We start from the raw sequence: 44,693 nt of genomic DNA on the forward strand, positions 1-44,693 counted from the left end.
GCGGAGGCCGCGGCGCCCGTCCCGGTGCGCGGCGGCGGCGCGACCCGCTCGGGGGCGGGGCCGGCGGCACCGGAGCCGGCGGCGGCGGGCGCGGTGCTCACGCGGACCTCCCCGGCCTGTCGGTCCCCCGACGGCACGCGGTCCCCGCCGCCGTCGGCGCCGGAGGCTCCGGCGCCCGCCATCGTAGGGGGGCGACCGGCACGGTCGAGCCCCCGCGTCCGGAGGCGGTCACGGCCCGCGGCGGGCCTCGAGGTGGGCCCGCGGGAGGCTCCCCTCCGTACGGCCCGGGCGCGCGGCACGGCGCGTGGCACGGCGCGTGGCACGACGGTGCGCCGGGCCCCGGGGCGATGGGCGCCGGGGCGGCTCAGACCCCGGCGAGCCGGCGGCCGAGGGCGTCGCCCGAGGCCCATGCGGTGCCGACGGAGGACCGCTCCCCCCACGCGTCGCCGCACACGCCCACGCCGTCCACGAGCCCGGACGTCCCGTCGTGCTGCTCCCCCGGCGCCGAGAACGTCCACCGGTGCGCCACGGCCGCGACCGGCTCCGCCACGAGGCCGAGGGCCGCGCGCACGGCCGCGACCACCGGGGCGACGACCGCGTCCGGGTCCTCCAGGTGCGCCGCGGCGAACGCCGGCACGGTGTGGGCCACCAGCACGGGCGCCCCGTCGCCGCGCCGGTCGCCGTCGTCGGCCACCCACCCGAGGACGTCGGAGTCGTGGACGAAGGCGCCGTGCAGGTCGGCGGGCCAGCTGCGCTCCCCGAAGCGCAGCACGACGGCGATCGCCGGCCGCCACGTGTCGGCCCCGTGCAGCGCGGCGTGCGCGGCCGAGCCCTCCGGCAGGAGACGACGGGCCTGGGGGTCGGGCATCGCGAGCACCGCCGCACGGACGGGGGCGCCGTCGACGGTGACCGCGTGCCCCGCGTCGTCCGCCGGGACGACGGCGGCCACGGTGAGCCCGGCCTCCGGGCGCAGACCCTCCACGAGGTCCTCGACGAGGGCCCGCAGCCCGCCCGGCGCCGCGTAGCGCACCGGTCCCGTGCGCCGGTCGCGCAGGCCGTCGGGGCCGGCGACGGCGAAGGTGTCGGTCCAGGGCCGTGCGAGCCCGCGCGCCACCCAGCCGTCGACGACCGCCGCGAACGGCGAGCCCTCCGGGGCCGTGAGGTAGGAGGCCCCCAGGTCGACCACGCGGCCGTCGAGGCGACGGCTCGCCATGCGGCCGCCCGGGCGGCGGCCCCGGTCGACGAGCCGGACGGGGACCTCCGCCCCGGCGAGGGCGCGGGCGCAGGCGGCACCGGAGATGCCGGCCCCCACGACGAGGACGGCGTCGGACGACGCGGGCGGGTGGGTCACGGCGCGATCCTGCCCGTCGACCCCGCCCGGCGCCCGCCGGGCGGGGTCCGGGCGCGGTCTCCGGTGCCGGGCGGCTCTCAGGCCTCGAGCGCCGCCTCGCGCTCGCGCGCCCGCTCGACCTCGACCGCCTCGCGGGAGAGGGCGCGGTGGGCCCGGACGCTCCAGGTGACGGCCGCCGCCCAGGCGATCCACACGAGCGCGTAGAGGCCGGCCTCCAGGGCGTCGGGCGCGGCGAACCAGTCGCTGCTGAGGACCGTGCGCAGGTTCGTCAGGACGATCATGCCGCCCACGGCGGACCCCAGGACGCGCGGCGGCACGTGGCGGACGAGCCACGCGGCGATCGGTGCCGCGACGAGGCCGCCGGCGAGCAGGGCGGACGCCCAGGTCCAGGAGATGCCCTGGGTGCCCAGCGCGAGGAGGAAGCCGCCGCTGGCGGCGACGGCGACGAGGAACTCGCTCGTGTCGATGGACCCGATGACCTTGCGGGGCTCGAGGCGCCCCGACGCGAGGATCGCGGGCGTGCCGACCGGGCCCCACCCGCCGCCGCCGGTCGCGTCGACGAAGCCGGCGACGAGCCCGAGGGGGGCGAGGAAGCGCCGGCGCAGCGGCAGCCCGACGCGGTGGGACGGGAGGCCGAGGAAGGTGAAGCGCCCCAGCACGTACAGGCCCAGGGCCAGCAGGATCAGTGCCATGACGGGCTTGGCCACGTCCGTCGACAGCCAGGACAGGAACGTGGCACCGGCGAAGGCGCCGACGGCGCCGGGCACGCCGATCCGGCCGACGACCTTCCAGTCGACGTTGCCGAAGCGCCAGTGGGAGATGCCGGAGGCCAGCGTCGTGCCGATCTCGGCGAGGTGCACCGTCGCGGACGCGGCCGCCGGGTTGAGGCCGAAGGTCAGCAGCAGCGTCGTCGAGGTGACGCCGTAGGCCATGCCGAGGCTGCCGTCGACGAGCTGGGCGCCGAGGCCCACGAGGGCGAGGAGGACGAGGGTCTGCACGGGGGTCTCCAGGGGGTGCGCCGGCCGCGGGGGGGTGCGGCGACGGGCCCCGCGGGGGCGGCGGGGCGAGGGCGTCGGACGACCGGCACGAGCCGGGCGCGGCAGCGGTGCTGCAGGGCCCCGCCGGTCAGGACCGGGGGGCGCGGGCGCTCGGCGGTGGTGTCGTCGACCCCCGGGGCGCCCCGCACGCGGCGGGCCCGGTCAGGTCGTCGTCGGACCGCCGGGCAGGGTGCCGGGGTTCAGCGACAGGGGCGACAACAGCGGCGCATCGGTGCGCCGGGCTCGACGGGCGTGGCACCCGGAGCGGTGAGAGGAGAAGCGGCAGCGGCCGGGGCGCCCAGGGGCGTCCGACGCACGGCGTCGCGGTCTCGGCTCATGGGCGAGGACGCTAGGACCCCGTCCACGCCTCGTCCACCGGATGTCCAGCATGCGGCCACCTGGATCCCGGGCGGAGAGGCCCCGGTGCCGGTGTCGCACCTTGCCGTCGGAGTCGCACCGCCAGGTGCGGCACCGACGGCGAAGTGCGACGCCCACGGCCGGGCGGGACGGGCGAGGTGCGGCACCTACGGGCGGGACGCGCGCCGTGCGGCGTGGACGGCGGCGGGCGGCGCGGCGGGGCGCCCCGGTTGCCGCCGCCGCCGGGACGACGAGAGTGGGCCCATGGACACCTTCCTCGTCCCCGTCACGTTCCCGGACCTCGACACCGCGAAGCGGGAGACGGCCGCGCTCGTCGCGGCGCTGCGCACGGCGGGGCTGCACGCCGAGTCCGTCGACGCCCCGACGGACGACGGCGAGGAGGACGCCGGCCGCCCCGACCCCGGGCCCACGACCGTGGAGCTGCACGTGCGCGACGAGGGCGAGGCCGCCGTGCGCGAGCGCGTGCGCGAGGTGGCCGAGGGCCGGTTCCCGCCCGGGATGCTGCTGCTCGGCGACCCGGTCCGCCTCTAGTCGCGCGGCCGCCCGGCACCCGCCCGCCGCACCGGTCCCCGCTCCCGTGCTCCTCGCCGACCTCGCCGCCACCTCCGAGGCGCTCGCCGCCACGCGATCGCGCCTGGCCAAGCGGGCGCTCCTCGTCGGGCTGCTGCGCCGCACCGCCCCCGACGAGGTGCCCGTCGTCGCCCGCTACCTCGGCGGCGAGCTGCGCCAGCGCCGCACGGGGCTGGGCTGGCGGTCGCTGACGGACCTGCCCGCACCGGCCGCGGAGCCCACGCTGGAGGTGCTCGCGGTCGACGCGGCCTTCGGGACGATGGCCGGGCTCCAGGGCACGGGGTCCGCCACCGCCCGGGGCCGCCTGGCCGCCGACCTCTTCGCCGCGGCGACCGCCTCCGAGCAGCGCCTCCTGCGCGGCCTCGTCACCGGGGAGCTGCGCCAGGGCGCGCTCGACGCGCTCCTGCTCGACGCCGTCGCCGAGGCCGCCGGCGTGGCGCCCGCCGCGGTCCGCCGTGCGGCGATGCTCGCGGGGGCGACGGAACCCGTCGCCGCGGCCGCGCTCGCCGCCGCCGACCCCGCCGCGGCCACCACGGCCCTCGACGCCTTCGGGCTCACGGTCGGCCGCCCCGTCCGCCCCATGCTGGCCGCCTCGGCCCCCGACGTCGCGACGGCGGTCGCCGGCCTGCCCGACCGGCCCCTCGTCGTCGACGCCAAGCTCGACGGCATCCGCGTCCAGGTGCACAAGGACGGGGACGCCGTGAGCGTCTTCACGCGCAGCCTCGACGACATCACGGGCCGGGTGCCCGAGCTCGTCGCGCGGGTGCGCGCCCTGCCGGCCCGGACGCTCGTGCTCGACGGCGAGGCGCTCGCCCTGGGGCCGGACGGGCGCCCCCGCCCCTTCCAGGAGACCGCCTCCCGCGGCGCGACCCGCGACGCCGAGCTCGCGGGCGCCGTGACCCTCACCCCCTTCTGGTTCGACGTGCTGCACGCCGACGGCGTCGACCTGCTCGACGAGCCCCTGCTGCGCCGGCTCGAGGTCCTCGACGCCGTGGCCCCCGGCGACGCCGTGGAGCGGCTCGTCACCACGGACCCCGCGGCGGCGCAGGACGCGTTCGCCGGGTGGGTCGCCGCGGGCCAGGAGGGCGTGCTCGTCAAGGACGGCACCGCGCCCTACGAGGCCGGGCGCCGCGGCGCCGCCTGGGTGAAGGTCAAGCCCCGGCACACGCTCGACCTCGTCGTGCTCGCCGTCGAGCGCGGCTCGGGCCGGCGCCAGGGCCTGCTGTCCAACATCCACCTCGGCGCCCGCGACCCCGCCGGCGGCTTCGTCATGCTCGGCAAGACCTTCAAGGGCATGACGGACCAGACGCTCGCGTGGCAGACGGAGCGGTTCCGGGAGCTCGCCGTCGACGACGACGGCTGGACCGTGCGGCTGCGTCCCGAGCAGGTCGTCGAGATCGCCTTCGACGGCGTGCAGCGCTCCCCGCGGTACCCCGGCGGCGTCGCGCTGCGGTTCGCCCGTGTCCTGCGCTACCGGGACGACAAGACCCCCGACGAGGCCGACACCCTCGCGACCGTGGTGGCGCTCGCGCCGCGCTGACCGTTCGCCCGCGCCGCGCCGGCGCCGGCACCGCCCCGCCCGCCACCCCCGACCCGGACGCGGCCCGCTCCCCCGCGTCCGCTCCGTCGCCTCCGTCGGGTCCGGGCGGTCCGTCCGGTTCGCCCGGACGGCCGCCGCGGCGTCCCTTCCGGGTGGGTCTGGGGCGGAACGGGCGTCTCGTCGGGTGAACGTGCTGGTCAGGCCTGGGTCGGGGCGGCCGGGCGGCGCAGGATCTCTCATGTCGCCGACCGGCCGACCGACCAGATGACCAGGCACGACACCGCGAGCGCCCCGCGCCGCGACCCGTCGCCGCCGCACCCGAGAGGACCCCCCCCATGGACAAGTGGAACGCCGTCAAGAACAGCACCGTCGCCCGCCTGGCCGGGAGCGCCGTCACCCTCACCGCGGTCGCGGCGCTCGCCGGCGCCGGCTTCAAGTGGATCTGACGGAGCACCACGACGACAGGCCCGGGGCCCCTGCGGGGGTCCCGGGCCCGCCCGCGTTGCTCGTCCCGTACGTCCTGGCGCTGACGGTCCTGGCCGCCGTCGCCCTCTGCGCCGTCACGGCGACGAACCGCTGGGGGGCGCTCCTGGCCTCGCCCGCGCTCGTGCCCGCGGTGCTCCTCGGCGCGGCCGCCGTGGCCGGCGAGCTCCGCCCGCTCGCCATCCCCCGCGCCTCGCACGCCCACGAGGCGGTCGCCGTCTCGACCCCGTTCGTGCTGGCGCTCGTGCCCGTCGCGGGTCTGGGCCCGGCGCTCCTCGTCCAGCTCGCCGCCAGCCTCGCCGACGACCTGCGCCAGCGCCGCGGCCTGCTGAAGACGGCCTTCAACTCCAGCCAGTACGTCCTGAGCATCTCCGTCTGCGGCGCGGTCCTCGGCGCGCTCGACGGGCGGGGCGTCCTGGACGGCCCCCTCGACGTCGGCCCGCGTGACCTGCTGCCCCTGCTCGCAGCCGGCCTGGCGATGGTGCTGACGAACCGGCTGCTCGTCGCCGGGGTGGTCGCGGTCGCGTCCGGCGCACCCCTCCTGCTGGTGCTCCGCGACGACGTCCGGTGGTCGTTCACCTCGCAGGTGGTCCTGCTCTCCCTCGGCGCCCTCGCCGCGGAGCTCGCCGGCACGGGCGTCGTCGCCCTCGTCCTGCTCTGCCTGCCCGTCGCGGCGATCCACGTGACGACCGCCGTGGCCTACCAGCACGTCCGCGACGCCTCGAAGGACCCGCTCACGGGCCTGGGCAACCGCGAGCGGCTCTTCGACGAGCTCGAGGCCGCGCTCCGCTCGGGGCGTGACGCCGGGGTCGTCGTGCTCGACCTCGACCACTTCAAGGACGTGAACGACAGCCTCGGGCACCCCGTCGGCGACGAGCTGCTCCGTGCGGTGGCGGCCCGCCTCGTCGCGGGGCAGGACCGGGAGCAGGACCGGGAGCAGGACCGGGACGCGGTCGTCTGCCGGCTCGGCGGCGACGAGTTCGCCGTCGTCGTGCCGGACGGCGGCCCGGCGGCGGCGGAGGCGGCGGCGCACCGGCTCCAGGAGGCGCTCCAGGAGCCCGTGCGCATCGGCGCGCTCGAGCTGCTCGTGCGCTCCAGCGCCGGCGTGGCGTCCGCCCCCGACCACGGCGCGGACGCGGCGACGCTCGTGAAGAACGCCGACGTCGCGCTCTACCGCGCCAAGCTCGAGCGGGACGGCACGGCGGTCTACTCGCCCGACCTCTCCGTGAACAGCGTCGAGCGCCTGAGCCTGCTCGCCGACCTGCGGGGCGCGATCGGCACGGGCGACCTCGCCGTGGCCTACCAGCCGCAGGTCGACCTCGCGACGGGCCGGCTGGACGCGGTCGAGGCCCTCGTGCGCTGGAACCACCCCGTGCTCGGCCCCGTGCCCCCCGACCGCTTCATCCCGCTCGCCGAGAACTCCGGCCTCATCGCCGGGGTCACCGCGCACGTGCTCGACACGGGCCTGGCCGCCCTCGCCCGCTGGCGCGCCGACGGCCACGACCTGCGCCTGGCCGTCAACCTCTCGGCGCGGCACCTGTCCGACCTCGCCCTGCCCGCCCGCGTGACCGCCGCCCTCGCCGCGCACGGCGTCCCGGCCGGCTCGCTCGTCCTCGAGGTCACCGAGACCGGCCTGCTCGCCGACCCGGCCCGCGCGCAGGAGGTCGTCGCCGCGCTGCGCGCGCTCGGCACCAGCGTGAGCGTCGACGACTACGGCACGGGGCACGCCTCCCTCGGCTACCTGCGCGGCCTCGAGGTCGACGAGCTGAAGATCGACCGCTCCTTCGTCGGCGCGATGCTCACGGACGCCACCGACCACGTCATCGTCCGCTCGACGGTCCAGCTGGCCCACGACCTCGGCCTGCGGGTGGTGGCCGAGGGCATCGAGGACGCGGCCACCGTCGAGGCGCTGCGCACCCTCGGCTGCCGGGTCGGCCAGGGCTACCACCTGGGCCGGCCCACCACCTCCCAGGAGATCGGCGACCGGCTCGTCGCCGAGCGCCTGCCCCGCGTCCCCACCCAGGCCTCGACCACCCCCGCCGGAGGCTGACGTGCTCGTGCTCGTCGCGGCCCTGCTCGCCGCGCTGTCCCCCCTCGTCGTCGGGCGCCGCCCCGCTGCCCTGCTGGCGCACCGCTGGCGGCACGCCTGGGTCGTCTGGGCCGCGCTCGTCGTGCAGACGGTCGTGCTCGAGCTGCCGACGCCCGCCGGCGTCGCGCCGCTGGTGCACGTCCTCACCTACGTGGCCGCCGTGGCGTTCCTCGTCCTCAACCGGGGCCTGCGCGGCGCGCTGGTGGCCGCCGCGGGGGCCGCGACCAACGGCGTGACGATCGCGCTCAACGGCGGCACGCTGCCTGCCGCGCCCGCGGCCGTGGCGGCCGCGGGCCTCGACCACGACCTGGCCTTCGCCAACTCCTCCGTCGTCGCCGACCCCGTCCTGCCCTGGCTCGGGGACGTCTTCGCGTGGCCGGCGCCCCTGCCGCTGCACAACACCTTCAGCGTCGGGGACGTGCTCCTCGTCGCCGGCGTCGCGGTGGCCGTCTGGTCGCGGGGCTCGTCGCACGCCTCACGCCAGGGGCGGGAGCCGCTGGTCCCGCCGCAGGACGCCGGCGAAGGGGTCCCCGCGCTCGGCGAGGCGGTCGAGCACGGTCCGGACGGTGAACGCGTCGGGGCGTAGCCACGGCTCGTCGAGCTCGTCCCAGGTGATCGGGGCCGAGACGGGCGCCCCGGCGGCGGCCCGCGGGCTGTACGGCGCGACGAGCGTCTTGTTGATCGCGTTCTGCGTGTAGTCCAGCCGCGCCTGGCCGCCCCGCTCGCGCACCTCCCAGCGCCAGGACACGAGGTCGGGCACGACCGCGCCGACGGTGCGCGAGACCCGCTCCACCCAGGCCCGCGTCTCGTCGAAGGACGGGCCCACCGCGATCGGCACCCACACCTGTATGCCACGGCGGCCCGTGAGCTTGGGGAACGCCCGCACGCCCAGGTGCGCGAACGCGTCGCGGTGCAGCCGCGCGAGGACGAGCAGGTCCTCCCAGGGGGTCGCGGTGCCCGGGTCGAGGTCGACGAGCGCGTACGTCGGCCGGTGCGGCGCGGTGGTCAGCGAGGTCCACGCGTGCCACTCCAGCGCCCCGAAGTTGGCCGCCCACACGAGGGCCGCGGGCTCGTCGACGACGAGGTACGTCGTGGACTCCCCCGGGTCCGCCTCCGGGTTGTCCCACCGCGGCAGCCACGCCGGGGCGTGCGTCGGCAGCTCCTTGTGCCAGAAGCCGGCCTTCGCCGCCCCCTCCGGGTAGCGGTGCATGTTGAGCGCCCGGCCCCGCAGGTAGGGCAGCGCCGTCGGGGCGACCCGCGCGACGTAGCGCAGCAGCTCCCGCTTCGTCACCGGCGCCCCGCCCTCGCGCCCGGGGAAGAGCGGCTTGTCGAGGTTCGTCACGCGCAGCCGGCGGCCGAACACCTCCCACGTGCCGGCGGCCGGCAGCGCGTCGAGGGCCGCCAGCTCCTCCTCCGTCGGCGGGGCGACGGCCTCGGGGCGCAGGTCGACCGACGCCTCCGCCGCGGGCGTATCCGAGCGCCAGAGCCGGTCCGGGTCGGCCTTGACCTCGTCGTTCGTCCGGCCCGAGAGCACCGAGCGCGGGTGGTCCTCGGGGTCCCAGCCGTCGACCGCGTGCTCGTCGCGCTTGTGCAGCAGCAGCCACTGCTCCTTGCCGTGCTCGTCGGCCTCCCCGCGCCGCACGAGCACGAGCCTGCCGCGCAGCTTCTCGCCGTGGACCTCCGCGTGCAGCTCGCCGGCGGCGACCGCGGCGCGCGGGTCGTCCGTCTCGTGCCAGACCCACGTGCCGCGGTCCCACACGACGACGTCCCCGCCGCCGTACTCGCCGGCGGGGATCACGCCCTCGAAGTCCGCGTACTCCAGGGGGTGGTCCTCCACGTGGACCGCGAGGTGGCGGGCGGCCGGGTCGAGCGTGGGGCCCTTCGGGACGGCCCAGGAGACGAGCACGCCGTCCATCTCGAACCGCAGGTCGTAGTGCAGGCGCCGCGCCCGGTGGCGCTGCACGACGAACCGCGGGGCGGTGCCCGTCGCCGCGGACGCGGCCGCCCCCGCCCCCGCGGGCTCCGGCGTGCGCCCGAAGTCGCGCATGGACCGGTACGCGCCCAGCCCCGGCTCCGCCGGCCGACCGCGTTCGCGTCCCTGCTCGCGTCCCGGTCCCTGCTCGCGCCCCCGCGCCATCGCCACCCTCTCGTCGGGCCGGTCACCCGGGACCCGCCCGCCTCCGTCGCGCGCCCCTGCGACCAGGGTGGCGTGCCGCGGCCCCGGCCGCCGCCCGGGTGGTGCCGGCCCCGTCCGGTCGGCAGGGCCGCGGCGGTGCGCGAGACTGGTCGGCGGTGCGCGACGCGGCGCGCCGAGGAGCAGGAGGGGGTCCGGGGTGCCGGTGCTGGAGGCGGTCGGCTGGGCGGGGTCGGCCCTGCTGGTGGTGTCGCTCACGCAGACGCGCGTCATGCGGTTCCGGGTGCTGAACCTGCTGGCGTGCCTCGTGCTCGTGGGCTACAACGCGGCGGTCGGCGTGTGGCCGATGGCCGTCGTCAACGTGGTGCTCGCGACGATCAACCTCGTCGTCGTCGTGCGCCTGCTGCGGCACCGGCACGACGACCGCAGCTACGACGCCGTCCCCATCGCCGTGGACGCGCCGTACCTGCGTCGGCTGCTCGGCCGGCACGCCGCCGACGTCGCACGCTTCAACCCCACGCTCCCGCCCGACCCGCTCGCGGTCGCCGACCACGCGTTCCTCGTGAGCTCCGGCGACGCCATCGTCGGCGTCGTCCTCACCCGGGACGGCGCGACGCCCGACGAGCAGCACGTCGTCCTCGACCACGTGCTGCCCGCCTTCCGCGACTTCACGCCGGGCGAGTTCGTCTTCCGGCCCGACGGGCCCGTGGCCGCCCTCGGCGCCCGGCGGGTGGTCGCCTCCCCCGGGATGGTGGACTCGCGCACCTACCTCGACGCCGTGGGGTTCCGGCCCGAGGGCGACCGGCGCGTGCTGACGCTGCCGCGCTGACGACGGGGCCGGGGGGCTCCGGGGCCGCGGGGGTTCCCGCACCACGCACGACGAGGCACGACCTGGCGCGACGGGCCATGACGCGCCCGTGACCCGGGCGGGCACCGGGCATGGGACAGCGACGCACGTCACACCGGCGCGTCGCGGCATTCCGCTTGCACCGGCGCCGTTCGTATCGATTCGATAGGACGCAGCGACCCGGCACGACCGACCACCGCGCACCCCCTCCCGCCCGCCCTCGCCCCCTCGCGGAGTCCCTCGTCATGCCCCAGGTCCTCACCGCCGGCCGCCCCTGGCGCGTCATCCTCCGGTTCGCGGTGCCGCTGCTCGTCGGCAACGTCGTCCAGCAGCTCTACCACGTCGTCGACGCGATGGTCGTGGGCCGGGTGCTGGGCGTCGAGGCGCTCGCCGCCGTCGGCGCCACCGGCTCGTTCCTGTTCCTCCTCGTCGGCTTCGCCTGGGGCATGACCTCGGGCTTCGCCATCCCCACCGCGCAGGCGTTCGGCGCCGGCGACGCCACCGCGGTCCGCCGTTCGGTGGCCGCCGGCACCCTGCTGACGGCCGCCGTCACGGTCGTGCTCACCGTCGCCGCCCCGCTGCTCACCGAGCCCGCGCTGCGCCTGCTCCGCACGCCCGAGGAGCTCCTGCCCCAGGCGACGACCTTCGCGGTCGTTAGCTTCCTCGGCGCCGGCACGACGATGTTCTTCAACTACCTGTCAGCGGTGCTGCGGGCGATCGGCGACTCGCGGACGCCGCTGGTGTACCTCGTCGTCAGCTGCCTGCTGAACATCGTGCTCGTCGTCGGCGCGGTCCCCGGGCTGGGGCTCGGCGTCGCGGGCGCAGCCGCCGCGACCGTCGTCTCCCAGGGCGTGTCCGTCGCGCTGTGCCTGGAGCACGTGCGCCGCCGCGTCCCCGTCCTGCACGTGCGGCGGGAGGACTGGCGGGTGACCGCCGGCGACCTCGGCCGCCACCTGCACCTCGGCCTGCCCATGGGCTTCCAGGCCTCCATCATCGCGATCGGCATCCTCGCCGTGCAGGTGCGGCTCAACGAGCTCGGCGCCGACGCGGTCGCGGCCTACACGACCGCCACGCGCGTCGACGGCCTCGCCGTGTCGCTGCTGGCCTCCCTCGGCCTGGCCGTGTCGATGTTCGTCGCGCAGAACCACGGCGCCGGCCGCCCGGACCGCATCCGCGAGGGCGTGCGGCAGTCCCTGTGGCTCTCCGTCGCCGGGTCCGTGCTCATCGGCGGCGTCGTCGTCCTGGGCGGCGCGCCGCTCGTGCGGCTCTTCGTCGGGCCCGACCAGGAGCGGGTGGTCGACATGGCGGCCTACTACCTCGTCGTCAACGGCCTGCTCTACGTGGTGCTCGGCGCGCTGTTCGTCCTGCGCGGCGCCCTCCAGGGCCTCGGGCACACGGTCGTCCCCACGGTGACCGGCGTCCTCGAGCTCGGGTGCCGCACCGGTGCCGCGATCGTGCTGGGCGCCGCGTTCGGCTACGGCGGCGTGGTCTGGGGCAACCCCCTGGCCTGGGCCGGTGCGCTCGCGCTGCTCGTGCCCGCCTACCGCCTGGCCCACCGCGCGCTGGAGCGCGAGCCGGTGCTGCTCCCCGCGGCGGCGCCCGCCGGCACGCTCGTGCTCGAGGGTCCCGCCGAGGGGTCGGCCGTCCTCGAGGCGGTCGTCCCGGACGTGGACGCGGCCGCCCCCGACGGGACGGCCCGCCGCCACCAGCCCGTCTGAGCGCGCCGGTCAGCCGCCGCCCACGAGCACCCAGCCGTCCGCCTCGGCGACGGGGAAGGTGCGCAGCGGCGGCTGACCGGTGCGGCAGGCGCCCGTCGCCAGGTCGAAGACGTGCGCGTGGAGCGGGCACACCACCACCTGGGCGTCCGTCTGGCCGTCGGCGATGGGCCCGCCCCGGTGGGGGCACACGGCCGAGACCGCCCGCAGCACGCCCGTGCGCAGCCGGAACACCGCCACCTGCTCGCCCGCGACGGCGAAGGCCCGTCCCTCCCCGGGCGGGATCTCCTCCACCCGGCAGACCGCGGTGGCCGACCCCGCGACCAGGTCCGCGACGACCTGCGGCTCGGCGCTCACCGGACCGGCACCTGCGGCAGCGGCGTGAGCGGCAGCGCGGTGCGGAACTGCCCCGGCTCCACCGGCGCGGCCCCCTCCTGCCACGGGTCGACGTACGCGTCGACCGCCTCCTGCATGCGCTCGTCGAGCCCGGCCGCCAGGCCCTCGCCGTCCTCGACGAGGAGCGCGCGCAGCCGCTCGATGCCCACCCGCGGGACGAACGTGTACGTCCGCTCCAGCCACCCGGCGTTCTCCCGGTAGTACTGCATGAAGCGCCCGGCGAGCCGGACGACCTCCTCCGGGCTGTCGACGGTGGCGAGCACGTCCCCCTGCCGGATGTGGGCGCCGGCGGCCCCGCCGACGAGGACGTCCCACCGCCCCTCGCCCACCGCGACCACGCCGACGTCCTTCACGAGCGACTCGGCGCAGTTGCGCGGGCACCCCGACACGGCCAGCTTCATCTTCGCCGGGCTCTCCAGCCCCTGGTACCGGCTCTCGAGGTCGATGCCGAGCTGGGTGGAGTCCCCGAGGCCGAAGCGGCAGAAGTCCGTGCCGACGCACGTCTTCACGGTCCGGAAGCTCTTGCCGTAGGCGTACCCCGACGGCATCCCGAGGTCGCGCCACACCTTCGGCAGGTCCTCCTTCGGCACCCCGAGCAGGTCGATGCGCTGCCCGCCCGTGACCTTGACGAGCGGCACGTGGTACCTGTCCGCCACGTCGGCGATCGTCCGCAGCTGCTCGGGGGTGGTGACGCCGCCCTTCATCTGCGGCACCACCGAGAACGTCCCGTCCCTCTGGATGTTGGCGTGCACCCGGTCGTTGACGAAGCGGGCGTCGCGCTCGTCGACGTGGTCGTGCGGCCAGACGACCCGCAGCAGGGAGGTCAGCGCCATCTTGCTCCGCGCGTCGTCGGCGCCCTCGGGGGCCAGCGCCGCGAACACGGACGAGACGGACAGCAGCCGCCGCGCGCGGATCTGCTCGACGAGCTCCGCCTTCGTCAGCGGGATGCCCGGCACGTACCAGGACGCCGACGGGTCCTCCTCGACGGCGCCCCCGGCGGCCCACTCCACGACCTGCGCGACGAGGCCCTTGCAGGAGCCGCAGCCCTTCCCGGCGCGGGTGGCGTCCATGACGGAGCCGACCGTGCGGCAGCCGCCCGTGACCGCGCCGCAGATCGCGCCCTTGGACACCCCGTTGCAGGTGCAGACGGTGGCGTGGTCGTCGAGCTCGGCGACCGACACCTCGGCGGGCGGCCCGCCCAGGTCCAGGAGCAGGGACAGGCGCTCCTCGGGCAGCGCCGTGCCGCGCTCGAACGCCCCCTGGAGGAACGCGGCCCGGCCCACGTCGCCGAGCAGGGTCGCACCGATGAGGCGGCCGTCCCGGATGACGACCGACCGGTGCACGCCGCGGCGGGGCTCGGACAGCACCACGTGCTCGTCCGTGTCGCGCTCGGGCGCCACGACGCCCATGGAGGCGACGTCGACGCCGGCGACCTTGAGCTTCGTCGCCGTGCGGGTTCCGTGGTACGCGGCGTGCGGGTCGGCGCCGGTCAGCACGTCGGCGATCACCTTCGCCTGCTCCCAGATCGGGGCGACGAGCCCGTACGTCTCGCCGCGGTGCTGCACGCACTCCCCCACGGCGAACACGTCGTCGGACTCCGGCACGCGCATCTGGTCGTCGACGACGATCCCGCGCTCCACGGTCAGGCCCGACATCTCCGCGATCTCCGTGCTCGGGCGGATGCCGGCGGCGAGCACCACCATGTCGCAGGGCAGGAACCGGCCGTCCCGGAGCTCGATGCCCTCGATCTGCTCCCGGCCGCGCACCGCGGTGGTGCGCGCGCCGCACTCGACCTCGATCCCCAGCGCCTCGATGCTGCGCCGCAGGATGCGCCCGGCGGCCTCGTCGAGCTGCGCGTTCATGAGGTGGCCGGGGCCGTGGACGACCGTCACCCGCATCCCGTGGGAGGCCAGCCCCGCCGCGGCCTCGAGGCCCAGCAGCCCGCCGCCGATGACCACCGCACGCTCGTGGTCGCGGGCGTAGGCCACCATTCGGCGGGTGTCGTCGAGGGTGCGGAACGTGAAGACGGCCTGGTGGAAGCCGCGGCGGGGGTCGCGCAGGTGCGCGATGTCGGGCACGAACGGCACGGACCCGGTCGCGATGACGAGCCGGTCGTACGGCTGCGTGCCGCCCGCGCCGTCCACGACGACCTTGCCGAACGGGTCGATGCGCTGCACCCGCACGCCGGAGCGCAGGTCGATGCCGTTCTCGGCGTACCAGGCCACCGTGTTGAGGAAGATGTCGGCCTCGTCGTCCACGCCCTGCAGGACGTGGGACAGCAGGATCCGGTTGTAGTTGCCGTACGGCTCCTCGCCGTACACGGTGATGTCGAAGCGCTCGGCGCCGCCGCGGGCCAGCACCTCCTCGACGGTCCGCGCGCCGGCCATCCCGTTCCCGACGACGACGAGCCGCTGCCGCCCCGCCCCGCTCCGCGTCGCCACGGCTCAGACCTCGACGAGGCCGAGGTCGAGGACGACGACGGCGCGCGCCCCGGCCGGGGCGGCGACCCGCAGCTCCAGCCTCGTGCCGGCCTCGAGGTTCTCCACCACCCGCAGCGGCACGTGGCAGCCGTCCTTCGCCCCGATGGGGAAGTAGCGCATGACCGCGCCGTCGCGCAGCAGGACGACGTTGACGAGCTCGTCGGCGGCGTTCCCGCCGCGGAAGTACACGGGCTGCGCGACCGCGCCGTCGGGGACGGTGTGCACGAGGGCGGGCGTCAGCGCGACGGGCGCGTGCAGGCCCGCCCCGACGACCTCGGCGACGGACTGCAGGAACCGGGGGGTGGTGGGCACGGGGACTCCCTCTCGTGGCGGTCCGGACTCGGGCGCCAGGATCGCGGGAGCGTGTTTCGACGAGCGCGCGCGGGCGTTACCGCCCGGGGTCGGTCACCGCACGGCCGCGGCGGCCGGGCAGTGCGATCCGCGCCCGCCGCCGGGGTCGTCGGGTCGCGCGGCGGCGGGCCGTCCGGCGCGAGCCGTCCGGCCGTGGGGCCGTGGCGCCGTGCCGTCGCGGTGCCGTCCGGTGGACAGCCGTGCGGTCGTCAGGCCGTGCGGAACCGCTCGACGAGCGCGTCGCTGAGCCGGTCGAGGCGCTCGTCGAGGACGCGCCGCGCGGGGTCCTCGTCGTGCCAGGCGACGATCTCCCGCGCGCCCCGCTCGAACGGCACCGTGGCGACGTAGTCGGGCACGACGGTGCGCAGCTTCGCGTTGTCGAAGACCGCCGAGTGCGTCTTGTCCCCCAGCAGGGACGCGCCCCAGCCCGGGTCCTCCGCCGCGATGACGTCCGAGGGGACGTGCACGATCCGCGCCTCGACGCCCGCGGCGGCCGCGAGCGCCCGGGTGATCTGGTCCCAGGTGAGCACGTCGTCGGACGTGATGTGGAAGGCCTCGCCGAGCGTGCGCGGATGGCCCAGGAGCGGCACGAACCCGCGCGCGAAGTCCGTGTGGTGCGTGAGCGTCCACAGGGAGGAGCCGTCGCCGTGGACGACGACCTCCTTGCCCCGGCGCATCCGCTCCAGCGCGGTCCAGCCGCCGTCGAGCGGCACGAGCGTGCGGTCGTAGGTGTGCGAGGGCCGCACGATCGTGGCCGGGAAGCCGCGGTCCCGGTAGGCGGCCACGAGCACGTCCTCGCAGGCGATCTTGTCCCGGCTGTACTGCCAGTACGGGTTGCGCAGGGGTGTGGACTCCGTGATCGGCAGGCGCGCCGGCGGCGTCTGGTAGGCCGAGGCGGAGCTGATGAGCACGTACTGCCCCGTGCGTCCCTCGAAGAGCTCGACGTCCGCGCGCACGTGGTCCGGGGTGAACGCGACCCAGTCGACGACCGCGTCGAACTCCCGGTCCCGCAGGGCCGCGCGGACGGCGGCGGGGTCGCGCACGTCGGCCGTGAGGGTCTCCACGCCCGCGGGCACGGGCCGGCGGCCCGTCCCGCGGTGCAGCAGGGTGAGCTCGAGCCCGCGCTCGGCCGCCAGCGAGGTCGACGCGGAGCTGATGACCCCGGTGCCGCCGATGAACAGGACCTTCAGCGCTGCCACGGGTTCTCCTCGGTCGGTACGACGGTCGGCGTGACGGCCGGCGCCGTCAGTGGGCGCCGGCGCCCTTGCGGCGCGGCAGGACGTGCATCACGGCGACCACGACGGCGCCGACGACGAGGCCGATGAGGGCCGAGGCGAGCGTGTTCGTCAGCCAGGCGAGGAAGGGCCCGACGCCCGCGACGTCGTGCACCGCCTCCTCCGCGTGGTGCACGAGGTCGTAGAGGGCGTGCCAGCCGAGCTCGTCGACGCCGACGAGGAGGATGTGCCCGCCGACCCAGAGCATCGCGACGATGCCGACGGTGGAGAGCACCGCGAGGACCTTCGGCATCGCGCGGACGAGGAGGCGCCCGGCCGACGCGACGCCGCCGTTCCGCGTCTCCGCCAGCCTCAGGCCGATGTCGTCCATCTTCACGATGAGCGCCACGACGCCGTAGACGAGCACCGTGATGAGCAGCGCGACGACGACGAGGATGAGCGCCCGGGACAGCAGGGGCTCGTCGGCGACCTCGTTGAGCGCGATGACCATGATCTCGGCCGAGAGGATGAGGTCGGTGCGGATCGCGCCGCCGACCATGGCCTTCTCCTGGTCCGCGCCCGCGTCGACGGCGGGTCGCGGCCCGCTGCCGAGCGCGTGGGCGCCGGACCCCGCCGGCTCGGCCTGCGCCGGGGTGCCCGGCCGCTGCGCGTCCGTTCCCGCGTCGTGCTCCGCGCCGTGCTCGCCGCGGTGCCCCGACACGAGCTCCCAGATCTTCTCCGCGCCCTCGAAGGCCAGGTACGTGCCGCCGAGCATGAGGATCGGCGTGAGCAGCCAGGGCAGGAACTGGCTGAGGACCAGCGCCACCGGCAGGATGATGAAGAGCTTGTTGCGCAGGGAACCGATCGCGATGCGCCGGATGACGGGCAGCTCGCGGTCCGGGGTGAAGCCGCTGACGTAGCGCGGCGTCACCGCGGTGTCGTCGATGACGACGCCCGCCGCCTTCGCGCTCGCCCGGCCCGCCGCCGCGCCGACGTCGTCCACGGAGGCCGCCGCCAGCTTCGCGATCGCCGCGATGTCGTCGAGCAGTGCCGCCAGACCGCCTGCCATGGGTTCTCCTCCGTCGGGCGCCGCCGCCCGGGGGCCGACGGGCGCCGGGTCGCCGTCCGGCTGCCAGCGTAGGGGCGCCGGGGGGCGACCCGCGCTGCGACGGGCGCGCCTGGACGGAGGGCGGGTGCGCGGACCGACGGGGACGCGAGCCGCAGCGGCTCCCCGCGCGCCGCCTGTATCGCTACATTCGGCTCGGCAGGTGCGGGGTCCAGCAGCGGGCGCGCGGTGCCGAGGGACGGTGCGCCGCAGCACCTCCCCTGACGCCCGAGGTGGTCATGCAGCCCTTCCCCCTGTCCGACGTCCGGCTGGACGACGGCGTCTTCCGTCGGGCGCAGAGGGCCGACCTCGAGTACCTGCTCGCGCTCGACCCCGACCGCCTGCTGGCGCCCTTCCGGCGCACCGCCGGGCTGCCGCCCGTGGCGCCGCCGTACGGCAACTGGGAGTCCTCGGGCCTGGACGGGCACACCGCCGGGCACGCCATCTCGGCGGCGTCCCTCCTCGTCGCCGCGACGGGCGACGGACGGGTCGCGGACGTCGTGGCCCGGCTGGTGGCCGGGCTCGCCGCCTGCCAGGACGCGCTGGGGACGGGCTACGTCGGCGGCATCCCCGACGGCGTGGCGCTGTGGGAGCGGGTGGTGCACGGCCGCGCGGACGGCAACGCCTTCGACCTCGGCGGCGCCTGGGTCCCCCTGTACAACCTGCACAAGACGCTGGCGGGGCTCGTCGACGCCGCCCGGTACGCCCGGCCCGACGACGCGGCCCGCGCCCTGGCGGTAGCCCGCGGCCTCGGGGACTGGTGGCTGGCCCTGACGGCCGACGTCGACGACGACGCCTTCGAGCGCCTCCTCACCACGGAGTTCGGCGGCATGGGCGAAGCCCTCGCCGACCTCGGGGCGCTCGTCGACGACCCCCGGCTCCTCACGGCCGCGCTGCGCTTCGCCGACCGGTCGCTGCTCGAGCCGTCGCTGGCCGGGCGCGACGCGCTGGACGGCCGGCACGCCAACACCCAGATCCCCAAGGTCGTGGCGTGGGCGCGGTTCGGCGAGCTCACGGGCGACGCCACCTGGACCCGCGCGGCACGGGCGTTCTGGGACGCCGTCGTCGGGCACCGGACGCTGGCCTTCGGGGGGAACTCGGTGCGCGAGCACTTCCACGCGCGCGACGACTTCCTCCCGGCGCTGACCTCCCCGGAGGGCCCGGAGACGTGCAACACGACGAACATGCTCGAGCTCACCCGGCACCTGCTGCTCGCCGACCCGGACCCCGCGCTGGTCGACCACCACGAGATCGCCCAGGTCAACCACGTGCTGTCCGCCCAGCACCCCGACGGCGGCTTCGTCTACTTCACCCCGGCCCGCCCCGGCCACTACCGCGTGTACTCCCAGCCCGAGCAGGGCTTCTGGTGCTGCGTGGGGACGAGCCTGGAGGTCCACGCCCGCCACGGCGAGCTCGCCCTCGCGCACGACAGGGGGGACCTGCGCGTGCTGCTGCCCATCCCCGTGACCCTCCGGTGGGCGGCCCGCGACGCCGAGGTCCGCGTCCGCAGCCCCTACCCCGACGTCGACCCCGACCTGCCCGTGGAGGTCCACCTGCGCCTGGCCTCCGCGCAGGCGTTCGGCGTGCACGTCCGGGTGCCCGGGTGGCACGAGCCGGGCGCCGACCTCGACCTGCGCGTCGGCGGCGCGACCGTCGCCGCGACGGGCGTGGACGCCCTCGGGGTCGTCGTCCGGCGGACCTGGCGCGACGGGGACGTGCTCACCTACCGGCTCACCCCGCGCACCGTCGTCGAGCGCCTGCCCGACGGCTCCCCGTGGGTCGCGGTGCGGCGCGGCCCCGTCGTGCTGGCGGCGCGCGACGGCGACGAAGACCTCGTCGGGCTCCGGGCCGACGACGCGCGCATGGGCCACATCGCCGCCGGGGCGCTGCGGCCGCTCGCCGACGCGCCGGTGCTCGTCGCCGACGACGAGGCCGACCTCGCCGCGGCGCTGGAGCCGGCCGGCGCCCCCATGCGCTTCCGCCTGCCGGCGGGCGACGGCTCCGTCGTCGAGCTCGAGCCGTTCCACGCCCTGCACGACAGCCGCTACACGCTGTACTTCCCCCTCGCGGACCGGGTCCCCGGGGCCGTGGACGCCCGGCGGCGGGAGCTCGCCGCCCTGGACGCCGCCGACGCCGACCTCGCACGGCGCACCGTCGACGCCGTGCGCTGCGGGGAGCAGCAGCCCGAGGTCGAGCACGCACTCGCCGCGGAGCGCAGCACCACGGGCAGCCGGGACGGGGAGCTGGCCCGCGCGGCCGAGGGCTGGTTCTCCTACGACCTGTCCGACGCCGCCGACGAGGGGGCCGTCCTGCGCCTGACCTGGCGGGGCGAGGGTGCCGCGACCGTCGAGGTCGACGGCGAGCGCGTCGGCGCCGTCGGGCGGCCCGTGCCCGCGGGTCCGTCCGCGTCGGCGGGGGCGACCGTCCCCCGGTCCGTCGCGGAGCTCGTGCTGCCGCCCGGCGCCCCCCGGGACCGCGGGGAGACCCCGGGCGTCCGGCGGGTGCGGCTCACCGCCGACGGCGCGACGACGCCCGAGGTGGTGGAGGTCCGTCTCCTGCGGCGGCCCCCGCTCACCGCCCCCGCCTGAGCGGGGCGGGCCCGCCCGCCGCCGCCCGGCTCAGCGGCCGGAGGGCTCCGAGGGCTGCGGCGGGAGCACGGGCAGCACGGGCAGCACGGGCAGCACGGGCAGCACGGGCAGCACCAGGGCGCAGGGCCCCGGTCCGCCCACGTGCACCGACTGCCGCGCGACGACGTGCTCGCCGCGGGGCGTGGCGACCCAGGTGCGCCCCGTGCCCGGGTTGAGGTCGAACCGCGGGTGGTTCGAGCCGGCCAGGTCGACCCGGAGGCGGTGCCCGGCGGCGAAGCGCTGCGCCGTCGGCCCGATCTCGACGCGCAGCCGGTGCACCGTCCCCGGCGGCACGAGGTGCTCCTGGGCGTCGTCCTGCGCCAGCCGGGCACGGACGGCACCGTCGGCGACGAGGAGCGCGCGCCCGTCGGGGTGCACGTCGACGAGCGTCGCGCACCAGTCGGCGTCCGCCGCGGTCGTCGCGACGACGAGCTCGAGCACCACCGTGCCCACGACGTCGAGGTCCTCGTCCAGCACGTCGGTCGCGAAGCGCACGACGTCGTCACGTCCGTCCCGCGGGCGCTGGTCCCACGGCCCGGCACCGCCGGCCGCGTCGCCGTGCAGGAAGATGTTCGGCCCGCCCACGGTGGGCACGGGGTCCGCGGGGTCGTGGACGAAGGTCACCGGGTCCGACCCCGCCGGGGCCGGCGTCGGCGCCAGCCGGCCGTCGCCGTGCAGGTGCAGGGTGCGGGGCACGGTCCCGGCCGGGGGCCAGGCGGCGGCGGTCCGCCACTCCCCCGCCCCCATGAGGTGGTACCGCACCGGCGCGGCGGCCGGCTCCGGCCCCCCGCCGTGGCCGTGCGCACGGGCCGCGAGGAAGTCCAGCACCTCGTCGTCCAGCCCCACGGCCGCGGCGCCCGCGCCGAACCCGTACCGGACCTCCCCGAGCGACGGCCCGCCCGGACCGTGCGCCCACGGCCCGACGACGAGGCGCGACCCGGGGTGCGGCGAGCGACCGAACTCGCGGAGCGTGCCCCGCAGGAAGATGTCGTGCCACCCGGCGACGAAGAAGGCCGGCAGCGGCGGCCGCTCCGGGACGGCGCGGGCCGCCCACCACCCGTCGCGGGCGGGGTGCTCGACCCAGTGCCGCCAGCTCGGCAGGCCCCGGTCCAGCACGGGGACGTCCAGGGGCCGCCGGACGTCCAGCAGCGCCTCGGGCCGCTCCATGAGCGCCCGCCACGCGCCCAGGTCCTCGGCGTCGCCCGTGCCCTCCGCGGCGGCGCGCGCCAGGCCGCCGCCGGACTGGGCCAGCGCCCACCCGAGGCCGCTGCCGAGCAGGAAGGCGCCCCCGACGTGCAGCAGGTCGTACGGGTCGGACGGGCACACGGCGGGGGCGATCGCGCGCAGCGCCGGGGGCGCGGCGGCGGCCGTGTAGAGCTGGGTCTGGCCCAGGTAGGAGCGGCCGCAGGTCACCACGTCCCCGCTCGACCAGGGCCGGCTCGCGCACCAGGCCACGACGTCCGCCCCGTCGGCGGCCTCGTCGCACCACGGCTCGAACACGCCCCCGGACGACCCCGTCCCGCGGTGGCTGACGAGCACGAGGGCCAGCCCCCGCCGCAGCACGGCCCACGGGTCCAGCTCGCCGCGGACCGCCTCGAGCGGGTACGGGGAGCGGACGAGCAGCACCGGCACCGCGCCGTCGACCTCGAGGCGCGTCACGACCGCCCGCAGGACCGTGCCGTCCCGCAGCGGCACGGGCACGTCGTGCTCCGTCCGGCTCCGCAGCGTCCCGCCGTCGTCCTCCGGTGCCGTACCGTCCCGCATGCGACCGTCCTCGCCCGCCCGCGCCCCGGCCGGGAACCCCGGCCGTGGCATCCACGACGAAGGCCCGGACCATCGGGTCCGGGCCTTCGTCCTTCTGTGTAGCGGGGGCAGGATTTGAACCTGCGACCTCTGGGTTATGAGCCCAGCGAGCTACCGAGCTGCTCCACCCCGCGTCGGTGATGTGAACTCTACGCGACGCCCGGCGAGGGACCAAATCGGCCCCGGTCGCGGGTGCGACCGGGGCCGATGAGGGTGCCCGACGGGCGCGCGGCCCGTCAGGCGGGGGCCGTCACGGCGAGGGCGTGGCCGAGGGCGTGGCGCCCGCGTCCTCCGTCGTCGCCGTGCCCGTCGTCGTGCCGGTCGTCGTGCCCGTCGCCGTGCCCGAGAGCTCCTGCTGCGCCGTCACCGCGTCCTCGACCGCCTGCCGCAGGTCCTCCTGCGCCTCGCCGTAGGCGGCGAAGTCGCCGGCGGTGAAGGCCGCCTCGGCCGCCGCGATGGCGGCGTCGGCACGGGCCAGGGCGTCCGCCAGGCGCGTGGCCGGGTCACCGGTGGCGCCCGGGTCGGCCGGCTCCTCCGTGCCCGGGTCGGTCGGCTCCTCCGTGCCCGGGTCGGTGGGCTCCTCCGTGCCGGGCTCGGTCGGCACGGCCGGCTCCTGGGGACCGGTGTCCTCGCCGGCCTCGAAGCCGGAGTCGCCGCCGAACACCTGGTCGAGGGCCTCGTCGAGGGTGTCGCCGAAGCCGATGTCGTCGCCGAACCCGACGAGCACCTTCTGCAGCAGCGGGAAGCTCGTGCCCGTGGCCGCCTGGATGTAGACGGGCTGGACGTAGAGCAGGCCGCCGCCGACCGGCAGCGTCAGCAGGTTGCCGCGGACCACCGTGGTGGACCGCTGCGCCAGGAGGTTCAGCGTGGTGGAGACGTCCGGGTCGGTGTTGAAGTTGTTCGCCACCTGTCCCGGCCCGGGCACCGTCGAGTCGCGCGGCAGCTCGAGCAGGCGCAGGGCCCCGTAGCGCTCGCCCTTCACCCCCGCCTCGCTGCCGGCGTCGGAGTCCGCCGCCAGGTAGCCGGTGAGCACGTTGCGCGCACCCGAGCCCGACGGGATGAACGACGTCGTGAGCGAGAACGTCGGCGCCTCCTGGCCCGGCATCTGCAGCGTCAGGTAGTAGGGCGGCTGGGCGACCTCGCGCTCGTCGGCGGGGTCGTTCGGCGTCGCCCAGAAGTCGTTGCCCGAGAAGAACTGGTTGGCGTCGGTGACGTGGTACCGCCCGAGCAGCTCGCGCTGCACCTTGAACAGGTCCTCGGGGTAGCGGATGTGGCTCATGAGCTCCCCGCTGATCTCCGACAGGGGCTGCACGGAGGTGGGGAAGACCCGCTGCCAGGCCCGCAGGATGGGGTCCTGGTCGTCCCAGGCGTAGAGCGTGACCTCGCCGCTGTAGGCGTCGACGGTCACCTTCACCGAGTTGCGGATGTAGTTGATCGTCTCGGGGGCCAGGGCCTGGATCGTGCTCGCCGTGCCCGTGAGCGAGTCCACCGTGGCGTCGTCGAGCGTCTGCGAGGCCGAGTACGGGTACTGGTCCGAGGTCGTGTAGCCGTCGAGGATCCACTTCACCTCGCCGTCCACGACCGCCGGGTACACGCGCCCGTCGAGCGTGAGGTACGGGGCCACCTTCTCGACGCGGGCCCGCGGGTCGCGCTCGTAGAGGATCTGCGACTCCGGGGTCACGCGGTCCGACAGCAGGATCTGCGTGGCGCCGAACTTCAGCGAGTACAGGAGCTTGTTCCACAGGTTGCCGACGCTGGGGCCGGCGGAGACGGACTCCGTCGGGAACGTCGTGTTGATGGCGCCGCCCGACTCGTCGTCGGGGTAGTCCAGCTCCCAGTTCCCGCTGCCCTCGGGCGCACCCACGATGGAGTACGGCGGGGCCTCGGGGCTGAAGTAGATGCGGGGCTGGTAGTCGCCGAGCTCGCCCGACGAGGGGATCCCCGACTCCCAGAAGGACGGGCCGCCGTTCGCGGCGACCGCGTTGCCGGACGCCGCGACGACGCCGAACCCGTGGGTGTAGACGGTGGTGTCGTTCGTCCAGTTGCGCTGCGCGTCGTTGAGGCCGCCGAGGTTGAGCTCGCGGACCGCGATGACGGTGTCGCGGCTGCCGTCGGACAGCTCGTACTTGTCGACCGCCAGCGTGTCGGGGAAGTCGTAGAAGGCGCGGACCTGCTGCAGCTGCCGGAAGGACGGGGCGACGACCTGCGGGTCGAGCAGGCGGATCGAGGCCGCCGTCTCAGCGTCCGCGCGCAGCTGGCCGGCCTCGGTGTCGGTCGTCGGCGAGTACGCGTTCGTCTCGACCTCGTCGAGCCCGTAGGCGTCGAGGGTCGCGTCGATGTTGCGCTGGATGTACGGCGCCTCGAAGTCCTGCTGGTTCGGGTTCACCTGCAGGCGCTGGACGACGGCCGGGTAGATCCCCCCGAGGGCCACGCCCGCGACGACCATGATCCCCACGCCGATGAGCGGCAGGCGCCAGGCCCCGCGGATGGCGGAGACGACGAAGACGACCGCGACGAGCACCGCCGCGCCGGCGAGGATGCCGCGCGCCGGGATGACCGCGTTGACGTCGGTGTAGTTCGCGCCGAAGAAGTTCGCACGGCCGACCCCCGACTCCTTCGTCAGGAGGGAGTACCGGTCGAGGAAGTAGTTGGCGCCGATGAGCAGGAGGACGAGGGCCCCCGTCCCGAGCAGCTGGGCCCGTGCGGCACGGGTCGACCGCTGCGTCCCGACGGGGCCGCCGACGCGGATGCCGCCGTACAGGTACTGCGTGACCGCACCGGCGATGCCGGCGATGACCGCGACCGTCAGGAGGAAGGACACGACGAACCGCAGCGCCGGCAGCGAGAACAGGTAGAAGCCGAGGTCCTGCCCGAACTGCGGGTCCGTGCGCCCGACCTCGCCGCCGTTGAGCGCGAGCTGGACCGTCTGCCACTGCTGCGAGGCCGCCGCGCCGGCGAAGAGGCCGAGCACCGCGGGGCCGACGAGCATGACGACGCGCCGCAGCGGCTCGATGGCCTCGCGGTACTGGTCGAGGCTCTGCTGCTCCTGCGTGGAGGGCGCGTAGACCGGCCGCGACCGGTAGGCCAGCGACAGGCTCAGCGCCACGGCCGCGGCCATGACGACGCCGCCCGCGACGAACAGGATGGCGCGCGTCACCCACTCCGTGACGAGCACGCGCGTGAAGCCGAGCTGGTTGAACCAGAGGATCTCGGTCCACATCTGGGACAGCGTCAGCAGCGCGACGACGAGGACGCCGAGCACGACCGCCGTGATCGCGATGGGGTGCGGCCGCCGGCGGCCGCCGGGGCGCGGCGCGCGGGGTCCGCGCGGGGTCCGAGGGGGTGGTGCACTGGCGAAGGTCACGTCGGGTGGTTCCTCGTCGTCGGGGTGGCGCGGACGTCCAGCGCCCGCGGGGCGGGCACCCGGTCCGGTCACAGGAACGGTCGGTCCGGGCGCCAGGTTCCCACACCGGACGTGCCAGGCTGCAGCCTGCGGGTGGACGGGGGCCGTCGGTCTCCTCAGCGGGGCCCCGACGGGCACGCCCGCCCGGCCCGGATCGGCCGGCACCGGCCGGGACGGACGGCGACGAGAGGCGGGGACGAGCGGTGACGCAGGGCACGGGCGACAGCACGCAGGACGGGGCGGGGGTCGGCACGGGGAGCGGCACGGGCGGCGGCACCGGGGGCGGCACCGACGACGCGGCCGGGGCGCTCGTCGACGCGGTGCGCGAGGTCGAGCAGCACGTCGCGGCGGCGGGCTGGGACGGTCCCGTCCGGGTCTTCGCGCTCGTGCGGACGCGGGCGGCGCTGGAGGCGGAGCCCGGGCTGGCCGACCAGCTCGACCCGGCGGTCGTCGCCGCCGCCCGGCGGGAGCCGTGGCACCTGACCTCCGTGGAGCAGGAGGGGCTGCCCGCCGCCGAGGACCTGGAGGGGCTGCTCGGGGGCATGGCGTGGCCGCCGACCGTCGACGGGGTCGCCCTCACGGTCGAGCGTCTCGTCGTGCCGCCGCACGTGGAGGAGGGGCTGCCCGACGACCCCGCCGCCGCCCTCGAGGTGCTGCGGCACCACCCCGAGCGCACGGACGTGCGGCTCGCCGTGGGCGTGCTCCGCGACGGGCCGTCGTGGTGCGTCGTGCGGACCCGGTCCCACGACGACGACGGGTCGCTCGGGCAGGGGCCGGACGCGGTGCCCGGCCTCGTCGAGGCGCTGCGGGCGACGCTGGCCTGACGCCCGCCGGCCGGGCCGGCGCCACCGGCCCGGGGCGGCGCCGGGGCCGGGGCCGGTCGGGATGGGTCGGCCGGAGACGGGCGCCCGTCAGGACGTGCAGGTCGGCAGGGCGTCGGCCGCGCCCTCGCCGATCGCGACGACCGCGGCGTAGGCCTCCTCGAGGGTCGTCACGCTCACCACCCGGAGGCCGTCGGGCACGTGCCCGACGACGGAGTCGCAGTTGGCCGCCGGCGCGAGGAACCACCCCGCCCCGTCGCGCAGCGCCCCGACGAGCTTCTGGCGGATGCCCCCGATCGCGCCCACGGTGCCGTCGACGTCGATCGTCCCCGTGCCGGCGATGACCTCGCCGTCCGCCTCGTCCCGCTCCGTGAGCTCGTCGATGATGCCGAGGGCGAACATCGTCCCCGCCGACGGTCCGCCGATGTCGTCGGACCGGATCGTCACGTCGACCGGGAAGCGGAACGTGGGGTCGATGAAGACGCCGATGAGCGCCCGCCCGTCCGCCTCGCCCGTGACGATCGGCACCTCGAGGTCCGCGCCGTCGCGCACGAGGGCGAGCGTCACCGTGGCCCCCGGCGTGACCCCCGCGAGGTGCTCGAGCAGCGTCGTGTAGTCGCCGAGCCGCACGCCGTCGACCCCCGTGAGGACGTCCCCCTCCTCGACCTGGCCGACCGCCCCGCTGCCCTCGACCGTGCCCGCGACCGTGAGCGTCGCCGGCACCTCGTAGTCGAGGAACGTCAGCGCCGCGACCGTCGCGTTCTCCTGCGAGGACGTCATCTCCTGCTCGTTGCGCCGCTCGAGCTGCTCCCGCTGCAGGTCCGGCGGGTACACGGCCTCGACGGGCTGCACGAGCGAGTCCGCGCGGAACCAGCCGCCCAGGACGTCGACGACCGACGCCGGGAAGCCCGGCCCCCCGAGGGCGGACACCGTCGTGAGGCGCAGCTCGCCCGTCGAGCCGTACGTCGGGGCGCCCTCGATCGTCATGAGCGGCTCGCCGTCGTGCTCGCCCAGCACGTCGCGGGTCGGGCCGGGGAAGGACACCGCGTACGGGGCCGGCAGCGCGACGAGGCCCGCCGCGAGCAGCGCCGTCACCGCGCCGGAGACGGCCAGCGTGACCGCGCGCGGGGAGGCCGAGCGCACGTCGGGCCGCTCGTCGGGCCGCTCGTCGGGGGCCTCCGGGGCGGGGCCGTCGTCGTCGGGGGCCGTCGAGAGGGTCACGCGGGCATCCTGCCGCACGACGCCGTGGGGCTCCTGGGCACGGGCCCGTCGGGGCCGCACCCCGCGGGGGCGGTCCCGCTGCGCCCACAGCGAACCGCGGACGGGGACGGGGACACCGGGCCGCGGCGGGTCGTTAGCGTGGGGTGACCGGCGGCCCCCGCCGGTCCGCCGTCGACCGGAGGACCCATGAGCGCCGACCGCCCCGCACCCGACGGCGGGGGAATGCCCCCGTGGGAGCAGATGCTCCGCCAGATGCTCGGCCCCGCCGCCGACGAGGCGCTGCGCGAGATGCGCGAGCGTGGGCTCGACCCCGCGGCGATGGCGCAGGCCTCGGGGATGCCGGCGGACCCCCAGCTCATGGCCGCGGCGATGCAGCAGGTGCAGCGCATGCTCGCCACCCCGGGCGACGGCGCGGTGAACTGGGAGGTCGCGCACGACCTCGCGCGCCAGCAGGCGGCGCAGGGCGGCGACCCGTCGCTGAGCCCCGCCCAGCAGCGGTCCGCGCTCGAGGCGCTCTCCGTGGCGGAGCTGTGGCTCGACGCCGTGACGGACCTGCCCCCGGCCACCGGGGCCCCCCGGGCGTGGACGCGCGCGGAGTGGGTCGAGGCGACCCTGCCGACGTGGCGCACCCTCACCGAGCCCGTCGCCGCGTCGCTGTCCTCGGCGCTGGCCGAGACGCTGGCGGCGGCGCTGCCGGAGGAGCCCGAGCCCGAGGCCGAGCCCGGGCGCGGGCCGGGCGGCCCGGCGGGCTTCGCGATCCCGGGCGTCACGGGCGGGTCGGGGATGCCGGGCCTCCCGGGGCTGCCGGGGCTGCCGGGCCTGGGCGGCATGCCCGGGCTGAGCGACCCGCGCGAGCTGCTCCGCCGCCTCGGGTCGGCGGGGTTCGGGATGCAGGTCGGGCACGCCGCCGGCACCCTCGCCGGCGAGGCCTTCGGCACCACCGACATCGGGCTGCCCCTGCTCGAGCGGCCGGGGCCGGCGCTCGTCGTCCGCAACGTCGAGGCGTTCGCCGAAGGCCTGGACGCGCCGCCCGAGGAGGTGCGCCTCTTCCTCGCCCTGCGCGAGGCGGCGGCGAACCGGCTCTTCACCCACGTCCCCTGGCTGCGCGCGCACCTGCTGGACATCGTCGGCACGTACGCCCGCGGCATCCGCATCGACCTCGACCAGCTCGACGAGGCCGTGCGGTCCATCGACCCCACGGACGCCGACGCCCTGCGCACCGCGCTGTCCGGCGGCGTCTTCGCCCCGCAGACGACGCCCGAGCAGACGGCCGCGCTCGGCCGCCTGGAGACGGCGCTGGCGCTCGTCGAAGGCTGGGTCGAGGAGGTCACGGCCGCCGCGGCGCTGCCGCACCTGCCGCACGCCGTGGCGCTGCGCGAGATGATGCGCCGCCGCCGGGCCGCCGGCGGGCCCGCGGAGGAGACCTTCGCGACCCTCGTCGGGCTGGAGCTGCGGCCCCGCCGGCTCCGCGACGCCGCCGCCCTCTGGGCGCGCATCGCCGCCGACGGCGGCGCGGCCGCCCGGGACGCGGTCTGGGACCACCCGGACCTGCTGCCCGACGCGCAGGACCTCGACGACCCGGCCGGCTACGCGGGCCGCCGGGCGACGCAGGACGAGGAGTCGGCCGACCTCGACCGCGTCCTCGCGGAGATCCTCGACGGCGGGCCCTCCGCGGGCGCCGCCGAGGGCACCGGGTCCGACGGGTCCGACGGGTCCGACGGGTCCGACGGGTCCGACGGTTCTGACGGTTCCGACGGCGGTCCCGGCCGCGACGGTCCCGCGCCGCGCGCCTGACCTCCGGTGCGTCGGTGACCGGGTCGGGCAGGGGTCAGGCCGACGCCTCGCCCGCCCGGCGGCCGTCTCGACCGAGGTCGTCGCGGCCGAGGTCGTCGTGGCCGGGGTCGTCGCGGCCGAGGTCGTCGCGGCCGGGGTCGTCGCGGCCGGGGTCGTCGGCGTCGGCCTCGAGGTGGTCGACGTCGCGGTCGAGGCCGTCCGGGCCGCCGGCCGCCGGCGGCCCGTCCGCGACCCCGCCCTCCCCCACCCCCCGCTCGAGGGCGTAGGAGTACCCCTCGAGGAAGCCCCGTGCCCGCTCCGTGCGCGGGTAGTGGCGCAGCTCGGCCCAGAACTCGGGGCCGTGGCCCGCGTGCAGCAGGTGCGCCAGCTCGTGCAGGAGGACGTAGTCCAGGACCCAGCGGGGCATGCCCCGGAGGCGGTCGGAGATGCGGATCGTGCCGTCCGCCGGCGTGCACGAGCCCCAGCGGCGCCCCTGCTGCGAGGACCACGAGACGCGCGACGGCCGCGCCCGACCCGCGAGGTACCGGGCGGAGAGCTCGGCCGCCCGGGCGCCCAGCTCGTCGTCCGAGGGCCGGCGGCGACGCTCCTGGGACTCGAGGCGCGCCAGCATCCGCCCGACCCACTCGCGCTCCTGGGCGGCGCTGAACCGTGCGGGGATCGCGATGACGGTCCGGTCGTGCTCGCGCCAGGCCGTCACCGTCCGCAGGCGGCGGCGGGAGCGGCGGACCTCGACGTCCCCGAGGTCGTGCTGGGCTGGCACAGGGGGACGGTAGCGGAGCGCGGTGGGCGCCCGGGTGGCCTGCGGCGCGACGCGCCCGGCGGGCCCGTGGGCCGGGCGCGTCGCGGGACCGGCACCGGGCTGACGACGCGTCGGGCGGGAGCCGGCCGGATGTCGGGCGGGGGTCGGGTGCGGTGGAGGCAGGGCGCGGTCGCCGCGCCGTGGCGCGGTCCGGGCGGCGGCTCGGTCTACTGTGGGCGTCGCGCGGGGAGCCCGACCGGTCTCCCTGCCCCGGGACTGCCGCCCCTGCGGGCGGTGCGATCGACAGGAGAGTGCAGATGGCGGAGACCTACGCGGGCGAGTTCTACTGCGTGAAGTGCAAGGAGAAGCGCGAGGCCGAGGGCGACGTCGTCGTCTCCGAGTCCGGCCGCAAGATGGCCAAGGCCATCTGCCCGGTCTGCGGCACGAAGCTGAACCGGATCCTCGGCAAGGCCTGAGCCCCACCGACGACCCACGGGGGCGCCACCGCGACGCGGTGGCGCCCCCGTCGTGCGTCCCGGGCAGGGCAGGCCGTCCGCGCGCCCGACGAGAGGCGCGACCGCGCGCCTGTGGACCGGCGCGAGCGCGCCACGGCGCCCCGTGCCACAGTGCCGCCCCGCGGGACCGACCGGTCCTGCCCGGGCCAGGACGGTGGGCCGTGCCCGCCGGGTCGGGGGCGGTCCCCCGGTGGTATCGGGCCGGTGCGGCGGTGAGGACGAGGGGCGGGCGTGCGGCTACGGGCGGGGTTGCGGGTGCTGCGACGCGGGCCGGGTGAGGTGCAGGTCGGCACCGACCCACGCTGGGCCGTGCGCGTCGAGGGCCTGGCGCCGGCCGAGGTCGAGGCGCTGGTGGCGGCTGCCGCGGACGCCCCGCCCGCCGTCGCGTCCGGGGCCGGACGTCGTCGGGCCGTCGCGGTGCCGGCGGCCGTGGAGGGGCAGCTGGCGGCGCTCGGGCTCCTCGACGAGGACGACGGCGCTCTCGACGGCGCGGTGGACGCGCTCGTCGCCCGCCTGGCCGAGGGCGGCGGCAGCGCACGGGCTCTCGTCGAGCGTCGCGCGGCCGCGGTGGTCGGCGTCGTCGGGCTCGGCCCGACGGGCCTCGGGGTCGCCGCCGCCCTCGCCGCCCTCGGGGTGGGCACCGTGCTCCTCGACGACCCCGGCACCGTCCGCGACGCGGACGTCGGCCCGGGCGGCTACCGCTGGTCCGACGTCGGCGCGGCCCGCGTCGGCGCGGCGCAGCGGGCCCTCCGCGACGTGGCCGTCGGGGTGCGCACCGCGTCGGCCCGCCGCCCGGACGTCCTCGTGGTCGTCGAGCACGGCGCGGCCGACCCGACGCGGGCCCCGGTGCTCGTGGCCTCGGGGGTGGCGCACCTGTCCGTCGTGCTGCACGAGGCGTCCGCCGAGGTCGGGCCCCTCGTGGTGCCGGGCCGAGGCGCATGCCTGCGGTGCGCCGACCTGCACCGGGTCGACGAGGACCCCCGCTGGCCGGCGCTCGTCGCCCAGCTCGTGCCGCGACGTCCCCCGGCGGCGCACGACGGCGGTCCCCGCCACCACCGTCCGGGTGCCCGCACGGCGCGGGGCGCACGGGCGGAGCCGGCGGAGCCCGTGCTCCTGGCGGTGGCGACGGCGGCCGCCGCCGCGGGCGAGGTGCTCGCCGCCGTCGACGGCCGCCGGCCGCGCACCCGGGACGCGGTCCTCGAGCTCACCGTGCCGGAGCCCACGACGGTGCTGCGGCGGTGCCCGCCGCACCCCTCGTGCGGGTGCGGCGGGCTGCCGGAGGGGACCTGACCGGGTGGGTCCGTCCCTACGCCGCCGGCTGCGCGGTCTTGCGCGGCCGGCCGCGGCCCCGCTTCGTCGCGACGACGACGCCGTCGACGAAGACCTGACCGCCCCAGACGCCCCAGGGCTCCGCGCGCTCGAGCGCGCCGGCGAGGCAGCCCTCGAGGAGCGGGCAGTCCCGGCACAGCGCCTTGGCCTGCTCCACGTCGGCCGTGCGCTCCGCGAACCACAGCTCCGCGTCGTTGGAGCGGCACGGGATGAGACCCGCCACGACGGAGGTGAACTCCCGGCGCTCGTCGAGCGTCGAGGTCCGCGGGTCCGTCGGAGCGGCGCCCGTCTGCAGGGCGGTGGGTCGGGTGTCGGCGACGCTCGGCGTCACGCTCAGGGGCCACCGGCCGGAGCCGGTGTGCGATGCGGTGTCGAGCAGCGTCGTGAGCCGCACGATTCCTCCTGATGTCCTTGCAGATGAGCGATGGCACGGGATCCGTGCTCGCGCTCGTCCGGTCGGGGACCAGGAGAGACAGCGAGGCCGCGGATCCCAGAGGACTCCGCGGCCGGTGTGTCGGCTGTCCGACCGAGGTCAGACGGGAGGAGTCCTGGAGGAGCGGGGGGTGGCGCCGGAGGCGCGCAGGCGGGTGGCCGGGTCGGTCACCGGGGACGCACCACGGAGGACGACGGTCCGGACGTCGACGCCGGTCCAGCCGCCGCGGAGGGCGTCCCGCCCACCGAGGAGGAGGGCGTCGACGCGACCCGTGACGGCATCCGGCTGTCCGGACGCGGGCAGAGCGGTCCCCTGGAAGCGGCCGGAGGCGGGCGCGAGGAGGTGTCCGCAGGCCGTCGCGACCGCGTACTCACCGATGATGTTCTTCACCGCGTTCCACCTCCCTCCGGTGCCGGACAGGCCTCTGCGGCCCGTCCCTCTTCAAGGACGACGTCAGACTAGGGACGCCCCGATGACGGGGACAACCTCTTTTCCGGGATCGTACCGGTGTGACCTAGGTCACGTCGAGAACGTTCCCAGCCGGATCTCTCGTCCCGGTCTGTCCGGATCCGTCCGGCCGGGGCCGTCGCGGACGACCGCGAGCACCGCGGACCCCCACCGTCGCAGCTTGACCGCCCCCACCCCGTCGACGAGGGCCAGCTCGCGGTCGGTGGTCGGGCGCGCCCGTGCGACCGCCTCGAGCGCGGCGTCCGTGAGCACGGTGAAGGCAGGCTTCGACGTCTCGCGCGCCACCCCGTCCCGCCAGGTCCGCAGGCGGGCGAGCAGGGCCTCGTCGACCGGGCCGACGGCGGCCGGGCCCGTGCGGCGCCGGTCCCCGCCCGGGAGCGCGCGGGAACGGCGGGCCTCGTCGTCCGGCCAGATGCCGGCCAGGAACGGCGTACGGCTGCGGTTGGCGCGCCCCCCGGGGGTCCGGGACCGCGCCCACGAGAGCTCGAGGTGCTCCCGCGCCCGCGTGACCCCGACGTAGAGCAGGCGCCGCTCCTCGGCCACGGCCGCATCGGTGTCCGCGAGCGAGATCGGCAGGAGCCCGTCGCTGAGGCCCACGAGGAAGACGACGTCCCACTCCAGGCCCTTGGCCGCGTGCAACGACGCCAGCGTGACCCCCTCGACCGTCGGCGCGTGCTGCGCCGCCGCGCGCTCGTCGAGCTCGGCGACGAGGTCCTGCACCGTGGCGACGGTGCCGCCGGCCGTGGCCTTGGCCGCCAGCTCGTCCGCGAGGGCGACGAGCGCCTGCACGAGGTCCCACCGCTCCCGGGCCGCGCCCCGGGCCGCCGGCGGCTGCGGCGCCCACCCCACGGGCAGGAGCAGGCTCCGCACCGTCTCCGGCATGGGGACGTCCGGGTCGGCCGACCGCGCCCCGCCGCGCAGCAGGACGATCGCGTCCCGCACCTCGCGCCGGGCGAAGAAGCGGTCACCGCCGCGGACCTGGTACCCGATGCCCGCCGTCGCCAGCGCCTGCTCGAGCACCTCCGACTGCCCGTTGGTCCGGTACAGCACCGCGATCTCGCTCGGCCGCGTGCCCGCCGCGACGAGGCGCGCGATGCGGGCCGCGACGCCGCGCGCCTCCGCCTCGTCGTCGTCGTGCACGGAGTACCGGACCGGAGGACCGTCGGGCCGCTGCGCGACGAGCTCCAGCGGCGGCACGTCCCCGGGACGGCGGCCGACCGTGAGCACCCGGTTCGCGAGCGCGACGACCTGCGGGGTCGAGCGGTAGTCGCGGACGAGCCGGACGACCTCCGCGTCCGCGTACGTCCGGCGGAAGGCGAGGAGGTGGTACGGGCTGGCGCCGGCGAAGGAGTAGATCGTCTGGCTCGGGTCCCCGACGACGCACAGCTCCCGCCGGCCGCCGAGCCACTGGTCGAGGAGGTGCTGCTGGAGCGGGCTGACGTCCTGGTACTCGTCGACGACGAAGTGCCGGTACTGGCTGCGCACCTGGTCGGCGACGTCCCCGCGCTCGGCGAGCATCGCCGACAGCAGCAGCAGGACGTCCTCGAAGTCCATGACGTGCCGCTCGCCCTTGACGTCCTCGTAGGCGGTGAGCAGCCGCGCGACCGTCCGGGCGTCGTACGCCTCGGGCAGCGGGCGGCCGGCCGCGGCGACCGCCTTCTCGTAGTCCTCCGCGGCGACGAGGCTGACCTTCGCCCACTCGATCTCCGCGGCGAGGTCGCGGACGCCCACCCGGTCGACCTCGACGCCCAGCCGGCGCGCCGCGTCCGCCACGGCGGTCGCCTTGTGCTCCAGCAGGCGGGGCGGCGCACCGCCGACCACCTTCGGCCAGAAGAAGCCCAGCTGGCGCAGGGCTGCCGCGTGGAACGTCCGGGCCTGGACGCCCGCCGCCCCCAGGTCCCGCAGACGCGTGCGCATCTCCCCCGCGGCCCGGGCGGTGAACGTCACCGCGAGCACGCTGCCCGGCGCGTACACGCCGGTACGGACGCCGTAGGCGATGCGGTGGGTGATCGCGCGGGTCTTGCCGGTGCCGGCGCCGGCCAGCACGCAGACGGGTCCCGTGAGGGCGGTGGCGACGGCGCGCTGCTCGGGGTCGAGCGCGTCGAGGAGGGCGTCGGCGGACATCGGGACCAGTGTCGCAGCCGGCACCGACACGACCCCGGGGCCGTCCTCGGGTTGTGGACGCCGGGCGCCGTGCCGCCTCGTCCGCCGTCGCCCGCCGTCGCCCTCCGTCGCCCGCGCGGTGCCGGCGCCGCCCGGAACACGGGTGCCCCCGCGCGCGTTGTGGCACGCCGGACGGCGCCCGCAGGGGGCGCCCGCGCGAGAGGCCCGGCGATGACGACGACCACCGACGGCACCGGCACCCTGACGATGTACACGACGACGTGGTGCGGCTACTGCCGGCGCCTGAAGACCCAGCTGGCGTCCGCCGGCATCGCGTGGGACGAGGTCGACATCGAGCAGGACCCCGACGCCGCGCTCGTCGTCGAGCGGGTCAACGGCGGCAACCAGACGGTGCCCACGCTCGTCTTCCCCGACGGCAGCGCCCTGACCAACCCCTCGCTCGCGCAGGTGCGGGAGCGCCTCGGCGCCTGAGCGGCCGGCCCCGCGGCTCAGAAGGCCGTGCCGTCCCTCTCGGGCAGCGGGCCGCCGTACCACTCGGCGACGAGCGCGTGCGCGATCGAGGAGCGCCCGGGCAGGACGAGCCGGCCCGCCCGCACCTCGTCGGCCACCTCCTGACGGGTGAACCAGCGGGCGTCCGTCATCTCGACCCCGTCCGGGGTGACGGGCCCGCCCCGCGCCCGGGCGCGGTACCCGAGCATGAGCGAGGCCGGGAAGGGCCAGGGCTGGCTGCCGCGGTACTCGACCTCGTCGACGCGGACGCCGCTCTCCTCCATCACCTCGCGGCGCACGGCCGCCTCCGCGGGCTCCCCGGCCTCCACGAAGCCGGCGAGCGTGGAGTACCGGCCCGGCGCCCAGGTCGCGGAGTGGCCGAGGAGGATCCGGTCCCGCTCGTCGACGACGGCGACGATGATCGCGGGGTCCGTGCGGGGGTAGTGCTCCGAGCCGTCGACGTCGCACCGCCGGGCCCAGCCGGACTCGACGACGCTCGTGGTGCCCCCGCAGCGCGGGCAGCGGGGGTGGCGCGCGTGCCACGCGGCGAGCGCGACGGCCGTGGTCGCCAGCCCCGCGTCGCGCGCGGACAGCCGGTGGCCGACCTCGCGCAGCGTCGCGAAGGAGGGTCCGTCGTCGCCCGTGACGGCCCCCTCCGTCCCGGCCACGGGGATCGTCGCGCCCTCCCCGCCCTCCATCGGCGGGTGCCCGCCGTCGGCGGCGGCCTCGACGTCCGGGTGGGTCCCCGCGTCCGAGCGCTGCGGCCCGCGGGCCCGCGGGGGCAGCACCTCGTCCTGCGCGGAGGCACGGGCCAGGTAGCGGACGCCCTCGGGGTCCTCCCCGAGGAACATCCACCGGGCGTGGTCCGCGTCGGCGGCGTCGCCCCACCCGTGCGGGGAGCGCAGGTCGAGCGCGGGGGCGTGCGTGCCGTCGGTGCCGTGGCTGCCGTCGGCGCGATCCGTGCGGATCGGGACGGTGCCGTCGCGCACGAGCAGGACCCGGGTGGCCGGGTCCGCGAGCAGGTCGGCGACGAGGCCGGGCCGGGTGCGCAGCTCGGCGGCCCGGTCGACGGCGGCACGCGAGAGGGGCAGCTCCGGCAGGATCACGGCGTCACCCTAGGCACGCCCGCGCGGCGGCACACGCGAGCACGGGCACGGCCGGGCCCGGCGGGCGCCGGCCGGTGACACACCCCGGCGCCTGGGCCGCCCGCGTCGGCGGTCCGCCTACCCTCGGGCCCATGACCCGTTCGCCCCTCGCCCTCGCTGCGATCGCCACGGCCGCCGTGCCGGGCCTCGACGCCTGGGACGCGCACCCCGGGACCTCCGGCGCGGACGACGACACCGCCGTCGTCGTCGACGCCCAGCGCACGCGCTGGGTCGTCCGGGCGCCGCGCACGCCGCTGGCCGGGGCGGCGCTCGAGGCCGAGGTCGGGCTGCTCGGGTCGCTCGACGAGCACGCCGAGGAGGGGCGGCTGCCGTTCGCCGTGCCCCGGCCCGCCGGTTTCGCCGCCCTGCCCGAGGGCGGGCGCGCCATGGTCCACCGCCAGCTCCCCGGGGTCCCGCTGCGGCTCGCGGCGCTGGCGCCGGGACCCGGTCTCGCCGCCTCGGTCGGCCGGGCGCTGGCCGGCCTGCACGAGCTGCCCACGGCGCTCGTCGAGGGCAACGGGCTGCCCGTCTACGACGCGGAGGGCTACCGCGAGCGTCGGCTGTCGGAGGTCGACGAGGCCGCGCGCACCGGCCTCGTGCCGCCCGCCCTGCTCCGCCGCTGGGAGCGGCACCTCGAGGACGTGTCCCTGTGGCGCTTCCGGCCGACCGTGGTGCACGGCGACCTCACGGAGGAGCACGTCCTCGTCCGCGACGGCGTCGTCAGCGCCGTCCTCGGCTGGTCGGAGGCTCGCGTCGCGGACCCCGCCGACGACCTGTCGTGGCTGCTCGTCGCCGCCTCGCCCGACGCCGCCGAGTCCGTCCTCGAGGCCTACCTGCTGCACCGGGCGGAGCTGACGGACCCGCACCTGGCGGACCGCGCGCTCCTCGCCGGCGAGCTCGCGCTCGCCCGGTGGCTCCTGCACGGCGTGCGCACCGGGGACCAGGTCGTCGTCGCCGACGCGGTGGCGATGCTGCGCGAGCTCGACGAGAGCGTCCGCGAGGCGGAGCCGGTCCCCGAGGCCGTCGCCGGCTGACCGCGCCGCGACACCCCGACACCCCGACACCCTGACACCCCGACACCCCGACGCCCCGACGCCCCGGGGACGGTGCACCGACCCGCGCGCACGGCAGGACGCCCCGCCGGACGGGCGGTGGGTGAGCGCTCCGGCCGACGGCCCGCGGACGCTCAGCCCGATGCCGCCGACCGCAGGAGCGCCGTGAGGCCGTCCTCGTCGAGCAGCCGCTCGGGGTGCACCGTGGTGCCGGTCGGGACGTAGCAGAACGCCGCCCGCACCCGCTCGACCGGCGTCCCCGTCCAGCGCGACCACGCCAGCCGGTACACGGCCAGCTGCAGCTCGCGGTCGGCGCGGGCCTTCGGGTCCGTCGGCGGCCGCCCGGTCTTCCAGTCCACGACGACCACGGGGTCGCCGCGGCCGTCGCGCGCCGGAGGCACCTCCGGGTCCGGGAAGACCGCGTCGACCCGCGAGCGCAGCACGTAGCCGTCGACGTTCGTCTCGATGTCCACCTCCACCGCGACGGGCGTGCGCCCGGCCCACTCCGTGCGCAGGAACGCCTCGCGGAGCGCGACGGCGTCGGCGTCGGTCGGCACGTCGTCGTCGTCCGCGGCGGGCAGGTCGTCGAGCTCGACGAGGCTCGGGCGGCCGTAGAAGCCCTCGACCCACGCGTGGAACTCCGTCCCGCGCCGGGCCTGCGGCGAGGGCTCGAGCGGCACGGGCCGGCGCAGGTCACGGGCGAACCGGTCGCGGTCCTGCTCCAGCCGGACGAGCGCCGACGCCGACAGGTGCGCGGGCAGCTCGACGACCCGCTCGGGCTCGGCGACCCGTCGGCGTTCGGCGAGCAGGCGGTCGAGCAGGAGGTCGAGCTCGGGCTCGCCCGTCGGCAGGTCCCCGGCCTCCTCCACCCGGGCCGCCTCGGCGAGCACCCGCTGCGCAGCCTCCTCGACGAGACGGCGTCGGGGACCGCCCCCGAACGGCGGCGGCGGCCACGCGACGGCGTGCGCCGCGTCCTCGCGCGGGTTGGGGTCGCGCAGGGCCGGGCGGGGGGCGAGCCCGACGACCTCGACCCCGCCCCCGGTGGGCACGGGCGGGACCGGCTCGCGGTCCGCCTCGTCCGCGGCGGCCGGCGCCGGCTCCAGGCCGGGCACCAGCTCCGTGAGGAACGGCGACAGGGTGCGCGGCCGACCCGCCTCGCCCCACCACGCCGCGGTGAGCAGCAGGTCGGCGCGGGCGCGCGTGACCGCGACGTACAGGAGGCGACGCTCCTCGGCGAGCTCGTGCTGGCCCGCGTCGGAGCGGTACCGCTCGAGCCGCTCCGCCAACTCGGCGGTGTCGGCCGCCCCGGTGAGGTCCAGCGCCGGGAGGTCGGCGTGGTCGCCGCGCAGGGGCGCCGGCAGCGCGCCGACGTCCTTCGTCCAGCCCCAGTCCCGCGGCCCGTCCGCCCCCGAGGTGCGGATCTTCGGCAGCGTGCCGTCGACGAGCCCGGCGACGACGACGGCATCCCACTCCAGTCCCTTCGCGCCGTGGACGGTGATGAGCTGCACGGCGGCCGGGTCGGGCGCGGTGACCGGTGCGTCCAGGCCGTCCTCCACCTCCTCGGCGGTCTCGAGCCAGGCGAGGAACGCGCCGAGCGTCGCCTGGTCGGCCGTGCGCGTGAACTCCACCGCGACGTCGCCGAACGCGTCGAGGGCGGCGCGGGCCAGCCCCGGCGTCGTGCCGGGCCGGGCAGCGACCTCGATGTCCAGGCCCAGGAGGCGCTCGGCCTGGGCGACGAGCTCGGGGACCGTCAGGTAGGTCTGGCCGCGCAGGACGCGCAGCAGGTGGGCGAGCTCGCGCAGGCGCTCGCGCGCCGGGGTGCTCAGCCTCCGGCCCGTCCGGCTCACCCAACCCACGGGGGGCGGGTCGTCGAGCGCGTCGACGAGGCTGCGCCCGTCCACCGCGTCGTGCTCGACCGACGGCCCGCCGGCGCCCGCGCCCGCACCGGCCGGGGCAGCGGATCCGGCAACGGACCCGGCACCGGACCCGGCACCGGCCGACGCACCCGCACCGCCCGTCGCACCCTCGGAGGCGCCCGCACTGACGACGCCCTCCCCGCCCGACCCGGCCGCTCGCGCCCGGCGCACCGCCGCGTCCTGCCGCTCGACGAGCTCGCGGGACCAGTCCGACAGCGCGTGCAGGTCGGCCGCACCGAGCCGCACCCGGCCCCCCGCCAGCAGCCGCACGGCCGCGTCGCCGCGGGCCGGGTCGTGGGCCACCTGGAGCGCGGCGACGAGCTCCACCACCTCGGGCGTCGTCAGCAGCCCGCCGAGCCCGACCACCTCGACGGGCAGCCCGGCCGCCGTGAGCACCTGGCGCAGCAGGCCGAACTGCGAGCGCCGCCGGCAGAGCACCGCGGCGGTCGGCACCTCGCCGTCCGGGTCCACAGCAGCGCGCACCGCGAGCAGGTGCTCCGCGATCGCGGCGGCCTCGTCCTCGACCGTCGCCGCCACGAGCGCCCGCACCCGCCCCTCCCCGGCGCCGGGGCGCGCCCCGAGCACCGGCAGCTCCAGGCCCCGCACGCCGGCGTGCAGCGGCGCCGCCGCCACGTTCGCCGCGGCGAGCACGGCGCGGTCGTTGCGCCACGACGTCGACAGGGGGTGCACGGACGCCGGACGCCGCCGGCCGTCCGGCGCGACCACGGGGAAGCCGGCCGGGAAGCGGGCGAGCCCGCCGGCGCTCGCGCCCCGCCAGCCGTAGATCGACTGGTGCGGGTCGCCGACGGCGGTGACGGCGTGCCCGCCGCCGAACAGCGCCGTGAGCAGGCGCACCTGGGCGTGGGAGGTGTCCTGGTACTCGTCGAGCAGCACCACGCGGAACCGGGCGCGCTCCGCCGCACCGACGGCCGGGACCTCCTCGGCCACCCGCGCGGCCAGCGCGACCTGGTCCCCGTGGTCGATGGCGTCCGCCGCGCGCTTGCGGGCCCGCAGGTCGCCCACCACGTCGAGCAGCCGTCGGCGCAGGCGCAGCGACTCGAGCACGTCGCGCAGGTCGGCCCTGGGCCCGCGGCCCACGGGCGGGGTCGCCTCGACGGCGTCCGCCAGGGCCTCGATCGCCGCGGCGGCCGCGGCGGGGTCGAGGAGGTGCTCGTCGAGCGCGTTCGACAGCGCCAGGACCGCCCGCACGACGGTGGAGGTCGCCCGGTCGGTCCCGAGGTCGCCCGCCCAGGCCTCCACCGCCTCGCTCGCCAGCTGCCACTGCGAGGCCTCGCCGAGGAGGCGCGCGGTCGGCTCCACCCCCAGCCGGACGGCGTGGTCCGCGACGAGCCCGGCCGCGAACGCGTTGTAGGTGGACACCGTCGGCCGGTCGAGCTCCCCCGCGTCGGCGGCAACACCGGGCAGGCCCCCGGCGAGCGCGAGCTGCCGCAGCCGGCGGCGCACCCGCAGGGCCAGCTCGCCCGCGGCCTTGCGCGTGAACGTCAGCCCGAGGACCTGCGACGGCTCCACGAGGCCGTTCGCCACGAGCCACACGACCCGACCGGCCATCGTCTCCGTCTTGCCCGAGCCCGCCCCGGCCACGACGAGCGCGGGCTCCAGCGGCGCCTCGATGACGCGCTGCTGCTCGGGCGTCGGCGGGTGCTGGCCCAGGAGGGCGGCGACCTCGACCGCCGACCGGCGCGCGACGGCCGGCGGGGGCGTGGTCGCCGTCATCCCGCCACCTCCGCGCCCTCGGGCCGGGCGGGGCAGGCCCGGCGCACGGGGCAGCGGTCGCAGCGCTTGTTCACCGAGGCGGTGAAGGCGGACGCCGCCATCCGCTCCGCGACCTCGTCGACGAGCGCCCGGGACCACCCCGGGTCCTCCGACCCCAGGAGGGCCGGCTGGTCGCGCGTCGCGGGCCCCCGGGTGCCCTGCGACAGGAACACCAGGCGTGCACCGCCGCTCGCGACGCCGGGGGCGACCCCCTCGACGGCGCCCTCGTCGACCGCGAGCTGGTACGCCCCGAGCTGGGGGTTGGTCCGTGCGTCCTCCGCGCTGGGCACGCTGCTGCCCGTCTTGAGGTCGACGACCCGCACCGTGCCGTCGGCCGCGCGCTCGACCCGGTCGACCGAGCCCGTGACGCGGGCCCGGTCCGTCTCGAGACGGAACCGGCCCTCGACGGCGACCGCCTCGTCCGCGGCCCGCAGGTACTGCGCCAGTCGCTCCACCATGCGGTCGGCGCGACGGCGGGTCGCCACCGCGGGCCAGCCCGTGCCGAGCCCGAGCTCCGACCAACGCGCGTCGAGCGCGGCCCGCAGCTCCGCGAGCGTCCCGCGGGGGTGCTCCTGGGCGATCGCGTGCAGCAGCGTCCCGAGGTTCTGGCGCTGGTCGTCCGGCCCCGTCCCGCCCGCCGACTCCAGGGCCCAGCGCAGCGCGCACGTGTGCGCCGTCTCGAGCCGCGAGGGCGACACGGGGACGCGCTCCCCCGGCGCCCACAGGGGCGCGTCGGTGGAGACGGGGGCGCGCCCCAACCAGCGGTCGGGGTGTGCGCCCTCCACCCGGTGGGCGGCGAGCCGGGCCAGGGCCCGGGCGGCGGGCGCGTCCTCGCGACCCTCGAGGGCCGCCGCCTCGAGCCGGCGCCGCAGCACGGCGACGGTCCCGCGCAGGTCCCAGGGCGGCGGGGCGTCGGTCACCGGGCGCGCCGCCGCGGCGTCGGGCACGCCGCCGTCGGGCCCCACCGGCGGCTCGACGAGGTCGAGGAAGGGCGACGGCTGGTCGTCCGGCCCCTGCACCGCCGTCACCAGCAGCCGCTCGCGCGCCCGCGAGCAGGCGAGCGCGAAGGCCCGCAGCTCGTCCCCCAGCACCCCTCGACGGGCGGCCACCGGGTCCCCGGCGCCCTCCCGACCGTCCAGCACCTCGACGAGCGCCTGGGCCCCGAGCAAGGAGCCGCGCAGGCGCAGGTCCGGCCAGACGCCGTCCTGCACGCCGCACACGACGACGAGGTCCCACTCCCGCGCGGCGGCGCCGGCCGGCGTGAGGACCGCGACCGCGGCGCGACGGCCGCGTGCCGCCAGGGAGTCCGCGGGCACGTCCTGCCCGGCGAGCCAGTCCGTGAAGGCGGCCGGCGGGCTCTGCGGCATGCGCTCCACGAACGTCTCCGCCGCACGGAAGAGCGCGACCACGGCGTCGAGGTCCCGGTCCGCCCGCTCCCCCGCCACGCCACCGGCGAGGGCCGCCGTGCGCCACCGCTCGGCGAGCCCTGCGGCGTCCCACACGGACCACAGCACCGTGCGCGCGTCGGCGCCGGGCTCGGCGGCCGCGGCCCGGCCGGCGGCGAGGACCTGGGTGACCCGCCGGACCGGCCCGGCGACGGACGGCGGCAGCGGGAGTGCCCGCCCCGGCCCGGCCACGGCCTCGGCGAGCAGGGCGTCGCTCGGGCGGCCGCCGCCGTCGGCGAGCTCCTCCGCCCGCAGGGCACGGCGCAGCCGGCGCAGCCCCACGGCGTCCAGGCCGCCGAGGGGGGACAGCAGGAGACGGGCGGCGGCGGCGGCGTCCAGCACGTCGACGCCGAGCGCGACCCGTGCGGCCTCCAGGAGCGGGCGCACGGCCGGCTCCTCGCGCAGGGGCACGTCGGCGCCGAGCACCGTCACCGGCACCCCGCCGTGGACGAGCGCGCGCCGCAGCGCGGACACCCGCGACCCCGTCGGCGCGACGACCGCCATCTCCTCCCAGGGCACGCCGCGCTCGTGGTGGGCGGTCCGCAGGGCGTGCACCACCCATGCGGCCTCCTGCGCGGGGCTCGGGAGCACGACGACCTCGGCCCCCGACCCGTCCGGGCCGGCGGCGCCGGCGTCGCGGTGCCGCACGGTCCCGGACGCCGGGACGCGCTCGACGACCCGCTCGACCACGCCGCGCAGCGCGGGCCCGTGGCGCCACACGGTGCCGAGCACGCGCTCCTCCGCACCCAGCTCGCCGCGGCCCGTCCCCGCGACCGAGGCGCGCGCGAGGAGGGGCGGCAGGGCGCCGCGGAAGGTCTGGACCGCGACGTCCGGGTCGCCCAGCAGCACCAGGCGCGCCCCGTCGTCGGCCAGCCGCCGCAGGAGGGCGGCCGTGGCGGCGGTGCTCTCCTGGTGGTCGTCGACCAGGACCACGTCCCAGCGTGGCGGGTCGGCGTCGGGGACCTCGTGCGCCCAGCGGCCGAGCGCGTCGGCGGCCTCGGCCACCACCGCCGCCGGGTCGTACCGCTCCCCGAGGTCGGGCGTGCCCGACCGCAGGAGCAGCACGTCGAGGTACTCCTCGAGCACCTCCGCCGCGGCCTCCCACTCGGGGCGGGCGTGGCGCCGCCCGAGGCGCGCGAGGTCGGCCGGCCCCAGGCCGCGCTCGACCGCGCGCATGAGCAGGTCGCGCAGCTCGTCGCGGAACGCCCGGACGGTCCCGGGCCGGTCGGGGACGCCGGAGGGCCACACGACCGCCCGCCCGTCACCCCCTGCGTGCCCGGCGAGCAGGTCGGCGATGACGAGGTCCTGCTCCGGACCGGAGACCAGCGCCGGCAGCGGCTCGCGCCGGGCGACGGCGCGGGCCCGCAGCACGGCGAACGCCGCGGCCGCCGGCGTGCGGACGAGCGGCCGGCCGGACGTGCCGCGCAGGCGCGACGCGATCCGGTCGCGCAGGTCCGCCGCCGCCCGCCGCCCGGCCGCCAGCACGAGGACGCGCTCGGCCGGGGCCCCGGCGGCGACGAGACCCAGGACGGCCTCCAGCAGCACGGTCGTCTTGCCCGAGCCCGGCGCCCCCGTCACCACGAGGTGCCGGTCCGCGCCGACCGCCCGCTCGACGGCGGCCCGCTGCGTCGGGTCGAGCACCACACCGGCACCCGGCCCGCGCGCGGGACCGTCGGCCAGCCGCGGCCGGACGAGGCGGACGGGCGCCGCGCCGCCGGCACCGCCCTCTCCCCCCGAGCCGTGGGCACCGCCGCCCGCGTCCGGGCCCGCGGGGACGTCGGGGCCGGGCACCCCGCCGGCGGGGGCGTCGAGGGAGGTCGTCGTCACGGCGCCGATCCCAGCACACCCCACCGACACGCCCGTCCGCCGCCGGGCGGCGCGGGCCGCGCGCCCCCGCGCCCCGGCG

The 44,693-nt window shown here is 77.6% G+C and carries 30 protein-coding genes, 1 tRNA gene and 1 pseudogene; 13 read left to right on the forward strand and 19 right to left on the reverse strand.

The features are described 5' to 3' along the window. Window positions 1–364: 364 nt before the first annotated feature. A complete protein-coding gene (locus EJA20_RS10760) occupies window positions 365–1,351 on the reverse strand; it encodes an NAD(P)/FAD-dependent oxidoreductase (protein ID WP_129338157.1) in 987 nt (328 codons plus the stop codon). Window positions 1,352–1,428: 77 nt separating this feature from the next. Continuing rightward, window positions 1,429–2,349, reverse strand: coding sequence for a sulfite exporter TauE/SafE family protein (locus EJA20_RS10765; RefSeq protein ID WP_129338158.1), 921 nt, complete (start codon window positions 2,347–2,349; stop codon window positions 1,429–1,431). 660 nt (window positions 2,350–3,009) lie between these two features. Between EJA20_RS10765 and EJA20_RS10770 the strand changes: the two genes are divergently transcribed. From EJA20_RS10770 to EJA20_RS10785, 4 genes are all read left to right on the forward strand, one after another. After that, the gene (locus tag EJA20_RS10770; protein ID WP_129338159.1) at window positions 3,010–3,297 is read left to right on the forward strand and encodes a hypothetical protein; all 288 of its coding nucleotides are present in this window, start codon (window positions 3,010–3,012) and stop codon (window positions 3,295–3,297) included. A gap of 46 nt (window positions 3,298–3,343) precedes the next feature. Continuing rightward, window positions 3,344–4,876, forward strand: coding sequence for an ATP-dependent DNA ligase (locus EJA20_RS10775; protein WP_129338160.1), 1,533 nt, complete (start codon window positions 3,344–3,346; stop codon window positions 4,874–4,876). Window positions 4,877–5,378: 502 nt separating this feature from the next. Continuing rightward, window positions 5,379–7,409 (forward strand): putative bifunctional diguanylate cyclase/phosphodiesterase, encoded by a 2,031-nt coding sequence (locus tag EJA20_RS10780; protein WP_129338161.1) that lies wholly within the window; start codon window positions 5,379–5,381, stop codon window positions 7,407–7,409. Between the two features lies 1 nt (window position 7,410). After that, window positions 7,411–8,034, forward strand: coding sequence for a DUF5317 family protein (locus tag EJA20_RS10785; RefSeq protein ID WP_129338162.1), 624 nt, complete (start codon window positions 7,411–7,413; stop codon window positions 8,032–8,034). On the opposite strand, the gene EJA20_RS10790 is transcribed toward EJA20_RS10785, so the two are convergent. Next, window positions 7,924–9,855, reverse strand: coding sequence for a DNA polymerase domain-containing protein (locus tag EJA20_RS10790; protein ID WP_476727336.1), 1,932 nt, complete (start codon window positions 9,853–9,855; stop codon window positions 7,924–7,926). The genes EJA20_RS10785 and EJA20_RS10790 overlap by 111 nt on opposite strands. Here EJA20_RS10790 and EJA20_RS10795 point away from each other — a divergent pair. Beyond that, window positions 9,782–10,411 (forward strand): YgjV family protein, encoded by a 630-nt coding sequence (locus EJA20_RS10795; protein ID WP_129338164.1) that lies wholly within the window; start codon window positions 9,782–9,784, stop codon window positions 10,409–10,411. The two genes, EJA20_RS10790 and EJA20_RS10795, sit on opposite strands and share 74 nt — an antisense overlap. 263 nt (window positions 10,412–10,674) lie before the next feature. Beyond that, complete coding sequence (locus tag EJA20_RS10800) at window positions 10,675–12,147, forward strand: MATE family efflux transporter (protein WP_129338165.1); 1,473 nt, start codon at window positions 10,675–10,677, stop codon at window positions 12,145–12,147. A 9-nt stretch (window positions 12,148–12,156) separates the two neighbouring features. On the opposite strand, the gene EJA20_RS10805 is transcribed toward EJA20_RS10800, so the two are convergent. The 5 genes from EJA20_RS10805 to EJA20_RS10825 all read right to left on the reverse strand — a co-directional run bounded on the left by EJA20_RS10805 (window position 12,157) and on the right by EJA20_RS10825 (window position 17,654). After that, on the reverse strand, window positions 12,157–12,471 hold the full coding sequence (locus EJA20_RS10805) for a Rieske (2Fe-2S) protein (RefSeq protein WP_129338181.1): 315 nt from the start codon (window positions 12,469–12,471) through the stop codon (window positions 12,157–12,159). A 26-nt stretch (window positions 12,472–12,497) separates the two neighbouring features. Continuing rightward, complete coding sequence (gene nirB / locus EJA20_RS10810; RefSeq protein ID WP_276319534.1) at window positions 12,498–14,981, reverse strand: nitrite reductase large subunit NirB; 2,484 nt, start codon at window positions 14,979–14,981, stop codon at window positions 12,498–12,500. A 3-nt stretch (window positions 14,982–14,984) separates the two neighbouring features. After that, window positions 14,985–15,332: a molybdopterin oxidoreductase gene (locus EJA20_RS10815; RefSeq protein WP_129338166.1), complete on the reverse strand. Its 348-nt coding sequence runs from the start codon at window positions 15,330–15,332 to the stop codon at window positions 14,985–14,987. Between the two features lie 248 nt (window positions 15,333–15,580). Continuing rightward, window positions 15,581–16,570, reverse strand: coding sequence for an NAD-dependent epimerase/dehydratase family protein (locus EJA20_RS10820; protein ID WP_129338167.1), 990 nt, complete (start codon window positions 16,568–16,570; stop codon window positions 15,581–15,583). 46 nt (window positions 16,571–16,616) lie between these two features. Continuing rightward, a complete protein-coding gene (locus tag EJA20_RS10825) occupies window positions 16,617–17,654 on the reverse strand; it encodes a DUF808 domain-containing protein (RefSeq protein WP_129338168.1) in 1,038 nt (345 codons plus the stop codon). 275 nt (window positions 17,655–17,929) lie between these two features. On the opposite strand from EJA20_RS10825, the gene EJA20_RS10830 reads away from it, so the two are divergent. Then, window positions 17,930–20,278 (forward strand): beta-L-arabinofuranosidase domain-containing protein, encoded by a 2,349-nt coding sequence (locus EJA20_RS10830; RefSeq protein ID WP_129338169.1) that lies wholly within the window; start codon window positions 17,930–17,932, stop codon window positions 20,276–20,278. Window positions 20,279–20,308: 30 nt separating this feature from the next. Here EJA20_RS10830 and EJA20_RS10835 read toward each other — a convergent pair whose 3' ends face one another. The 3 genes from EJA20_RS10835 to EJA20_RS10845 all read right to left on the reverse strand — a co-directional run bounded on the left by EJA20_RS10835 (window position 20,309) and on the right by EJA20_RS10845 (window position 25,484). After that, a complete protein-coding gene (locus EJA20_RS10835; protein ID WP_164983940.1) occupies window positions 20,309–22,081 on the reverse strand; it encodes a CocE/NonD family hydrolase in 1,773 nt (590 codons plus the stop codon). Between the two features lie 99 nt (window positions 22,082–22,180). Continuing rightward, window positions 22,181–22,254: transfer RNA gene (locus EJA20_RS10840), tRNA-Met, on the reverse strand. A 116-nt stretch (window positions 22,255–22,370) separates the two neighbouring features. Then, entirely contained in the window at window positions 22,371–25,484 is a 3,114-nt protein-coding gene (locus EJA20_RS10845; protein WP_129338171.1) for a UPF0182 family membrane protein, read from the reverse strand. A gap of 242 nt (window positions 25,485–25,726) precedes the next feature. Here EJA20_RS10845 and EJA20_RS10850 point away from each other — a divergent pair, with 242 nt between their 5' ends. Further along, the gene (locus EJA20_RS10850) at window positions 25,727–26,347 is read left to right on the forward strand and encodes a PPA1309 family protein (RefSeq protein WP_420836426.1); all 621 of its coding nucleotides are present in this window, start codon (window positions 25,727–25,729) and stop codon (window positions 26,345–26,347) included. Between the two features lie 87 nt (window positions 26,348–26,434). Here EJA20_RS10850 and EJA20_RS10855 read toward each other — a convergent pair whose 3' ends face one another. Next, window positions 26,435–27,565: a YlbL family protein gene (locus EJA20_RS10855; RefSeq protein WP_164983941.1), complete on the reverse strand. Its 1,131-nt coding sequence runs from the start codon at window positions 27,563–27,565 to the stop codon at window positions 26,435–26,437. Between the two features lie 186 nt (window positions 27,566–27,751). Between EJA20_RS10855 and EJA20_RS10860 the strand changes: the two genes are divergently transcribed. Then, window positions 27,752–29,359, forward strand: a complete 1,608-nt coding sequence (locus EJA20_RS10860; RefSeq protein WP_129338173.1) for a zinc-dependent metalloprotease — start codon at window positions 27,752–27,754, stop codon at window positions 29,357–29,359. Between the two features lie 160 nt (window positions 29,360–29,519). Here the strand turns inward: EJA20_RS10860 and EJA20_RS10865 are convergent. Continuing rightward, window positions 29,520–30,119 (reverse strand): annotated as a pseudogene (locus EJA20_RS10865) (M48 metallopeptidase family protein); the annotation flags it as partial. A 296-nt stretch (window positions 30,120–30,415) separates the two neighbouring features. Here EJA20_RS10865 and EJA20_RS10870 point away from each other — a divergent pair. Then, window positions 30,416–30,574, forward strand: coding sequence for a DUF5679 domain-containing protein (locus EJA20_RS10870; protein WP_013883019.1), 159 nt, complete (start codon window positions 30,416–30,418; stop codon window positions 30,572–30,574). Between the two features lie 348 nt (window positions 30,575–30,922). Continuing rightward, window positions 30,923–31,903 carry a ThiF family adenylyltransferase gene (locus tag EJA20_RS10875; RefSeq protein WP_129338175.1) on the forward strand — a complete coding sequence of 327 codons (981 nt, stop codon included), beginning with the start codon at window positions 30,923–30,925 and terminating at the stop codon, window positions 31,901–31,903. A 16-nt stretch (window positions 31,904–31,919) separates the two neighbouring features. Here EJA20_RS10875 and EJA20_RS19755 read toward each other — a convergent pair whose 3' ends face one another. From EJA20_RS19755 to EJA20_RS10890, 3 genes are all read right to left on the reverse strand, one after another. Then, window positions 31,920–32,336 carry a WhiB family transcriptional regulator gene (locus EJA20_RS19755; RefSeq protein WP_276319535.1) on the reverse strand — a complete coding sequence of 139 codons (417 nt, stop codon included), beginning with the start codon at window positions 32,334–32,336 and terminating at the stop codon, window positions 31,920–31,922. 138 nt (window positions 32,337–32,474) lie between these two features. Then, window positions 32,475–32,765 carry a hypothetical protein gene (locus EJA20_RS10885; protein WP_129338176.1) on the reverse strand — a complete coding sequence of 97 codons (291 nt, stop codon included), beginning with the start codon at window positions 32,763–32,765 and terminating at the stop codon, window positions 32,475–32,477. Window positions 32,766–32,894: 129 nt separating this feature from the next. Then, window positions 32,895–34,967, reverse strand: a complete 2,073-nt coding sequence (locus tag EJA20_RS10890) for an ATP-dependent helicase (RefSeq protein WP_129338177.1) — start codon at window positions 34,965–34,967, stop codon at window positions 32,895–32,897. 210 nt (window positions 34,968–35,177) lie between these two features. Here EJA20_RS10890 and EJA20_RS10895 point away from each other — a divergent pair, with 210 nt between their 5' ends. After that, window positions 35,178–35,438: a mycoredoxin gene (locus tag EJA20_RS10895; RefSeq protein ID WP_129338178.1), complete on the forward strand. Its 261-nt coding sequence runs from the start codon at window positions 35,178–35,180 to the stop codon at window positions 35,436–35,438. A 17-nt stretch (window positions 35,439–35,455) separates the two neighbouring features. Here the strand turns inward: EJA20_RS10895 and nudC are convergent, their stop codons facing one another. Next, the gene (nudC, locus tag EJA20_RS10900) at window positions 35,456–36,562 is read right to left on the reverse strand and encodes an NAD(+) diphosphatase (protein WP_129338179.1); all 1,107 of its coding nucleotides are present in this window, start codon (window positions 36,560–36,562) and stop codon (window positions 35,456–35,458) included. 131 nt (window positions 36,563–36,693) lie between these two features. Here nudC and EJA20_RS10905 point away from each other — a divergent pair, with 131 nt between their 5' ends. After that, a complete protein-coding gene (locus tag EJA20_RS10905) occupies window positions 36,694–37,635 on the forward strand; it encodes a phosphotransferase (protein WP_129338180.1) in 942 nt (313 codons plus the stop codon). Between the two features lie 152 nt (window positions 37,636–37,787). On the opposite strand, the gene EJA20_RS19490 is transcribed toward EJA20_RS10905, so the two are convergent. After that, the gene (locus EJA20_RS19490; protein ID WP_240675367.1) at window positions 37,788–41,303 is read right to left on the reverse strand and encodes an ATP-dependent DNA helicase; all 3,516 of its coding nucleotides are present in this window, start codon (window positions 41,301–41,303) and stop codon (window positions 37,788–37,790) included. Further along, on the reverse strand, window positions 41,300–44,614 hold the full coding sequence (locus EJA20_RS10920) for a PD-(D/E)XK nuclease family protein (RefSeq protein ID WP_338068818.1): 3,315 nt from the start codon (window positions 44,612–44,614) through the stop codon (window positions 41,300–41,302). The genes EJA20_RS19490 and EJA20_RS10920 overlap by 4 nt, the downstream gene beginning before the upstream one ends. Window positions 44,615–44,693: the final 79 nt, after the last annotated feature.

It is taken from the genome of Cellulomonas endophytica (genome assembly GCF_004123805.1).
Lineage (GTDB): Bacteria > Actinomycetota > Actinomycetes > Actinomycetales > Cellulomonadaceae > Cellulomonas > Cellulomonas endophytica.

What these genes read in the sequence shown, in the direction of transcription:
- EJA20_RS10770 (WP_129338159.1), top strand. Translation starts at nt 3,010, where the DNA reads ATGGACACCTTCCTCGTCCCCGTCACGTTCCCGGACCTCGACACCGCG.
- EJA20_RS10790 (WP_476727336.1), bottom strand. Translation starts at nt 9,855, where the DNA reads ATGACGCGCGTCTGCGTGAGCGACACCACCAGCAGGGCCGACCCCGCC.
- EJA20_RS10800 (WP_129338165.1), top strand. Translation starts at nt 10,675, where the DNA reads ATGCCCCAGGTCCTCACCGCCGGCCGCCCCTGGCGCGTCATCCTCCGG.
- EJA20_RS10825 (WP_129338168.1), bottom strand. Translation starts at nt 17,654, where the DNA reads ATGGCAGGCGGTCTGGCGGCACTGCTCGACGACATCGCGGCGATCGCG.
- EJA20_RS10830 (WP_129338169.1), top strand. Translation starts at nt 17,930, where the DNA reads ATGCAGCCCTTCCCCCTGTCCGACGTCCGGCTGGACGACGGCGTCTTC.
- EJA20_RS10835 (WP_164983940.1), bottom strand. Translation starts at nt 22,081, where the DNA reads ATGCGGGACGGTACGGCACCGGAGGACGACGGCGGGACGCTGCGGAGC.
- EJA20_RS10860 (WP_129338173.1), top strand. Translation starts at nt 27,752, where the DNA reads ATGAGCGCCGACCGCCCCGCACCCGACGGCGGGGGAATGCCCCCGTGG.
- EJA20_RS10870 (WP_013883019.1), top strand. Translation starts at nt 30,416, where the DNA reads ATGGCGGAGACCTACGCGGGCGAGTTCTACTGCGTGAAGTGCAAGGAG.
- EJA20_RS10890 (WP_129338177.1), bottom strand. Translation starts at nt 34,967, where the DNA reads ATGTCCGCCGACGCCCTCCTCGACGCGCTCGACCCCGAGCAGCGCGCC.
- EJA20_RS10895 (WP_129338178.1), top strand. Translation starts at nt 35,178, where the DNA reads ATGACGACGACCACCGACGGCACCGGCACCCTGACGATGTACACGACG.
- EJA20_RS10905 (WP_129338180.1), top strand. Translation starts at nt 36,694, where the DNA reads ATGACCCGTTCGCCCCTCGCCCTCGCTGCGATCGCCACGGCCGCCGTG.
- EJA20_RS19490 (WP_240675367.1), bottom strand. Translation starts at nt 41,303, where the DNA reads ATGACGGCGACCACGCCCCCGCCGGCCGTCGCGCGCCGGTCGGCGGTC.